The organism is Promicromonospora sp. NPDC060271 (genome assembly GCF_042726755.1).
Taxonomy (GTDB): Bacteria; Actinomycetota; Actinomycetes; order Actinomycetales; family Cellulomonadaceae; genus Promicromonospora.
Genome location: NZ_JBHXBG010000005.1, coordinates 1 through 53819, shown reverse-complemented (window position 1 = coordinate 53819; position 53819 = coordinate 1). Strand labels below are relative to the sequence as shown.

Genomic DNA, 53819 nt, shown 5'->3' with positions numbered 1-53819 from the left:
CCACCCTGGGGCCCCCCCGCCCCGGGGCCCCGCGGTCCCCCCCCTGGCTATCCCCCCCCACCCCTTCCCCGGGGGCCCCCCCCGGGGGCCCCCGGGGCGGCCCACCGCCACGGCAGAGCAGACCGCTACCGTGGATCGCATGGACGTACGCGTATTCCTCGTCGACGACCACGAGGTGGTGCGCCGCGGCGTCGCGGACCTGCTGGAGTCGGAGCCCGGGGTGACCGTCGTCGGCGAGGCGGGCTCGGCCCGCGAAGCGCTCGACCGCATCCCCGCGCTGACCCCCGACGTCGTCGTCCTGGACGTGCGGCTGCCCGACGGCGACGGCGTCACCGTCTGCCGCGAGCTCCGCTCCCGCATGCCGGAGCTGGCCTGCCTCATGCTCACCTCGTTCTCCGACGACGAAGCCCTCTACGACGCGATCCTCGCCGGAGCCGCCGGCTACGTCCTCAAGCAGGTCCGCGGCACCGACCTGGTCCAGGCCGTGCTGACGGTCGCCTCCGGCGGGTCGATGCTCGACCCACGGGCAGCGGCCCGCGTCATGGAACGCATCCGCGCGGGAGCCCACCACGAGCCCGACCCGCTTGCCGGCCTGACCGACCAGGAACGCCGCATCCTCGGCCTGATCGGGCACGGCCTGACGAACCGGCAGATCGGCGCGGAGCTCTTCCTCGCCGAGAAGACGGTCAAGAACTACGTCTCCAGCATCTTCGCCAAGCTCGGCCTCGAACGGCGGGCGCAGGCCGCCGTGCTCGCCGACCGCCTCGAACAGGACGAACGCCGACAGCACTGACCTCGACGCCCTTGACGGCGACGGAGACGACGTTCGAGTCAGGTCCCCAGGGAGTCGTCGCCGGGCATCGGCACGCGCCACACCAGACGCGTCCCACCCCGGTCCGCACCTGGGTCCGCGGGCTCGATGGCGAGCGACCCGCCGAGCTCGCCGGCACGCTGCGCCAGGTTGCGTAGCCCGCTGCGTGCGGCCGTCGGCGGGATGCCCGTGCCGTCGTCGCTCACCACGAGCACAAGGTCGTCGGCCACCGCCAGCCGAACCTCCACCCGGGAAGCTGACGCATGCCGGGCGACGTTCGACAGCGCCTCACGCACCACCGCGACGACGTGGTGGGCGGCGTCCGACGGCACCAACGTGTCCACCGCACCCTCGAAGCGCAGCCGCGGCGCGAACCCGAGCGAGACCGCGGCGGCGTCGACCTCGGTGATGACGCGGGAGCGCAGACCGATCCGGCGGGCGTCGACACCGCCGGACCGCTCACCTGGCTGCAACCGGTAGATGGTGGTCCGCACCAGGGCGATCGTCTCGTCCACCTCCTCGACCGCCGTCGTGAGCTGCGCGGCCACCTCCGGTGGCGCGGTACGCGCCACCCGCTGCAGCGAGAGCCCGGTCGCGTACAGCCGTTGGATCGCCAGGTCGTGCAGATCCCGGGCGATCCGCTCGCGGTCACGGAGCAGGACGAGCCGTTCGGCGTCAGCACGTCCCTCCGCCAGCTCGAGTGCGACGGCGGCCTGCGCGGCGAAGGCACCCAGCGCCTCCACCACCACCGACGAGAACGGCTGGCTGCCCCGGACGCGTGCCGCGGCCAGGACACCGCGGACACGCCCGTGCTCGCCGAGCGGCCACACGGCCAGCGGGCCGAGCTCCACCGGCAGGTCCAGAGCGAACTCGGCGCGCTCATCCTTCGTGGCGTCGTCGGTGACCATCGGCACCCCGGTGCGGAGCGTGAGCGCGGCGAACGTCCCGTCCGCCGACAGGACCGAACCCACCCGGTCCTCCGCCCCCAGCCCCGAGGCTGCCTGCAGCACCAGGCGACCGGTGTCCGGGTCCGGCACCGAGACGGCGGTCAGGTCGGCGTCGGCGACCTCGCGTGCCTGGCTGCCGATGAGCGTCAGGACGTCGTCGGGCGACGATCCAGCCAGGACCTGGCGGGAGATCCGGTCGTTGGCGCGCGCCCAGCGTTCGCGGAGCTGCGCGACGTCGTACAGCCGCGCGTTCTCGATGGCCACGCTCGCCGCCGAGGCGAGGGCTTCCAGCACCCGCTCGTCCTCGGCCGTGAAGTCTCCCCCGCCGCGCTTGTCCGTGAGGTAGAGGTTGCCGAACGGCGCACTGTGCACCCGCAGCGGCATCCCCGCGAAGGTGTGCATCGGCGGGTGGTGCGCAGGGAAGCCGACCGAGACGGGATGGGCGGACAGGTCGTGCAGGCGCAGCGGCACGGGGTGGCGGATCAGCTCACCCAGCACGCCGTGCCCCGTGGGGTAAGGACCGATCGCCGCGATCTGCTCGTCGGTCAGCCCGACGGTCAGGAACCGGGCGATCCGACCGTCGTCACCCAGCACGCCCAGCGCACCGTACCGGGCGTCGACGAGCTCGATCGCGGTCTCGACGATGTGGTGCAGCACCGTCTCCAGGTCCAGGCCACGGCTGACCGTGACGACCGCCTCCAGCAGCAGGTCGGTGCGGTCCTGCGGGGTGTTCGTCCGATCCATCCGTGCCTCCTGTGGTGCCTCCCGGAGCCACGGTAGCGCGCGAGCCGGGGCGAACCCGCGGGGACCTTCGTCCCGCTCCCGCAGGCCCCCGGTCCCTGCCGGACGACGTCACCCGGCTGGTGTCCTGAGGGGGACGAAGGAGGACGATCATGAGCATCACCTGGTACGACGGCATCGTCGTCGGGGTCGACGGCTCGGCCGAGAGCCTGGCCGCCCTGGAGTGGGCAGCACGCGCCGCCGACCTGCACGACACGCACCTGACAGCCGTGGCCACCTACGGCGTCCCGATCACCCCGGACCCGGGGATCGGCGGTCTGATCGGCGAGCTGCGGGACCAGGCCCGTCGGGCTGCCGATGCGGCACGCACCTGGCTCACCGAGCACCACCCGGAGCGGGACGCCGAGGTGGTCGTGGTGGCCGGCGACGCCGCCCACGAGCTGAGCCGGCGGTCCAGGACCTGCGGTCTGGTCGTCGTCGGACGCCGCGGCCTGGGGAGGTTCGACCGCATGGTGCTCGGCTCGACCTCCTCCGCGCTGGCAGCGACCGCTCCTGGAGCCGTCGCCGTGATCCCGTCCGGAGCGACCACCGGAGACCCGAGGCGGATCCGGGTGGGCGTGGACCGGGACGACGAACCGGACGTGCTGGGCGCCGCGTTCGCCGAGGCCGCCGCACGTGACCGCACCCTGGAGGTGCTGCACGTGACGGACACCGACGCGATCTCCGCGGCTCTCCCGGAGATGGACCCCGTCGCCGCTTCGTGGCGCGAGGCGGCCAGGGCCGACCTGGCCGACCGGGTGGCGCGGTGGTCGGAGAAGTACCCGCAGGTCACCTGCACGATCGTGATGCGTCGTGGAGCCCCTGCCTCCGTGCTGTGCTACGGGCTCACCCCCGAGGACCTGCTGCTCGTGGGTGGGCGCAGGCACCAGCCACTGATGGGCCGCGTGCTGCGCAGCGTTCCTGACGCCGTGCTCCGGTCGGCGCCGTGCCCGGTCGTGGTCGTGCACGCGCACCACCAGCCCCGATGATCGTGAGGAGAGGGTTCCGATGACCCGGACGACGCAGCAGGGTCCCGTGGTGGTCGGCGTGGACGGCTCGGCCTCGGCGACACAGGCATTGCTCTGGGCGGCCCGGGAAGCCGGCCGCCGTCGCGCTCCGTTGGTGCTGGTCCACGTCTGGACGCCGGTCCCCGTCGCCCCTTGGCACGTGGGGTCGCGGGGACGGGGCGGGTTCCGGGGGCTCCTGCTGGGATCCACGAGCCAGGCTCTGATCCACCATGCGGCGTGCCCGGTGGCCGTAGTCCCGCCGCCGGAAAGGGACGAAAGTCCCCGGCACAACGGAGAAGGTCCCGCCGATTCGTGACCCTCAGCCCTGCCGAGGACCGCTCGCATGCGGGCAGTCTCGAAGGAAATATCGAGTCGAAGGACGGTCCGTCATGGTCATTACGCAGAGATCGGCTCCAGCCGTCGTCGTCGCCGTCGACGGGAGGGGACAAGGTTTGGGTGCGCTCCGGTTCGCCATTGACGAGGCCCGCGCGCGGGGCACCGGTGTACGGATGGTCCATGTCCTGGACCACGACGACACGGGCCAGATCATGGACCCGTACATGACGGAGGCGTGCGTCGCCGCGCCTGACGTCGAGTTCGACTGGCGTTTCAGGCGCGGCACGCTTGCGGACGAGCTGGTCGCGGCCGCCGGGGCCGGCGACCTCCTGGTCCTGGGGCAAACGACACCGTGGAGCCCCGAGCGGCCCGGCGTCAGCGCCGTGATCACGGAGATCGCCGCGCGCACGGCGGCCGCCGTGGTGGTGGTCCCCGCCGACTGGCGGGCCCGGCACCACCACCGCATCATCGTCGGGGTCAAGTCGTGTACGAACGCCGGCGGGCTGCTGGCACGTGCGTTCGCGGAGGCCTCCGCACGGAGTGCGGCCCTGGAGATCGTGCATGTGTGCGACGTCCCGGATCTCGCCGCCGTCGCCCAGGTTGACGCCCTCCCGGGCGACCGGCACCGGTCCGAGGGCAGGTCGCTGCAGGCGCTGGCACGTGACTGGTCCGACGTCTTTCCCGACGTCGCGGTGGAGACGTCGTTCACCCGCGGACAGCCGGCGCGCGTCCTGGTCGACGCTGCGACGGAAGCGGACCTCCTGATGATCGCCCGGCACCAGCGGGACTTGCGGCACCTGGTCCGTCTCGGGCCGGTGCCGCGGGCAGTCCTCGGGGCCTCGGACGTCCCGGTCGAGGTGGTTCCGCTGACCGGTGCACCGACCCCGGCTCCGCTCGTGCTCACTCGTTCGGGCACGATCCTGAAGAACTGACGAGTACAGGAAGCACGGCACCAGGGCGAAGCCACGGTGCTGTCTCGCCCCGGCTCTGACGGAGGCTCTCATTCCAGGGAAGGATGAGAGTTTACGGCTTACCCCGGGGGCTTCGGGAGCGAGCAATCCGGGTGTCGGCCGGCTTACCGACGACACCCGGCGCTTCGCTCAGGAGGACGAGGACGAGTCACGCTTCTTCTGACTGGTGGTCACTGGTCGTTGTAGACGTACCCTGTCCAGTCGCTGCAGTCGTCAGGAAGCCGGGGAACGTTGACGCACGCCTTGATGCGGACGCGGCTGCCCTTGCCGCCCTTGGCGTTCGGGGACGTGGTGTGCTCGTAGATGTCGATGGCGCACTCACCCCAGTTGTCCCAGCCGCCAAAGTACTCACAACGGCCATTGCGGTAAGCCTGCCAGTTGCCGTTGCTGTCGCGGAGGTTGTTTTGCCAAAGAACATAAACGGACATCCCGTCCGCGAAGTCGATGGCACTGAGCTGTTGTGAGTCGTAGGGCCCGGAGTGGTCGCACCAAATTTATGAAGGCTCTGTTGCAGAAACCTTGCAGACGACTTGTACGGCGATGTCTTGCGAGGTCAAGAGGCCGACGGGTCGGGCTTCGAGGTCACCGACCGAGTACGGCCGACACTGCAAACGCCCCCGGTGGGGCTCTGGGACCCGCCTATCACGGCCCACCCTGTAGGGTTCTCGTTTGTCAACTCACAAAATTAACTCGGCCCGGCCCGCGCCGGCGCCGCCCCCGACACGACAACCAGGCAGGAACCGATGACCTCAGTTGCCGACGAGACCGACCGCCTCGCCGCGGTCCGACCCCACGAACGCCAGCTCGCCTGGCAGAATCTGGAGTTCTACGCCTTCATCCACTTCGGGATGAACACGATGACCGACCGCGAATGGGGCCTGGGTCACGAGGACCCAGCGCTCTTCGACCCCACCGGGCTCGACACCGATCAATGGATGCGGTCGATCAGGAGCGCCGGCATGACGGGCGTGATCCTCACGGCCAAGCATCACGACGGCTTCTGTCTCTGGCCCAGCGACGTGACGGCCCACTCCGTCGCCTCTGCCCCGTGGCGCGACGGCGCCGGTGACCTGGTCGCCGAGGTAGCGGACTCGGCGAGGCGGCACGGCCTCCGGTTCGGCGTCTACCTCTCGCCGTGGGACCGCACCGAGCGCACCTATGGTTCCGGCCGAGCCTATGACGACTTCTTCGTCGCGCAGCTCACCGAGCTCCTCACCCGGTACGGCCCGGTCTTCTCGGTCTGGTTCGACGGCGCCAACGGCGAGGGCCCCGACGGTCGCGTCCAGGTCTACGACTGGGACCGCTACTACGAGACGATCCGCCGCCTCCAGCCGGACGCGGTCATCAGCGTCTGCGGACCCGACGTCCGGTGGTGCGGGAACGAGGCCGGCCACACGCGCACGAACGAGTGGAGCGTCGTCCCTGGCGCGCTGCGTGACGCGGAACGCATCGCGCAGCAGTCCCAGCAGGTCGACGACGGTCAGTTCTCGCGCCTGGTACGCAGCAACGACGAGGATCTCGGTAGCCGCGAGGCCCTGGCCGGCCACCTCGACGACCTCGTCTGGTACCCCGCCGAGGTCAACACCTCCATCCGGCCCGGTTGGTTCCACCACGCCGAGGAGGACTCTGCCGTGCGCACGGCGGAGGAGCTCTTCGAGATCTGGTGCGGCTCCACCGGAGGCAACGCGACGTTCCTCCTCAACGTCCCGCCGGATGCTCGCGGCCTCGTCGCCGAGCCGGACCAGCGTGAGCTCGCACGGCTGGGCGAGCTCGTCGAACGGTTCCGCACCGGGGTGGTGCCCTCGTGCGCCTACCCGTCGTCCATTCGCGGCGAGACGGGGGCTGGCACGCTCCCAACCGCTTTCTCGTGCGAGTTCGGCCCGCACCGGGACACCACGTGGCGACCGGACCCGGCCGACGCGCACCCCGCGGTCGAGCTGACGTTCGACGAGCCACGGCCGATCGGAGCCGTGGTCGTGAGCGAGGACATCCGGCACGGCCAGCGCATCGAGAGCTTGACCGTCCGCGCCGTGGTGGGAGGCCGCGACGTCGTCCTCGCCCAGGCCGAGTCCGTGGGGTACCGCCGGGTCATGCGATTCCCCGCCGTGACGATCCGGGGCCTGACCGTCACGGTCGGCTCGAGCAGGGGCACCCCCGCGGTCGCGACCGTCGCCGCGGTGGAGGCGAGCGCCGCGGACTCGCGTTCGTCGTCGTGACCAGGAGTGCGGGGGGGCGGACCACGCGAACCGGGGCAGGCCACCCGCACTCTGCTAAGTTCGTGCCGATGAACACGGCTGCCGCTCTCCGGCACAGCGGTATCGAGCGGTGGCCGGAGTTCCATCCGACGACCCAGGCCGCCTTCAACCAGGTCCTCTGGCGGGGCGGGCTCTCGCGGAGCGACATCGCTCGCAAGCTCCGCATCTCGCGCGCCCGGCTCACGGCCATCACGCGCGACCTGGAAGCCGCCGGCCTGCTGGTCGAGGGGCACCGGGAGCTGCGGGCCGCAACGGGACGCCCCGCGGAGATGCTCCACGCGGTCACGACCGCGTACCAGTTCCTGGGCCTGCACCTGCGCGGGACAGACGTCATCGCAGCGCTGGTGGACCTCGACGGGCGGGTGGTCTGGGAGGACAGCGCCTCGCTGGAGACCGAGGCGCCCAGCGAGGTCGTCGCGTTGGCGGCCAGGTGGCTCCAGGAGACGGCATCGTCGTTCCGGGTGGCGGCTGTCGCCATCTGCGGCCCGCTCGGCAGGGTCGGGCTCGACCCGGCGCACCGGCAGATCCGCGGGATCGGCGAACAGCTCCAGGAGGAGTTCACCGCGGCATGGGACGTCCCGCTCTGGGTCGACGACGACGTGGTCGCCCTGACGGCGTTCGAGCAGTGGCCCCAGCTCGCCGAAGGCCAGAACAGCATGGTCCTGATCTCGGTGGGCCAGGAGATCGGCTTCGGCCTGGTCGAGGACCGGCAGATCATCCGCGGCGCCCACGGCGCGGCCGGCCGCTTCGACCACGTGCCGGTCCTCTCCGGTGGCCCCGAATGCCCTCTCGGACATCGCGGATGCCTCTGGAGCGTCTGCTCGACGACGGCGGTCACCCGTGCCGTCCCAGGATCGAGCACCATGTCCGAGGTAGCGGCACGCGCGGACGACGGGGATCCGCTGAGCAATGACGTCATGACCCGCGCGGCGGACGGTCTCGGCACGGCAGCCGGGTATCTCACGAACCTCCTGGACCCGGACAAGCTCGTCCTGACCGGCGAGAGCCATACCGTCCTGCGGGGTCGCCTCGGCCCGTTCCACTCGGCCCTCCAGCGCACCCACCTCGGCGACCGGGACGTCCAGGTCGACCTGCCCGACTTCAACTTCGTGGAATGGGCCAGGGCCGCCGCCGCGCTGGCCCTCTACCGGAGCGTGAGCACCCAGGGCTACTACTGAGGAGCCCGGTCGCGTGCTCCGTCGGCTCGACGGAGCACGCTCAGGCGCGCCCCCAGGTCATCGAAGGACGCCCCGGCCCACGTCCACCCGTCTTATTTTCGTCGCTTGACAAACTCGGAAGACCTCCGCGAACCTGAACGCGGCCGCCGCACGCCGCGGCCACGTTCCAAGCTCGGTCAAAGGAGACGTCTTGCGTACCGCACGAAACACAGCAGCAGTCCTCGCGCTCGGGCTCGCGTCGATCGCGATCACCGGTTGCTCAGCCTCCGGTGACGACACGGGCGAGCCCGTCACGCTCGAGTACTGGGCCTGGGCCCCCGGCTCACAGGAAGAGGTGGACGCGTTCAACGCGTCGCACCCGGACATCCAGGTCAAGCACATCGACGCGGGCGGTGGCGAGACCTCGTCCGCCAAGCTCATCACGGCGCTGCGCGCCGGCAACGCTCCCGACCTGGCCCTGGTCGAGAACACCGCGCTCCCCCGGATGATCGTCTCGGGTGTCCCCCTGGACATCACCGACCACGTCGCCGACGTCCAGGAGAACTTTGCACCGGGCTCCTGGGAGCAGACCACCTTCGACGGCCACACGTTCGCGATTCCCCAGGACGTGGGCCCGATGGCGCTCCTGTACCGCCAGGACATCTTCGAGAAGTTCGGGGTCGAACCGCCGGTGACGTGGCAGGACTACCGCGACGCGGCCGCGACGATCAAGGAGCAGGACCCGAGCCTGACGATGGCCTCCCTCAGCACCGACGGCTGGGGCTGGTACGCCCCGGTCGCGGCCCAGGCCGGCGACGACTGGTGGTCGGTGGAGGGCGAGACCTGGACGGTCGACATCGACGGTGACAAGTCACGCCAGGTCATGGACTTCTTCCAGGACATGTACGACGACGGGCTCATCGCCGCCGACCCGATCCTGACGCCGACCTACAACAAGCAGCTCAACGACGGCACCATGCTCACGTGGCCCTCGGCCGTCTGGGCACCCGGCGTCATCGAGGGCGTGGCCCCCTCGACTGCCGGCAAGTGGGCCCTGGCCCCGCTGCCCCGCTGGGACGCGGACGACCCCACGGTCTCGTTCCAGGGCGGGTCGTCCGTCATCGTCACCTCCTCCAGCGAGCACCCGGAGGAGGCCGCGGAGTTCGCGAAGTGGCTGAACGCGAGCGAAGAGGGCGCCGAGATGATCCTCAACGTCCAGAACGGCTATCCGGCCGCGCTGTCCGGCCAGGAGATCGCGACCGAGCAGGACCCGCCCGCTCTCATGCCCCAGCAGACCGACTACTACGAGATCGTCGCGGAGATCGCGAAGAACACCAAGCCGGTGACCTGGGGCCCCAACACCGACGTCGCCGCCGCGGCCTTCACTGACGCCATGAACGCCGCCGTCCAGAACGGGACCCCGTGGGCGGACGCCCTCACCGCGACCCAGGACGCGGTCGTCGCGGACATGAAGGAACAGGGCTTCACCGTCAAGGAAGGCGACTGAGCCCGCAGCCGGCGGGAGAACCGACCATGAGTCACGCCACCACCGACCGCGCCGCCGTCCCGGCCCCGCGACGAACTGACCATCGGCACCCGCCACGGCGCAGACGTTCGCTCCGCCCACGGGTCGCGCCGTATCTCTTCAGCGCCCCGGCGATGATCCTGTACGTCGCCTTTACCGTCGTCCCGCTCGGGTACGCCTTCGGATCGAGCTTCTTCGCCCAGCGGCTGACCGGCGGAGGGATCCTCGGAACACGTCGGACGGTCTTCGTCTGGTTCGAGAACTACGCCGAGGTCCTGACCAATGCCAGCCTCGTGGCCGGCCTGGGCCGGCTGGCGATCTACGGGATCATCGCGGTACCGCTCACCCTGGGCCTGGCCCTGCTGTTCGCCCTCCTGCTCGATGCGAGCGGAACCCGTCTCAAGCGGTTCGGCCGCACCGCGATCTTCATCCCCTACGCCGTGCCGGGTGTCGTCGCTGCCCTCATGTGGGGGTTCATGTACCTGCCGGCCACGAGCCCGTTCTCGTACGTGACCCGTGCGATGGGCCTCGGAACCATCCCGTTCCTGGAACCGCACGGCCTGTACGGGTCGATCGCGAACATCACGGTCTGGGGCGGCATCGGCTTCAACATGCTCGTCATCTACACGGCCCTGCGGAGCATCCCGAACGAGATGATCGAGGCGGCCCGCATCGACGGCGCCGGCGAGGTCCAGGTCGCCCTGCGGATCAAGGTCCCGCTGGTCGGCCCCGCGCTGGTCCTCACGTCGATCTTCGCCCTGCTCGGCGCGCTCCAGCTGTACGGCGAGCCCGCGATGCTCATGCCGCTGACCAACAGCATCTCCACCACCTGGGCGCCGCTGATGACGATCTACCGCGACGCGTTCGTGCTGGACAACCTCTCCTCGGCCGCCGCAGCATCCATGGTGCTGGCGATCGGGACGGCCGCCGTCTCCGTGGTCGTCCTCGTGGTCGTCCGTCGCCTCAGCCGAAGGGGAATGGCATGACTACGGTCACGGCTCCGGCCCGTCCCGGACGATCACCTCTGCAGCGCGGCAAGGTCGTTCCCACGATCATCCTCGTCATCGGCGCGATCTACTGCCTCATCCCGGTGATCTGGGTCTTCGTCGCCGCGTCCAAGGCACCGGGCGAGCTGTTCAGCTCCTTCACGTTCGCTCCCGGCAGCGGACTCCTCCAGAACCTGGGCGACCTGTTCACCCGTGAGGACGGCGCGTACGGCATGTGGGCGCTCAACTCCGCGCTGTACGCCGGGCTGGGCGGGCTGTTGTCCACGCTCGTGTCGGCAGCGGCCGGCTACGCGCTGGCGAAGTACGACTTCGCCGGGGGACGCGTCTTCTTCGTCGCCCTTCTCGCCGGTCTGCTCATCCCGGGCATCACGCTCGCGGTACCGCAGTACCTCCTGCTCTCCGAGCTGCAGCTGGCCGGCACCCGCTGGTCCGTGCTGCTGCCGAGCATCATCAGTCCCTTCGGCATCTACCTGTGCAAGGTGTTCGCCGAAGGGTCGATCGCCCAGGAGGCCCTCGAAGCCGCGCGGATCGACGGCGCGGGCGAGTGGCGCATCTTCCGGAGCATCGTGCTGCCCCTGATGGTGCCCGGCATGGTCACCGTCTTCCTGCTGCAGTTCGTGGGCATCTGGAACAACTTCCTCCTGCCCTACATCATGCTCGCCGACCCGTCCACGTTCCCCCTGACGGTTGGACTGAGCTCGCTGCTGTACCAGGGCTCGGGCTCCCCCGCGCTCTACTCGCTCGCGATCACCGGCGCCGCCGTCGCGATCGTTCCCCTCATCGCCCTCGTGCTGTTCCTGCAGCGCTTCTGGCGGCTCGACCTGATCTCCGGAGGAGTCAAAGGATGACCCTGTCCCACACCGACCAGCCCTGGCCCACGACGGGCCTCAGCTTCGGCGGCGACTACAACCCCGAACAGTGGGACCCGTCGGTCTGGCGCGAGGACGTCGACCTCATGCGCAAGGCCGGGGTCAACATGGTCTCCCTCGGCATCTTCTCCTGGGGTCTGCTGGAGACGGCAGAGGGCGTCTACGACTGGGCCTGGTTCGACGAGATCATCGACCTCCTCGAGCAGAACGACATCTCGATCGACCTGGCCACACCCACCGCCGCCCCGCCCAGCTGGCTCCTGGCCGAGCACCCCGAGTTCCCGCCCGTCGACCACGACATGACGCAGCACTGGCCCGGCGCCCGGCTGGGCTGGTGCCCCAGCAACCCCGACTTCCGCAGGCACGCCCTGCGCATCGTCCGGGCCGTCGCCGAACGCTACGGCTCGCGTGAGCACGTCGTGATGTGGCACGTCAGCAACGAGCTCGGCGGCGGCAACGGACACTGCTACTGCGACGTGTCCGCCGCCGCGTTCCGTATCTGGCTGGAGCGGAAGTACGGAACGGTCGAGAAGCTCAACGAGGCCTGGGGCACGGCGTTCTGGGGCCACTACTACCGCAGCTTCGAGCACATCCTGCCGCCTCGTGGCAACGACTCGAAGAACCCGTCCCTCATGCTCGACTTCGACCGGTTCTCCTCCGACGAGCTGCTCGAGCACTATCTCGCCGAGCGGACGCTGCTCAAGGAGATCACCCCCGACCTGCCCGTGACCACCAACTTCATGGTCGGGGCCGAACCGGACGCCGTCGACTACGCCCGCTGGGCGCCGCACATGGACATCCTCGCCAACGATCACTACACGCGGTCACCCGACCCCGTGCCGCAGCAGGATGTCGCGTTCTCCGGCGACCGGATGCGCTCCCTGACCACCGACCGGCGGCCGTGGCTCCTCATGGAGCACTCGACCAGCGCCGTGAACTGGCAACCACGCAACCGCGCCAAGAACCCGGGCGAGCTCATCCGTGACGCCATCAGCCACGTCGCGCACGGCGCCGACGGCGTCATGTACTTCCAGTGGCGCGCCTCCCGGGCCGGCGCCGAGCAGTTCCACTCCGGGATGGTCCCCCACGCCGGACCGGACACCAAGATCTTCCGCGAGGTCAGCACGCTCGGCGCCCACCTCGAGCGGCTCGCGCCCGTCCTCGGTTCCCGCGTGCCGGCCGCCAGGGTCGGCATCCTGTTCGACAACGAGGCTGGGTGGGCCATCCGTCGCGGTGTGAAGCCGAACAACTTCCTGCCCTACGGCGCGGCGGTCCGCGCGTGGCACGCCGCGTTCTGGCGCCGGGGCGACGGCGTCGACGTCCTCCCACCGTGGAACGACTTCGCCGGCTACGACACCCTGGTCGTGCCACAGCTCTTCCTGGTCGCTGACGACACGGCCAGGCGGGCCGAGGAGTTCGTCGCGGCCGGCGGCACCCTGGTCGTCACGGCGTTCTCCGGGATCGTCGACGAGAACGACCAGGTCCGCCTCGGCGGCTATCCCGGGGCGTTCCGCGACGTCCTGGGCGCCTGGACCGAGGAGTTCTACCCCCTGCAAGAAGGCGAGACCTTCCGGCTCGACAACGGCTGGAGCGGCCGGGAGTGGACCGAGCACGTCCACGCCGACGAGGCCGACGTCGTCGCGCGCTACCAGGGTGGGCCGCTGGACGGCCGGCCCGCTGTGACCGTCCGGACCCATCTAGGAGGCGGCCGGGCCATCTACGTCTCGGCCGGGATCGACGGCCCGGCGATCGACGCGCTCGTCACCGATCTGATCGAGCCGGCCCCTGCGCCCGTCACCGACAGGATTCCCGGCCTCGAGGTCGGCACGCGCGAGACCGACACCGACGAGTTCGTCTTCCTCATCAACCATGCGGCCGACGACGCCAAGCTCAGCATCCAGGGCTCCGAGCTGCTCACCGGGCTCACCGTCGACGACGCGCTCGTCGTGCCCGCAGGCGACGTCCGCGTGGTCCGCCGTCGCAAGGACGTCTGACCGGCACTCACGTGTGGGCCCTTCTCCCTGCCGGGAGAAGGGCCCACGCGCAGCCAAGATGCGGCTCAGCGCCTCGCGGGGTGGTCGCCGTAGGAGGTCAGGAGGCGGCGTCGATCGCGTTCTGGACCTCGTCGATGAAGCCAGCCGCCGCCTCCTCGACGGACATCTGGCCCAGCAGCACCTGCTCGTTGTAGCGGCCGATGATGGTCTGCACGTCGCTGGCGCCGTTCGGCGTGACCGGGGAGCCCGGTCCGGACTCCTCGCCCATGTCCTCCGTGAAGTCGACCACCAGCTGGTTCGCCTCGTCGAGCGAGCCTGCGACGGCGTCCTTCATGACCGGATTGACCGGGACGCCGCGCTCCACCCCGAACAGCTCGGCGACGCGCTCGTCGCTGTTGAGGAAGTTCACCAGCAGACCGGCCTCGGCCGGGTGCTCACTCCTGGACGAGACCGACCAGTACATCGACGGCTTCAGATACTGGAACCCGTCCTCGGTCGCGTCGTCCGTCGGCCAGTTCGCGATCGTGTACTCGAAGTCCGGTGCAGCCGCCTGGTAGGAGGGAAAGGAACCGGCCGCGATGAACATCATGCCGACGCCGCCGGTGACGATCGAGCTCTGGTCGAGGGGAACTCCGCTGGTCTCGGCCCACTCGGCGGCAGACGCCGAGGCGCCCGAGTCGATCCAGCTCCGCTCCAGGTCGAAGTAGTCCTCGACGGTCTTGGCGCTGATGGCGACGTTGCCGTCGGCGTCGAACAGCTCGTCACCGTGCTGTCGCGCCCAGATCCGCAGGCTGAACGTGTCAGCCCCGAAGAGGTTGACGCCGCGCACCTCTCCGCCCGAAGCGTCGGAGAGTGCCTCCGCCGTGGCGTTGAACTCGTCCCACGTCCACGACGTGGTGTCGGGCAGCGGCACGTCGTACTTCTCGAACAGGCTCTTGTTGATGATGACGCCGTTGGGCGCCGCACCGATCGGCAGGCCCAGCAGCTGCTCGCCCACCCGACCCGAGTCGAGCACCGAGTCATCGAGGTCGTCCGTCTTCAGGACGCCGGAGAGAGACTCCAGGTCCGTCAGGGCGCCCCTTGCTCCGTAGGAGGCGAGGTAGACCTCGTCGAACTGCATCACGTCCGGGGCTTCGCCTCCGGCGGTCGTCGTCGCCAGCCGGTCCCAGTAGCCGCTCCAGTCGGCGAACTGCGGTTCGACGGTGATGTTCGGATGGTCTGCCTCGAAGAGCTCGATGGCCTCCAGCGTGGCCTGCGTCCGGGCATCCCCGCCCCACCAGGTCATGGAGATCGTGACGTCCTGCTCAGAGAGCTCGACATCGCCACTTCCGGTAGAAGCGATCCCGCAGCCCGCGAGGAGCATGCCGACGGCTGCCAGCGCCGCCATCCCCGCGCCCTTGTGTATCCGTCGCATTAAAAACTGCCTTCCGTGTCAGCTTGACGTGAAATGGGTGGTGCTCGATGGTTCGGCGTCTACTTCCCGCCGGTCGTCGCGATCCCTCGCAGGAGGAACCGCTGGCCGAGCAGGAAGACGAAGAACACCGGGACGAGCGATACGACGCTCATGGCGAACAACGCGCCGAAATCTGACTGCGACTGCGCGTCGATGAACGAGCGCAGGGCGACAGGCACTGTGTATCCGTCGGGTTTGGTGAGGAAGATGAGCTGGGAGAAGAAGTCGTTCCAGGTCCAGATGAACGTGAACACCGCGGTGGTGGCGATCGCCGGCACCATCAGCGGCAGCATGATCTGCAGATAGATGCGCGCGTGCCCGGCTCCGTCGAGACGAGCCGCCTCGTCGAGCTCACGCGGAATTCCACGGATGAACTGCACCATGAGGAATATGAAGAACGCGTCCGTGGCAAGAAACTTGGGCACGATCAGCGGCAGGAAGGTATTGATCCATCCCAGCTGCGCGTAAAGCACGTACTGCGGAATGATCAGGACATGGATCGGCAGCATGATCGTCACGATCATGATGACGAATGCGACCGGCCGCCAGGAGAAGTTCAGGCGCGCGAACGCGTAGGCCGCCATCGAGCACGAGAGGATGTTCCCGACGACCGACCCCGCCACGACGATCGCGGAATTCAGAAGATACGCGCCGAAGGGGCGCTGCAGGGCGTTCCAGCCATCGGGGTAGTGCGAGAAGTCGAACGTGTCGACGAAGAGTCCCGAGCTCGTGAATATCTCGCTGTTGGGCCGGACCGAGCTCGCGAGCATCCACAGGAGCGGATACAACATGACCAGCACGACGACGATGAGTACGCCGTGCGTCGTCGCGCTGCGTATCGAGGAAGGGATCTTTCGCTGGCGATCAGTCATTGTAGAAGACCCAATACTTGGAGAGCCAGAAGTTGATCGCCGTGAACGCCCCGATGATGATGAGCAGCAGCCACGCGAGGGCCGAGGCGTAGCCCATTCTCAGGCCGGCGAATCCCTCCTGATAGAGGTACAGGGAAAAGAAGAGGGTCGAGTCCGCCGGCCCACCGCTGCCGTTGGAGATGATGAAGGCCTGTGTGAATGCCTGGAACGATCCGATGATCCCGAGAACCAGGTTGAAGAAGATGATCGGGCTCAGCAGCGGCAGGGTGATCGAGCGGAACCGTCTCCACCTGGACGCCCCGTCGACCTGTGCCGCCTCCTGAAGCTCTGACGGAATCTGGCGAAGGCCCGCGAGAAAGATGACCATGGGCGAGCCGAAGGTCCACACGTGAAGCGCCATGATGGTGCCTAGTGCTGTGCTCGGCTCGGCGATCCATGCCGGCCCCTGGATGCCGAACAATGCCAGGAACGAGTTCAGAAGGCCCTCGGCACCGAAGACAAGTCGCCACAGGACCGCGATGGCCACACTCCCGCCCAGCAGGGACGGGAGGTAGAGCACCGACCTGTACAGCGGGAGGCCACGGAGGCCCCGGTCGAGGACGACCGCGATGCCGAGAGCGACAGCAAGCTGGATCGGCACGGACACGAGGACGTAGGTGAACGTCACTCCGAGGGACCGGGCGAGGCGCTCGTCGCCGAGCATGCGCTGGACGTTGTCGAGGCCGGTGAAGACCGGGTCCTGGAGCAGGTTGTAGTTGGTGAACGCCAGGTAGAGCGACACCAGCATCGGACCGAGCGTGATGCCCACGAACCCCACGAGCCACGGCGCGAGGAACCCGAGCGCGGCCCGACCGTCGGCCTTCGCGCTCTTGTCACCGGTCCCACCCGCACGGCGGGTACGCAGCTGGCGAAGCTCGCCGAGTGCGCTCATCGCGGGCACCGCCTTGTCGCAGGTCGCGCACCCGACAGGTGCGGCAGCGGGAATCGACCGCAGGATCGTGAACGGCGCCGCAGCGGCGTGATCGAGCTCAAGAGACTCCCTCCTCCTTGAGGTCGCAAGACCCGTGACGGCCGCTTCGGCGACACGGGTGGTGATACGTATCGGTGGTGATACGTATCGCTATGCTGTACGCAACGATGACCGGTGTCAAGACGGTCGCCAGGCCCACAGGGCGGGCACACTGGTGCGACCGGGAAGACCACGAGGGGAACGGACGATGGCGGAGCGCGCGACCAGCCGCGATGTCGCACGCCTTGCAGGCGTGGCACAGTCGACGGTTTCGTACGTCCTCGCGGGGAAGGGGTCGATCTCGGCCGAGACGCGCGAGCGGGTGCTGCGCGCCGTCGAGGAGCTGAACTACCAGCCCAATCTCGTGGCGCGAGCGATGCGCACGAGGCGCACAGGCCGCGTCGCCGTGGTGATGGGACTGCCCATCTACAACCCCGTACACATGCTCGCCGGTGCGGGTGCCGCGGCAGAGCACGCCGGCTACACCATGGAGGTCCACAGCGTCGACGGCCACATCGGGCTCCGTAGCCGGCGCGTGCTGGAGCTGGCCGGATCAGGAGAGTTCGAAGGCGTACTGTCCTTCGCCCCCGTGGAGCCCGGCCTCGAGACCAAGGCTCCGCCCGATGTTCCGATCGTCACGTCAGCGAACTTCGACGACGAGATGCACTCCGCGGGTGAGCTCGCCGATGCCACTCCGGTGCGGCTGTTCATCGAGCGCCTGGCCTCTCTTGGCCACAAGCGCTTTCTGCACGTCGCGGGGCCCTCCGACTTCCTTTCCGCGCGAGCGCGAGAACAGGTGTTCATCGAGACGGTCGAACGCCTCGGGCTGGAGTCGCTCGGAGTCGTCGGCCACGGCTGGACGGGCGAGATCGGCGTCGAGGCGGTGCGAGCTCTTCCCGACGACGCTCCCCCGGTCGCCGTCCTCGCCGTCAACGATCTCGTGGCGGTCGGAGTGATGCGCGGCGCCGCCGAGCGTGGTTGGAGCGTGCCCGGAGACCTGAGCGTGACCGGGTGGGACAACTACGACGTCGGTCCGTTCCTGTCCCCCTCGCTGACCACGGTGGACAACAACCGGGCCGAGGCCGGCCGCCGAGCCATGCTCCGCCTCGTCGCGGCACTGCGCAAGGAAGCGCCGCCCGAGTACGAAGAGCCGCTCAACCAGATCATCTGGCGGGAGTCGATCGCCTCCCCCGACACACAGGCAGGACGGCAGTAGTAGCCCCCGGGCGACCTGGTGTCCCGCGGACAGCGGAGACTCATGCGGCCCGCGCGCCGGTAGCCCTGCCACGCGACACCGTCCCCCCTTCCTCGACAAGGTCGAACGCGTCTCGTCGCCTACCTGACGCCGCGCGGTTCCGCCCCTGCGGCCACAACCGCCGGCGAACCCAGGGCCTGACGCCGACCCGACGGCACGTCGGCGAGCGCCACGGGCGTTGGTCACCGTGCGCGCACGACTGGGACGTGATCGCCTTGTCGGCCGGCGGTGGCCGTGGTGGATTAATTTCGGCAACACTGTTACCGTTATATGTATGGACGCTGCGACGGACGGCACGGGCTCGCGCTTCGTTGAGGTGGGGGGCCTGCGGGTGCACTACAAGCGCGCCGGAGGTGGCCCGACCCTCCTCCTCCTGCACGGGTCGGGATCGTCGCTGGACACCTTCGATCCCATCGCGGAGCGCCTGGCACCGCGGGCGGACGTGCTGCGGCTGGACCTGCCCGGGTTCGGGCTGACCGGCCCCCGACCCGATCGCGACTACCGCATCAGCACCACCACAGGCACGGTGCGGCGCACCCTGGAAGAACTTGGCATCTCCCATGCGGTCGTTGCCGGGAACTCGCTGGGCGGGAACATCGCCTGGAACCTCGCCCTGGACGCGCCCACCCTGGTCGACGCCTTGGTGCTGATCAACGCGACCGGCTACCCCGGCAAGAAGCCACCACTGGTGATGCGACTGGCCCGCAGCCGGGTCGGCCGAGCGGTCATCCGGCTCAGCAGCGGTCGTGCCGCAGTCGAACGCAACCTGCGGACCAGCGTCGGGCCCGGCTCGCGTGATGCCGTGACGCCCGCTCTGGTCGACCGGGTACACGCGATGCTGAACCAGCCGGGAAACCGCGAGGCATTCATCGACTTTGCCAGGACCACTCAGCTGGACCGCTCCGCTCTGATCCCCAAGATCACCGCGCCGACGCTCGTGATCAGCAGCCACGGCATGGACGGGCAGCATTTCGCCCGTGACCTGCCGCAGGCCATCGAGCTGGTCCATCCCACCGGCGGCCACCTGCTGCCCGACGAGGATCCCGACTGGGTCGCCTCGGCGATCGAGCGCTTCCTCGACTCCCTCGACCTCAAGGACGGATCACGATGACCTTGCCGTACTTCACCGCCCGCGGTGAGACCGTCGTACTGAACGACGCCTTACGCGCCCAGGTCCGCGGAGACTTCGTACGGTGCAGCGAGGGACTCACCCAGTACGAGCTGACCGGGCCCGCAGAAGGACAGCTGGTGCTGCTGGTCGGGGGGCTGACCATCCCGCTGGACTACTGGGACCCGATGGTCACCGAGCTGCACGAACGCGGCTACCGCACCCTCACCTACAGCGGGTACGGGCGCGGGTACTCCGACCGGGTCACCGCGTCGTACGACGAGTCGCTGTTCGTGCGCCAGATCCAGGACCTCGTCCACGGGTTGGGAGTGGCGCCACGGCATGTCATCGGCAGCTCAATGGGCGCGGTCGTCGGCATGCTGTACGTACTGCAGGCCCGGTCGACGGTGTCCAGCCTGGTGATCGTGGGGCCGGCCGGCCTGCTGGCCCGCACGCCCTCGATCACCGCGCTCCTGCGGATCCCGGTCATGAACCGGCTGCTCGGCTCCGCACTGGGACACACGCTGCTGGAGGGGCACCTCAGCCACAACCTGCGCGACCCCGCCCAGGTCGAACGACTCGCCGCACTGGTCCGACCGTGCTACCAGGTCGAAGGCTCGATCTACGCGTTGTGCGCCACCCTCACCGACTTCGCACTGGCGCGCCGCCAAGACCTCTACCGCGCCGTGCGGGACTGCGGGCTGCCGACCATGCTGCTGTGGGGCGATGAGGACCAGGTCACCCCGGCAGACCGCTGGGACGAAGCCATGGAGCTGCTGGCCCCGACCCAGGCCGAACTGATCCGGCGGACGGGGCACATGGTCTCCTTCGAGCTTCCGGAGCTGACGGCACAGCTGTTCACCGATTTCGCCACCACCCATCAGGGAGCACAACCATGAGCGACGACCCGATCGACGTGCTGGTCGTAGGCGCCGGCCCAGCAGGAACCACCCTGGCGATCGACCTGCGCCGCCGGGGGCACACCGTGCGGATCATCGACGCGTCGAGGGGCGCGTTCGACGGATCCCGCGCCAAAGGCGTCCAGCCCCGCACCTTGGAAGTGCTGGAGGACCTGGACGCGATCGACGACGTGCTCTCCGGAGGCAGCACCTACCCGCTGATGGGAATCCACCTCGGCCCGCTGACCGCCCCGTGGCCGATGAACAAGATCCGTCAAGCTCGCCCCGGAGTCCCCTACCCGAACACGTGGCTCATCCCGCAGGACCGCACCAACGCCGCCCTGCACGCGAGCCTCGGTCGCCTCGGGGTCGTCGCAGAGTTCGGGAAGACCCTGACAGCACTGACCCAGGACGACGAGACCGTCACGGCGACGATCCACCAGTCCGACGAACCCCCCGGCGCACCCGAGCAGATCACTGCCCGGTATCTGGTCGGGGCCGACGGGGCGTCCAGCCGCGTGCGCAAGGCCCTCGGCATCGAATTCTCCGGCAGCACCGACGACGCTGACCGGGTCATCATCGCTGATGCCGAGACCTCGGGACTCTCGCGGAACCGCTGGCACATCTGGCCGGGCCTAGGAAAGACGTTCGTCGGAGCCTGCCCGCTGCCCCACTCCGGGACATTCCAGTGGATGATCCGGATCGGCCCGGAGGAGACCCCCGACCTTGGTCACGACGCCATACGCCGGCGCATCGCGGACCGGATCGGCTCCAAGGTCTCGCTGGGCGAGATCTCCTGGACATCGGTGTTCCGCCCGAACATCAGGCTCGCCGGCTCCTACCGGGTAGGACGTGCGTTCATCACCGGGGACGCTGCCCATGTCCATACGCCTGCCGGCGCCCAGGGCCTGAACACCGGAATCCAGGACAGCTACAACCTCGGCTGGAAGCTCTCCCAGGTCATGGCAGGGGCGCCCGCCGCACTCCTGGACTCCTACGAGGCCGAACGCAGGCCGATCGCCGCGGCGGTCCTGGGGCTGTCCACCAAGAAGTACGAAGGGCTCGGCACGCTGGACCTGTCCAGCATCACCCGCGGTGACGCCGAGCAACAGCTCGGAATCAGCTACCGCCACAGCCCGCTGACCGGTCCGGACGGCCAGACACGGCGGCTGCAGGTCGGCGACCGGGCGCCCGACGCGCGCCTGACCACGACTTCCGGCACGCCACGACGCCTGTTCGACGTCCTGCACGGACCACAGTTCACACTCATCGGTTTCGGCGCGGCCACCAGCACCGATATCGCTGACGTGGCATGGCCTGATGCTGGTGCCGGCCTGACGCGGATCGTCATCACCGCCGAGGCTTCCACCCACCTCGGGGATCCCGCGGTTCTCCACCTCGTCGACACCCTCGGAGAGTTCGCCGACGTGTACCGGCCGGACCCCGGGACGCTCCTGTTGGTCCGACCAGACGGATACCTCGCCGCGATCATCGATCGCACCACTGCGGCTGCCCTCACCGCGGCGACCGCGCCCCTGCACCCCTCTCTGCAGACCCACGAATAGGGCGGCTGCCACGTAGATGAGCGACAACCACTACAGCCCCGTGCGGGTCCCTTCCGCGAAGCAGGCCTGCCCATGACGCGCACCCTCCTGCGTGGAGCGCGGATCATCACCCTGGGTCAACACCGCCCCGACTGGGAGCACGCGGACATCCTCATCGAGTCAGACACGATCCTCGAGGTTGGTCCCAGCCTCGACAGCACGGGTGCGGACATCATCGACCTTGACGGTCGGATCATTCATCCGGGCCTGGTCAACGCGCACCTGCATACCTGGCAGACCGGGCTGCGGACGATCGGCACGGACTGGACCCTGGCCCAGTACCTCGCCAACACGCACGGCACGATCGCCCACTACTACCGGCCCGAGGATATGCGCATCGCCGCTCTCGTCGGCGGTCTGGGGCAGATCGACTGCGGCATCACGACCATCGGCGACTGGTGCCACAACAACCCTTCCCCCGCCCATTCCGATGCCGCCATCGAGGGCCTGGTGGAATCCGGCGTCCGCGCTGTCTTTCTGCACGGCGCCCCCTACACGAGGATCGCCGCCGACTCCGCCCGCGAGATCGACCGACTGCTGAACGGACCCGGCCGACGACACGACCTGCTCACTATCGGCATGGCGATCCGCGGCCCCCAGCTCTCCTCCGCAGGACGCGCCATTGACGACCTCCGCACTGCACGGGAGCGCGGCATCATCGCATCGATGCACCAGACCGGTGGCGTGATGAAACCTGCCTGGGCGCAGGTGCGCGAACAGTGCCTGTTCGGCCCGAACGTGAACATCGCCCACGGTGCCGGCCTCAGCGACGAGTGGGTGGAGATCCTCGTCGACGCGGGCGTCACATTCACCAGCACGCCGGAGAACGAGCTCGGTCAAGGTCACTCCGACCCGGTCACCGCCCAGCTGCTACCCCTTGGCGCCGCACCATCCCTGGGTACCGACACGGACTGCGTCACCAACGGTGATCTACATACCTCTGCACGGATCGCGCTGGCGTACCAACGAGGGGCCGGTCACAACAAGCACCGCCAGGAAGTCGGGATTTTCTCTCCCACGACGCCGGTTACGAGTCGCCAGGCCCTGGAATGGGCGACCATCGAGGGCGCCCGCGCACTGGGTCTTGCCGACCGCGTCGGCCGGATCGAACCCGGGATGCAGGCCGACCTCGTCGTCCTCGACCCTCGTACGATCACCATGTGGCCCGCCACCGACTGCATCGCCGCGGCCCTGAACGCGCACCCCGGGACCATCGAGGCCGTGATGGTCGCCGGCCGGTGGCGCAAGCAGCACCACGCCTTGGCCCGGACCGATCTACCCCACGTACTGGACGCTCTCGAGGAGTCGAGCGACCGCATCATCGAGAAGTTCGAGAGCCCTGACCTGCTCACCCGGGCACGGCAGCGGGCCGTGGACCGCATCGCGGGCCACCGGATGCGCAAACAGCTCGGCACGCCCGTCAGCCGCACGTCGCAGCCGCACCGGAGATAGACGGAGTCCGAGCCGCCCTCCGATCAGGCCACCGCTCTGCCACGCTCCACGCTCAGCCCGGCGATCAGCCAGTCCAGCGCCGTGCGGAACTCGTCGACCAGCTGCTGATAGGGCAGCACGTCCGCGGCGGCGACCGTGGCAGGAAAGGTCGCCGCGTCCAGGTCGCTGAACACCGATCTGATCTGCTCGTGGTCGGTCTCCGACTCCGCCTGCAGCTGCGCCGCGAACCCGATCACCAACCGAGCCAAGGTCGCGTAGGTACGGGCCGCATCGGAGGCGGAGAACCCGTTCGCCAAGAGCAGGGACAACACCCGCTCCCGCAGGGCCAGAGCGTTCGGACCGGTCGGGACGTGCTCGACCAGCAGGGAGGCCACGCCTGGGTGCGCAGCAAGGGTTTCGAACAGCGTGACCGCAGTCGCTCGGCACACCGCCTCCCAACCAGCCGGCTCGGAGGCATCTCCATCTCCCAGGGCCGAGAAGTCGGCGTCACCCAGCACTTGGTCGATCACCACGGCGATGAGGTCCGATCGCCCGGGCACCGCCCGGTACAGCACCGCGACCCCGCTGTTGAGCCGGGCGGCCAACGCCCGCATCGTCAACGCCTGTGGCCCGCCCTCGTCCACCAGCTCCAACGCCGCGTGCGCGATCCGTTCCAGAGGAACTCGAGGACGGCCTCGCCCTCGCCCGCTCGAGGTCAGACTCACTGGGCTCACGGCCACCACCCTATTCCACAGGTGATGGACGCCGATGTCGAAGGGCGCCGATCGAGCCTCACGAGGCCACTGTCCGCATCCGTCCCCCGGACCCAATGAAGAATCTGCGGGCCGGGTGGCATCTCCCCAGTCCGGGAAGCTGCCGCCCGACCTCCTTGATCGCTAGACGTTGAGCTGTGCATGCCGGTCCTGACCTGGGGGTTTGTCGCCGGCCGTGGGCCGTTGGGACTTCCCTGGGACTTCGGGACCAGTCTGGGTTCGAAGTCGCCGGCCGAGGACGGCCGACACGGCGGGCGCCCCGGTGGGACCCCTCGCCTCTACGCACGACGGCTGTCGTGCACTCACCCACAATAGCGGCGGCGCCCTAGGTCGAAAGGAGTTCGCCGAGCAGGGTCACGACCCGTTCGGCGGTGCCCCACGACAGCGTGACCCCGGCCCCGCCGTGGCCGTACGCTGCCACCACAGGAACCCCATGACCCGGCACAGCCTCCACGCGAACCGTCGGCCGCGCAGGCCTGAGCCCGGCCGCATGACCCAGGACCCGCTGCCCCTCGAGCTCGGGAACCAGCTCGGTCGCCCGGGCAAGAATCGCGGCCGCCACGTCCTCGTGGACCGTCACGTCGGACGAGCCCTCGACAGCGACTCCGCCGAGGACGACATCGGCACCCCGAGGAAAGACGTACGTGAGGCCGCCCGGATTATCGCTGTCCGTGATCCAGTCCGTCAGACCAGGATTCGACAACCGCACGATCTGCCCACGCACGGGGACCACGGACCGGTCGTCGCCCAGCAGCTCACCTGAGCGCAGTCCCGCCGCGACGACCACCGCGTCCGCGGAACCGGCCGGCTCCGCGACCGTCGTGACTGCCCTGCGCTCGAAGGCGACGCCGAGACTCTTGAGCTGCCCGACCAGCCAGGGAAGGTAGTCCGGGATGGTGATGAACGGGAGGGTGACTCGAACACCGGACAGCACACCCGCGGGAAGCCGATCCGGCAGCACGTCGACCGCCTCGGGGAACAAGCTCGCCCAGGAGCGGTCCGGGTCCGGCGTCCGCTCCAGCACGGTTCCCGAGCGCCGCACCACCCCCGCCTCCGGCACGCGGAGAAGCTCCTCGAACCGGGCGAGGGACCGTTCGAGGAGCAGGTCCGCGGCGGCGGACCGCTCGCTCCGGTACGGGAACCACAGCGCGGCAGACACCGCGGAGACCGTGTCGGCCGTGTCCACGTCAGCCACGATCCGCACCCGATGACCCGCCCGCGCCAGCTCGTACGCGATCGAGAGCCCGACAACGCCCGAACCGACGACGATCATCTGAGACATTCCCGCATCCCATCTCCCCGGGTCTCGGTGCAGGGAACTATGAGGAGCCTAGTCCTCGCGATTCCTCAGCTAGATGCCGCCGCCCTGTTCCAGCAGCAGGGGAGGCGGCGCGGGAGGTGAGTGCGTAGCCGATCAGGTTCACCTCGAGTGTGCGCCGCCATACGGCCACGTCCATGTCGAGCAGGTCGCCGTCGCGGCCCAGCACGTCCGCGGAGACGTCGGCGCCGACGTTGTAGAGGCCGTCGACTCCCCCGAACTCGGAAACAGCCCTGTCGGTCCCGCCTGGGTCAGCGGATGCAGGAAGCGTTCACCCGGATCAGCGGTGCCGCCACCCAGATCGGGCTTACCGCTCCGGGCTTCCTGCACCCGCCAACACCTGACCAGCCTCGGACCCCAGCCACGCTCCAACGCATCGGCCACGGCCAGCGTCCGGACGCGAGCGACGACCTGCACCTGTGACAGCCGGCTGTCAGGATCGGTCGCGGACCCTCGCCGATGACAACCGTCGCGCTGCTCGACGCCGCGCCCCCATCGGGACCGGCCGGCTGTGTCGCTTAGGGCAAGTTTCGCAGCTCGTCCGACGCCGCGTCAGCCGCAGTTGCCCCAGGAGCCCGTACGCCCGCCGGTCCCGACGGCGCCGGAGGCGTTCACGACCTCTCCCTTGTACTTGACGCAGATGCCGGCGGCGTTGCTGATCCAGGCCCCACCTGCGTAGCTGTTGTACGAGGCCGACGCGTCGTAGATCGACCGGCCGTCCTGCAGCCACAGGTACGCGCCGATGCCACCGGTGCTGCTACCGAGGGAGCTGCGCGTGATGACGCAGTTCGTGCCGCCGTTGGCGGACGAGTACCACAGTTCCACCCGACCGACCTGGGTCCCGTTGGGCAGCTTGACGGGGGCCTGGGCAACGATCGCCCCCGAGCAGCTGGACGAGATGCCCTCCGCCGCGCTGGCGGGTGCGGCGAACAGGACGGTGGTGCAGATCGCGGCCATGACGGCAGCGACGGGACGGGTCAGTCGCACGAGGTCTCCTTTGATCGGGTGCTTGGCCCTGACCAGGGCCGTTGCTGACGGAACCATAGCGCAAGGTGGCCGGCAGGCCGCCGCTGCCCAGGCCCACTCCGAGGGCCACGCCTTGCCCGCTCGCCACCGACGTTCTTATGGGCGCAGCGCGTCCGTCACGAGCCCGAGCAGGCGCTGGATCCGGGCGTCGTCGACCTCGACGGGCATGAGTGCCCCGGCGGCGAGCAGCACGACGTCGTCGGCGACCACGTCGGAACGTATGCTCCCGGCGCGGGCGCCCGCGTCCAGGATCGGCGTGATCGCGGCGGCGAGCCGACCGCGCCTGCCCGCGACGTCGGACTGCTGTGCGGACTCCAGCATCCCCTGGCGCAGGGCGTCGAGCATGCCCCGCTTCGTCGTCGCGAGGCGCGCGAACTGCCCGAGCCACTCCCGCAGGGCCTCGTCGGCCGGCATCCGCTCGAGGAGGTTTCCGGCCTGGGCGACCAGGTCCGTGAGCTGAGCCTCGTACACCGCGGCGGCGAGCGCCTCCTTGGTCGGGAAGTTGCGGTAGAGCGTTCCGATCCCTACGCCCGCCGCGCGGGCGACGGCTTCGAGCGAGAAGGGCGCGTCGCCGTCCGCGAGCGCGGTGCGGGCGGCGTCGAGCAGCGCTTGGCGGTTGCGCTGGGCGTCGGCGCGGCGGCGGCGCGGGGCGGTGGGGTGTGACATGTCATCCATAGCGGAGGGGCCTCCGGTTGTGGCATCCTGGCTTTACCGGAGGTCCCTCCGGTACTGCTCCATCGTCTCACGAAAACATCCGACGGAACGTCCCACGGAAGAGGAACCCGATGTCTGACGACCTTTCCCGCCGCGCCCCCGCCCGGCCCGGCGGCACCTACCCCCTCGCGGGCCGCGAGGTCGCGCGCGTGGGTTACGGCACCATGCACCTGACCCGCCTGGACGACGCCGCGGCAGCCAGGACGCTGCTGCGCCGCGCCTACGAGCTGGGCGTGAACCACTTCGACACCGCCGACTTCTACGGCGACGGCGGGGCCAACGCCCTCCTGGCCGACGCGCTGGGCTCCCAGCCCGACATCGTCGTGGTGACCAAGGTCGGTGCCCGCCCTGCGGCCCGCGGGCCGCTGCCGATGATCGCGGCCCAGCGGCCCGAGGAGCTGCGCACCCAGGTCGAGGACAACCTGCGCACCCTCCGCGTCGACCACCTCGACGTCGTCAACCTGCGCCGCATCCCGGCGGGCACCTTCCCCATGCCCCCGTCACAGGTCGTGCCGTTCGACGACCAGCTCGCGGCGATGGTCGCTCTGCGCGACGAGGGCGTGGTCGGCCACCTCGGCCTGAGCACGGTCAGCGCCGACGAGCTGCGCGCCGCCCTTCCGGCCGGGATCGTGACCGTGCAGAACCGGTACAGCCTCACGGCACGCAAGCACGAGCCCGTGCTGGCCATCGCCCGGGCCGAGGGCATCTCGTGGGCGCCGTACTTTCCGCTGGGCGGCGCCGTCCCGGGTGCCGCGAAGGTGACCCACGAACCCGTGGTGCAGCAAGTGGCCGCCGAGATCGGAGCGACACCCGCGCAGGTGGGGCTCGCGTGGCTGCTCCACCACTGCCCCAACACGCTGATCATCCCGGGCACGACCTCGATCGACCACCTCGAGCAGAACGTCGCCGCCGGCTCGATCGAGCTGTCTCCGGATCAGATGGCACGCCTGGACGGGATCCGGCCCGCAGCCGGGGTCCGCGGGTTCCTCAGCCGCCTGCGGCGCCCCTGAGCCCGGCACTCTCCACCCGGCAGAGCCTAAAGGGTGTTCTCCTGACCGGGCCGCGGCCCGGAACCACACGGTCCGGCATACCGGTGCTGCGGGCGCGGGTACGGGCCCAGTGGTTGGCGGCACGACTGCGAGAGGTTCACGCCGGGCGAGCCGGTCACGTGTGACCTGGTCGTGTTCCACGAATCGACCCAGCGTGCCCGAACCAGGTTCCGGCCCGGTGACGCGTTCATCGCCTCGGGGCACGTCAACGCCTTCGACGTCACCCGCGATGGACAGACTGTGCAGTGCGAGGAGTTCGTCGCACGCAGGCTTGGGCACGACGCGGCCCGCACCCGGTACAAGGTCACCCGCACCCGCCGCCGCCTCCGGCCGGCCATCGCACCAGCTGTACAGGACGGTTCTGGACGTGCCTCATGAGCGGCCCCGACGGAACATCCGGCGCCGACCCGACCGAAGCTGACCTGCCCTACTCAGGCCCACGAGACGAGCGTCTGGCCAGACGGGACGATGCGCCGAGCGATCCCTCCCAGATCTCGCCGCCCCGATCCCGTGGGGGAACGGGTGGCCTCAAGAGGCCACTTCTGTCCACCACGGTCCCGAGGGCCTGGAGACGTTGTCGCAGGTCAACCGACATCCGGCCTGGCCAGAAGACCAGGTCGGACCCCGGCCGACACTCAGACGTCGAACTGTGCATACCGGTCCTGACCTGTGGGTTTGCCGCGGGCCGTGGGCCGTTGGGACTTCCCTGGGACTTCGGGACCAGTTTGGGATTCGAAGTCGCCGGCCGAGGACCGCCGACACGGCAGGCGCCCCGGGTGGGGCTCCTCGCCCGTACGCACGGCTACTGCCGTGCGCCCCTTCACGATGGCGGTGGTGCCGGACGACACCAGTTGGCGCGATCTCAGGTCGCGCCGTGACCGGCCGTGGCTTCTCCGCGACCGGCCCCGACCCTCGCTCAGACCTGGTTGGTGCCGCCGTCGACGTAGAGGTTGTTGCCGACGACGTAGCTGCTCTCTTCCGAGGCGAGGAACGCCACGACCGCGGCGGCCTCCTCGGGCTGCCCCATCCGACCCTTGGGCACTGTCGCAGCGACCTGCTCCTTGATGGCCTGGGCGGTCTCCTCGTCACCGAAAGCGGCAGTACCCCCGGGCGTCTCGATCCAAGCCGGCGAGACGACGTTGACCCGGATGCCGCGCCCCTTGAGCTCGTTGGACCAGGTCCGCGCGAACGACCGGACCGCGGCCTTCGACGCCGAGTACGCGCCGAACGCCTCCATGCCCCGGTCGGCCGCCGTGGAGCCCGTCAGGATCACCGAGGCCCCGTCGTTGAGCAGTGGCAGCGCCTTCTGCACGGTGAACAGCGTGCCCCGCACGTTGATCCCGAAAATCTGGTCGAAGTGCTCCTCCGTGGTCTGCTCCAGCGTCACGAACGAGGCGACCGCCGCGTTTGCCACGAGCACGTCCAACCCTTTCCCACGCGCTTGGACCGCCGCGTAGAGGCGGTCCAGGTCCGCCAGCTTCGCGATGTCGCCGACCACGGCTGTCGCCCGGTCGGGCCCGATGGACGTGACGGCGGCCTCCAGCTCGGCTTCACGCCGCCCCGTGACGAACACGTACGCGCCCTCGTCCGCCAGCCGCACCGCGGTCGCCAGGCCGATGCCGCTGCTGCCGCCGGTCACGACCGCTGTCTTGCCCTCAAGCTGTCCCATGTGGATCTGTCCTCGTATCACTCGTCGCGGAGTCCTGTTGCACCGATCCTGCGGGACCGCGACGGTATGATCCATAACGGATGGTCCACGATTTCTTACTGATGATCCAGGGGTTGAGCAGTGCTCGGTTTCAGTGATCCGGTGGCTGACGCGATCGGCCTGCTCCGGCCCCGCACGGTGCTCGAGCCCAGCCTCCGGGCCGTCGGTGAGTGGGCACTGAGCTTCGACGCGTTCCCGCACGTGCGGATCGGCGGCCTGGTTCGCGGCACGTGCTGGCTGATCCTCGACGGGCACGAGCCCGTACTCCTGCGCGAGGGTGACACCTTCATGCTGGGCAACCCGCCGCACTACGTGCTGGCCAGTACGCTCGACGCGAGCCCACGCCCTGCGGAGCAGGCCTGGGCAAGGGCCGAGAACGGGTTCGTGCGGATCGGCCCGGAGTCCGAGGACGACCTCTACCTCTGTGTCGGGCACATCGCATTCGACGACAACAAAGCGTCCCTCCTGACCGATCTCCTGCCGCCGCTCGTGATCGTCCGCGCGGCCGATCCACGCGGCAACGCATTGGGGCAGCTGATCGCACTGCTGGCCACCGAGGTCGAGGCCACCGCCGCCGGCGGCCCGCTGGTGCAGAACCATCTCGCACAGGTCCTGCTCGTGCACATGCTGCGTGCGCACGCCGACCAGACGGATTGGCCCTGCGGCTGGCTGGGCGCCCTGAACGACGACGGCATCGGCGCCGCCCTGCGTGCCGTGCACGCGGACATGGCCCACTCCTGGAGCCTTCAGGAGCTCGCCGAGATCAGCCACATGTCGCGTTCCGCGTTCGCCCAGACCTTCAAGAGCCACGTCGGCGTCCCGCCCCTGGAGTACGTGATCCAGTGGCGCATGAACCTCGCCCGGGACGCCCTCGCCCGCGACACCCTGTCCATATCCGAGCTGGCACGGGCCACGGGCTACCAGTCCGAGAGCGCTTTCAGCACCGCGTTCCGCCGAGTGGTCGGCTCGTCACCCGCGAAGTTCCGGGCCCAGGCACGCCGCTCGGTCGGCTAGTGCTACCGCCATGGTGGTGACGAGCACGAGCACTCTGGTCCTGTCCATGTTCTGCCGGCGTCGTCGGCACGTGTCGGACTTCCCGCCATCAGGTGCCGGCGCCGCTGTCGAGCAGCCAGTGGTAACGCATCCTGAGGGCACGCTCGACCGCGCCGACCGCGGCCGCAGCACCGAGCGTGATGTTGAGCCAGAGCGGCAGGTTCACCGGTGACTCGAAGGTGCCGATCGTGTCCGCGATCGGCGGGATCTGCGAGATCGGCCCGGCGACCTCCAGCAGGTTCACTCCGACGCCGATGAGCAGTGCGAGGACCGACAGGGCACCGATCAGACGGCTGGCCCCGGGGTGCTCGCGCGCAAAGCGCATCCGGCGTCCCTCGGCCGATGCCGGATCGGGTACGAGCTGATGCTCGCTGCCGTCATGGGCGACAAACGTGCAGCGGCGCATGCCCGCCTCGCTCGTCCGGACCTCGATGACGCCGCCCTCGACGGGAAAGCGCGCCGGCACGCGCGACTCCGCGTGAAGGCGGCCGTCAAGGTAGAGCCGCGCCATCACCTCGCCCGTGTTGAGATCGCCGCCGTGCATGACCTCGACGCTGTGGATGACGACCCGTCCACCGGCTGGCAGCGAGATCGAGAGCACCGAACGCCTCAGCAGGTGCCACCAGCGGAAAGGTCTCAAAGGGCGCCCGTCGCCGGGTTTCACTCGTCGCGAGAGGCGCCGATCGTTCCAGCTGGGCATCGTCGTCACCCGACCACGGGTCGCTTGATCAGTACGGCGATCTCGAGTGACTGGCCGGCGCCGACGCTGGGGACGATGGTCTGTACGACCTCCCAACCGTCACGGCCGTAGACGTTGAGGTCCTCTTCGATCTGCTGGTAGTCGAACCCCTTCCAGGCGAGCTTGTAGGTGAGGATCTTGTTCTCCCAGGCTGTAGTCATGCCGGGACTCCCTTTCTGTGTCGTGCTGGTGGACAGGTCGTGGCACAGGCGTCCTCGGCCACGTCGGCGTAACAGGTACTCCACTCCGCCGGCGCGGGGGTAGGTGCCTGCGCGGTCCTGGCCGCCGCCAACGTCGTCATCGCGTCGTTGCCGCCGTCGAGGTGGTTGTGGCGGACCGGTCGCCCGCCAGGGCGGGCGCTCCGGCGGCAGCGCACACCGCGGCCACCAGGCCGACGGCCAGCGTGACCACGATCCCGCGACGTGCACCACGACCAGCCCCCGAGGTCGGTCTGACCAGTCTTCACGGGGTCCGGTGCGTCGCCCAGTGACGAGTCATCACCGGCGCCCAGGAGGTTCGTCGTCCCGACCCATGACATGTGTCACGCCGGCCGCGGCGCACGACTCCCGGAGCGCCGCCCGCCGCCGCACACCTACAGTGGGTGCGTGCCACGTACCTACCGTTCTGCCGTACGAGAGCAGGCCACCGCATCGACCCGGGCCGCCATCCTGGACACCGCGGAGGCGCTCTTCGCCGAGCACGGCTACCCGCGAGTGACCATCGCGCGGATCGCGCAGGAGGCCGGGGTGGCGCAGGGCACCGTCTACGCGTCCTTCGGGAACAAGCTCGCCCTGGTGCGCGGGCTCACCGAGCGCGCAGCGGAGGACGACCGCATCAGCTCCGCGCTCTCCGCCATCGCGAAGGCGTCGGACGGCGGCGAGATCGCCGGCCTGGCCGCACGCAGCACCGGCGACGTCGTCCGGCGGCACGGACGCCTCATGGCCGTACTGGTCAACAACGCCGCGGCCGACACCGAGATCGGCGAGATCTTCGCCGGCACGAACCGGTTGCTGCGCGAACGGTTCCGCCTCATCGCCGCTCGGCTGGCCGCCGTGGGGGCGTTGCGCCCTGGCATGACGACCGCCCGGGCGACCGACGTCCTGATGTACTACCTGAGCCCCGAGTCCTGGTTGCGGCTGCGTGGGCTCGGCTGGGGCTGGCCCGCGTGCCAGGACTGGCTCCGGCGCGAGCTGCTCTTCGCGCTGTGCGGGGACCTGGACGACGTCGCCGACGAGTCGCCCAGGGCAGATTCGATGAAGTAGTACGCTAATCAATATGCGGATACTCTTCTCAAGTACGCCCGCCCACGGTCACCTGCTGCCCCAGCTCCCGCTGGCGCGCGCCTTCAAGAACCGTGGTGACCAGGTGGCGGTCATGACCGCCGGTCTCTTCGCTCCGGTGCTGGACCCCGAGGGCATCGAGCTGTTTCCGGTCGGCCCCGGCGCGGACGTCCTCTTCGCGGAGTCGGCCCGCCGTACCGGCGTCGACGCGGCAGCGAACCCCACACCGGAGGCCGTCGCGGAGTTCTTCGCCGGCACCCGGATCGACCTGACGGCGGACGATGCCCTGGCCGCCGCCCGGACCTTCGCGCCTGACCTGATCGTGGCCGAGGCGATGGACTTCGTCGGGCCGCTGGTGGCGGCGGCGCTGAAGGTCCCGCTGGCGACGCTGGCCTTCGGGCCGGCGATCCCCGCGGAGTTCACGGACGGGACCAGCCGAGTGGCCACCGTCCGGTACACGGAGCGCGGGCTAACGCCCGTCCCTGCCCGGTGGTACCTCGATCCGTGCCCGGACCTGCTCCAGCCGCCCGGCTGGGACGCCCCGCAGACCCGGCTGCCGCTGCGGCCGGAACCGCACCAGGGCCCCGGTCCGACGGCGGTCCCTGCCGCCGTTCCCGAGCGCGGCCACGGACCCCGCGCGCTGGTCACGTTCGGCACCCACTTCTCGGACCCTGCAGTCCTGATCCCGATCCTCACCGAGCTTCGGGACGCGGGCGTGGACCTGGTGGTCACGCTCGGCCTGACCACACGGACCGAAGACTTCGGTGCCGCGGGCGAGGGTGTCACATTCACCGGCTTCGCCCCGCTGGCCGAGCTGCTGCACGACGTCGACCTGGTGGTCACCCACGGCGGCGCCGGCACCACTCTCGGCGCGCTGGCCCGCGGCCTGCCGCTCGTCGTCGTGCCACAGGGCGCCGACCAGTTCCTCCAGGCGGCAGTGGTCGAAGCGTCGGGCGCGGGCATCGCCGTGCAGCCCGGGCCCGACATGCCGCAGGCCGTCGCCAAGGCGGTCGGAACACTGCGCACGGACACCGCATACGCCCACGCGGCCCGCGCCGTGGCCCAGCAGATCCAGGCCATGCCAACACCCGCCGAGGTCGCGGAGCAACTGGCCGACACCCTGAGCTGACACCACGGTCGTTACCCGGCCGGTTTTTGGCATGCGCGCTGCCCTGCCCCTGCATCACACCGGGCAGGGCAGCGCGCGACCCGTGCGGGCGGCTCATCGGTCAGACGGCCGACGTGCCCGTGCGCACGGTCCGAGCCGGGCGCGACCGCTTGGCGCGCTCCACGCGCCAGACCAGCACGACGACCAGGACGTTCATCACCATCAGGATGATGACGGAGGCGCCAGGCCCCGAGCCGGCACCACGGTCGACCACCGACGAGCCACCCCCGGCGAAGAGGGCGTTGACGATGCCCGCGAGCACGTTGTTGGAGACGTGGAAGGCCATCGCGGCCTCCAGCCCACCGCTGATCAGACCCATGAACGCCGTGCACGCGGAGATGACGAACACGTAGCTGACGAACCACGGGTCCAGGGACACATGGACCAGCGCGAAGAGCGCCCCGGAGACAACGATGCCGAACACCACCGCGAGGCGCGCGCTCTGGAAGAAGGACCCGGCAGCGGGGACGACCCCTCCCCGGAAGGCTATTTCCTCACCCGCCGACTGCAACGGGGTGGCCAGGAGAGTGGCCACGAGGATGGCGATGGTGGGTGCCCCGATCTCGAACACGCCCCATCCGGTCGACTCCGGCGCGATGAGTGCCGTCACGAGGAGGGCAAGGCCGACCAGGCCCGCAGCCCCCAGGAGATAGACACCCAGACGACGCGGGTCGAAGGCCCGCCTGTGCCGGAACACCGCTCGCCACGGCACTTTCGCCATGCCCGCGACCAGCACCGTCGAGAGCACAGCGGTGATAGCGGTGCTGACGCCTGACGCGGCGATCGTGAGCGGTGTCAGTGCGGGCTTGTTCGGGTCTGCCGGGCCCTCGATCAGGACGACCACCTGGAAGACGATGACCTGGACCACGAGCAGAATGACCGGGATCGCGATCAGGACGACCAGGGACTTCCAGGGCGCCATGCGGAAGTGGATGCCGAAAGGACGTTCGGGAATCGTCCCGGGCAACGGGCCCGTCACTGTCCTGTTCCCGACGGCTCTGGTATGCACACGATGAAGAACCTTTCTTGAGAGGGATCGACTGATCCGCTCTCGAGCAGACACTGTGCCCCCGGGGCAGACGCAAGCGCTCCGCCCTGTGCCGCTGGACACAGGACGCCCGCCGGTTCGTGGACTACCACTCACTCGGGTGCATCGTCCGGACCGTCCAGCGCCTCCTTGGCCCCTTGATCAGGCGCGGTTCCCATGGCCGGGCGGAGCTCGCGCGCTCGCCTCAGCACGTCCAGCTGAGCCGGGTTGTAGAGCGCCTGCAGAGCCTGGCCCACAGCGTCCCTCGCCGCCTCGGCCTCGCGGGGTGTCGCGGCCTTGGTCTCCAAGGTCACCGACCTGTTGGCGCCGACAAACGGCGCCATCCATTCGGCGAGCGCCTGGCGCGTAGCGTCGTCCGCGTCCGCAGGGAGGTCGCGAAACGCTTCGTCGAGGTCCTCGTGAGGATTCGCCTCGAGGAGCTGACGCAACGCGTCCATCGACTCCGCGGAGAACAGCTGGGCGTAGATCGTCAGGAGCGCTCGGTCGTTGTCGCGGAGGGGTCGCGCGACGCCGTGGAAGGTGGTGGGCACGTCGGGTGTCGCGCCGGGCTGGGACAGCGTGGCCAGCTCTTGCCGGATGCTCTGGATCCGTTCGACCGTCGCCTCCAGCTCGGCGTCGATCTCCTGGAAGACGGAGGGGTGTCCGTCGCCTGCTGTCCCCAGCTCAGCGACCTGCGCCAACGAGAGCCCTAGGCCCGTCAGCCGCTTGATCTGCAGCAGCCGCGTCAGGTGGCGCACCTCGTAGCGCTTGTTGTAGCCATTGGGCTCGCGGTCGGGCTCCTCGAGCAGGCCGATCTCGTGGTAGTGGCGCACTGTCTTGACCGTCGTACCCGACAGCTCGGCGATCTCGCGCGTGCTCCACGTCATGGTGCCTCGCTTCTTTCTCGGTGCTGCTGGCCGCTGACGCTCTCGGTGGTGCTAGCCCTTAACGCTTGCGCGGCGCTCACGCATCCAGACCAGTGCGGCTACGACTCGGGAACGTCAGTGAGCCGTCGTCGCACTTGTGGCGGTGGTTCGTCCGTGATTGATCGCGGCGTCCACTGCCGCACCGATGCGCTTCAAGGCCATCAGGTCGCGCGGTTCGAGCGAGTCGATCAGGTATTCGCGGACTGCCGCGACGTGTCCGGGCGCAGCCGCGACCACGACGTCGTAGCCGGCCTCGGTCAGGGTGGTGTTGGTGCGGCGACCTGCACCGGGTATCCGGGACCTGGCAAGCAGCCCTCGCTTCTCCAGTCGGCCGACGACGTGCGACAACCGCGACAGCGAAGCTGATGTACGCACGGCCAGTGCGCTCATCTGCATGGTGCGGTCCGGCTCCTCGGAGAGAACCGACAGCACCATGTACTCGAAGAAGGTCATCTGGGACTCACGCTGCATCCGCGCGTCCAGGGCGGCAGGCAAGCTGATCATGATCGCGGAGTTGGCCAACCACGCCGCCAGTTCGTCGCTGTTCAGCCAGCGCGGCTCGGCGTCCGATCCAACGGGTGAGCCACGTCCGGGCTCGGTGACCGCAGCGGATGGCGTCGTTGCGCCGGATGCCGAGCCGCCTTGCCCGGCCCTCTTGCCCTGCCGCTGAGCATCCGCCGCCTTCGCCATGCGGCCAGCCTACGGCGATCGTTATTGACGCATCAAGTTCCAGCAGGTAGAACTTGACGCATCAAGTTCAACTTGATGCGTCAAGTTCTTGTCGGGTCGACATACCGACAGTGGGCCTGACGAAACCGATCCAGGAGAGGACCATCCGATGCAGACCACGTCGCTCGGCGGGCTTGAGGTCTCACGCCTCGGCCTGGGAGTCATGGGCATGTCCGCGTTCTACACAGGCAAGGACGAGTCCGAGGCGGGCTCCATCCGCACCATCCGGCGCGCTCTGGACCTGGGTGTCACCCACCTGGACACCGCTGAGGTGTACGGGCGAGGCGCCAACGAAGCCCTGTTGGGCCGGGCGGTCAAGGGTCGTCGGGACGAGGTGGTGCTCGCGACCAAGTTCGGTCTGGCGTCCCACACGGGCAGGCCGGGGGCGGACAGCACGCCCGCAAACGTCCGTCTCGCCGTCGAGGGGTCGTTGCGGCGCCTGGGCACCGACCACATCGACCTCTACTATCAGCACCGAGTCGACCCCGACACCCCGATCGAGGACACCGTCGGCGCCCTGGCAGACCTGGTCACTCAGGGCAAGGTCCGCTACATCGGCCTGTCCGAGGCCGGCCCCGCCACCATCCGCCGTGCGCACGCGGTCCACCCGGTGGCCGCCGTCCAGAGCGAGTACTCGCTGTGGACGCGGGACCTTGAGGCCGAGGTGCTGCCGGTGCTGCGCGAGCTGGGGATCGGTCTGGTGCCGTACTCCCCGCTGGGCCACGGTTTCCTGACCGGGAACATCCGTTCCCTGGACGGTCTGGACGCCGACGACTGGCGTCGCACCAACCCCCGCTTCACCGGCGGCAACCTCGAACGCAACCTGCGCATCGTCGACGAGGTCCGCGCCGTGGCGACCGAGGCCGGGGCCACCCCGGCCCAGGTCGCCCTGGCCTGGCTCCTGGCCCAGGGCGGGGACATCAACCCCATCCCCGGCACCCGACACATCGAACGGCTCGAGGAGAACATCGCGGCCGACCGGATCCGGCTGACCCCGGACCAGATCGGCCGGCTGAACGACCTGGCACCCGCCTCCGGCGACCGCCATGACCGGGGCGGCATGGCCGCCATCGACCGGTGAAGGGCGACTCGGCAAAGAGCCACCCGGCACGAGATCGCGGCACCGCCACCGCAGAACACCGAGCAGCAGACCGAATGGAGCAGCAGATCATGGCAAGCAGTGTGATTCGTGTCGGGATCATCGGCGCGGATACGAGAGCGAGCTGGGCCGGGGCATCGCACATCCCCGCGCTTGCGACCCAGCCGCGGCTCGCGCTGGCGGCGGTGGCGACCCAGCGCGAGGAGAGCGCACGAGAGGCCGCCGAGCTGTTCGGCGCCGAGCGCTGGTACGCCGACCCCTACGAGCTGATCAGCGACCCGACGATCGACGTCGTCACCGTCGCCGTCAAGGTCCCGGCACACCGTGAGCTCGTGCTCGCGGCCCTCGCGGCAGGCAAGGCCGTCTACTCGGAGTCCCCGCTGGGCGCGAGCGTCGCCGAGGCCGCGGAGATGGCCGCGGCGGCCGGTTCCCTGCACACGGCGATCGGGCTGCAGGGCAGCCTCAACCCGTCGGTGCGCCGGGCGGCCGAGATCGTCGCCCAGGGCCGGCTCGGGCGGCTGCTGTCAGCCCGAGTGACCGCGACAACCTTCGGGAACGGCCCGGAGTCGGTGAGCGCCTACGAGTACTTCGACAAGGCGGCCGCCGGCGCCGGCTTCATGACGATCGCGGTGGGCCACGTACTGGACGTGATCGAGACGATCCTCGGCGACATCACCGAGATCGACGCGCGCACGGAGCTGCTCTGGCCCGAGGTGAAGCTGACCGACACCGGCACCGCCACCACCCGTGAGGTCCCGGACCACCTCGACGCGATCCTCAAGACCGCCTCCGGCGCACCGGTGGGAGTGCAGGTCCTGGCGGGCGTACCCGTGCCCGACGCCCGGTTCAGCCTCGAGGTCCGTGGCGCCGACGGCTGGCTCAGACTGACCGGCAACCACCCCGCCGGCGTCCAGGTCGGCGACCTCACGCTGACCTCGGACGTCGACTTCGAAGCGCCCGACCGCCCTGTCGCCACGGGAACCGGTCCGGCCGCCGCCGAGATCTGGACCGGTGCCTCCATCAACGTGGGCGAGGTGTACGCGAGCCTCGCGCGCGACATCGACGAGAACACCTTTGCGACGCCGGGCTTCGCTCACGCGCTGCACAACAGTCGGCTCGTCGCGCGAGTGGAGGAAGCCGCTCGCAGCGGGCAACGACAGTAGAACACCTCAGCAGGGTGCGGGCGGCAACCGCGACGGCCCGCACCTTGCTGTCGAGCGGACTCGGCGGTGACGCCAAAGGCGTCGATGAAGACGATCGCAGAGTTCGCTGTCTCAGCCGCGGGACCAGGACACCGCGTTCATCGCCACATCAGCGACCCGGCGCAGTTCCGCCTCGCTCCTGCCCGTCGCCGCCTGTACGGCGATGCCGTATGCGACCGTCGTGATGTAGGCCGCCAGCGTGCGCGGATCCTCGGTCTCCGGCAGATCACCCTCGGCCCGCGCACGCAGAAATCGGGACTCGAGGCGCGCAGCGCCATCCCGGCGCCAGTCGACGAGGACCTTCTGGGCAGTGAGCCCGTTGTCGCCGGCGGACAGCGCAGCCTGGACTCCAAGGCACCCGTGGGGTGCCTCGCGACTCGTGCTGGCAGCGGCTGCGCCACGAAGAATGGACTCGGCCACTTCGCGTGCGGTCGGCTCGGACAGTGCACGGATTCCGTAGGAGGCTGGGCCTTCCGTGTACCGCTCGACCGCTCGGCGGAACAGCTCGTCCTTGTTCCCGAACGCCGCATACATGCTGCTGCGGGTGATGCCCATCGCCTCGGTCAGGTCCGTCAGGCTCGCCCCTTCGAATCCTTTGGCCCAGAACACTCTCATGGCTTGTTCGAGGGCATGGTCGGGATCGAACTCGCGGGGTCGCCCCAGCGTCGTCTGCGATTCGGGCATGGTAGTCATTGTGCCCCTTACGGACCAGGCGGTCCAGATAGCGCGACGGATCAGGCGGTCAAGCCGCCGTCGACGGTGAGCATGGCGCGGGCGATCGCGCTCGCGCCGGCCGAGGCGGCGCGAACACCCAGGCCTGACACCCCGGGCCGTGACGCCAACCCGCACGGTTGAGGGCTTGCGAATAACTCTCTGCTCACCTACGTTACTTCTGTACCGATCGGTCTTGAAGTGACGTACTGGACCTACGGACGTGACCTCGCTACGGGGCCCGCATGAGCGAGCACGCCGAAGCACGCCGCAGCGGAAGTGCCGCCGGCTCGATATGAGAAGGAGAAGGATCATCATGAAAGCCGCCGTCCTCACCTCGTTCGGCGAACCCTCCGTGTTGCGAATTGCGGAGGCTCCGCGACCGGTGCCGGGTCCGGGTCAGGTACTGGCGCGGGTTCACGCCGCCGGGGTGAACCCGGCGGAGGTCCTGGCGCGCGCCGGAGCATTCGGCCTGAGCGCTCCCGCCATCATCGGATTCGAGTTCGCCGGCGTCGTCGAGGCGGTCGGCCCGGGCGTCGACGAGGGCGTGGTCGGCGACCGCGTCGCCGGGTGGCCGGACTCCGCCACCCAGGGCTCCTACGCCGAGTACACGGTCAGCAGCAACTTCGCGACGATCCCCGACGGCGTCTCCTTCGAGGAGGCCGCTGCCACCGTCATCGGTGCCGACAACGCGGCGAGAGGGCTCGGGCTGCTGAACCTTCGCCCGGGTGAGACGCTCGTCGTCACCGGCGCGAGCGGTGCTCTGGGCAGCGCCGCCGTGCAGTTCGCGCGACAGCGCGGTGTGACGGTGATCGGCATCGCCGGGACCGCCAACGCCGACTTCGTCAAGAGTCTCGGTGCGATCCCTGTCGCCCACGGCCCAGGCCTGGTCGACCGCATCCGCGAAGCCGCTCCCGACGGTATCGATGCCGCGCTCGACACCGCCGGCAAGGGACTCCTTCCCGCCCTCGTCGATCTCCTCGGCGGCCCGGGCCGGATCGTGACTCTCGCCGACCGCGACGCCGCACGATACGGCGTCGAATTCAGCCCGGGCGGCAGCGGGAACCGCGACCACGGCCCTGTCCAGGAGGCCCTGAATCTGATCGCCGCCGGCACATGGACCGCACGCATCGGCCGGAGCTTCCCGCTCGACGAGGCCGCGGACGCCCACCGCCTCGTCGCCACGGGCCACACCCACGGCAAAGTCATCCTTCTTCCCTGACTCGGCCGACCAGCCGTTCCACCACGACAACAATCAATGGGAGAACCCGAAATGCCTGCAGTCCTCGTCCATGGTGTACCTGATACCCACCGGCTCTGGGACACCGTCCGCTCCTATCTTCGACGCGAAGATATCGTGACGATCGATCTCCCCGGGTTCGGCGTACCCCTGCCAGCGGGATTCACGTCGACAAAGGAGGAGTATCTCGACTGGCTCATCAAGAAGATCGAAGAGATCGGCGAACCCGTCGACCTGGTCGGTCACGACTGGGGGTCTCTGCTGACGGGCCGTCTCGCGTCTGTCCGACCAGATCTGGTGCGGACCTGGACAGGCATCAGCGGGCCGATCGACCCCGAGTATCCGTGGCACTATCTCGCCAAGATCTGGCAGACGCCAGGCGAGGGCGAGCAATGGATGGCGGACCTCGACCTCGAGGCGTTCGCCGCAAGCCTCGACGAGGCGCAGATGCCGCGCGACGCGGCAGACGAATCGGTCCGGCATCTCGATGCCACCATGAGGGCAAGCATTCTCGCCCTCTACCGTTCGGCGATCGAGGTCGGGGCGGAGTGGAAGCCAGACTTGAGCAACGTGACCGCACCAGCGCTGGTGATCTGGGGCCTGGACGATCCGTTTCTTCCTCACCGCTTCGCCGACGAGCTCGGTAATGCCACACGCGCACGCGCCGTCTTCAAGCTGCGCAGCTCGCACTGGCCGATGATCGAGCGCCCGGCCGATGTCGCGCGCGAGCTCGAGGCCCACTGGGCTCACTCGTAAAACCCGCGCTCGGGGCACTCGGGCTCAAACCCCGCGGCCGCTACGCGAACAGCAATAATTGCTCGCTCACCATGGCGAGCGAGCAATTATTGCCGTTCGCCATGATGAGCCCGGGCGCCCCCGCATTCGCCCGGAAACGAATCATCGCTACGCAGCCCGGAGAGCGTTGCCAGTGCTGCACAAGGCAGGAGCATTCCAATGACGAATTCAGCAGATACCCGGATCGGCGTCGGTCTTGTCGGGGCCAGTGCCGATCGGGGTTGGGGCGGAATTGCTCACGTCCCCGCGCTGCAGGCGCTCGACACGTTCCAGATCCGCGCCGTCAGTACGACTCGTATGGTGAGCGCGAACGCGACCGCTCGTCGGCTGGGCGCCGATCTCGCCTTCGACACACATGAGGCTCTGGTCGTGCGACCGGAGGTCGACCTGGTGGTGGTCGCGGTCAAGGTGCCGCAGCACAAGCAGATCGTTTCCGACGCGCTGGCCGCGGGCAAGATGGTCTATTGCGAATGGCCGCTCGGACGAGACCTGTCGGAGGCCGAAGCGCTGGAGGAGTCTGCCCGCGCACGGGGGCTGCGGACGGTTGTCGGGTTGCAGGGCGGTCTGCACCCGCCGATCCTCTTCCTTCGTGACCTCATCACGCAGGGCGTGATCGGCAAGCCGCTCAGCACGAGCATCCGAGCGCATCTGACCGACGACATGTGGGTCGGCCGGTATGACCCGCCGGTCGAGTACATGGCTCGCGCAGAGAATGGCTCGACGCTACTGAGCATCATTCTCGGCCACTCGCTCGAACCGCTCGCGCGCGTGCTCGGCACGTTCGAAAGCGTGTCCGCCGTCGTCGCCAACCAGCGCGGTGACGGCGTCCGCCTCTCCGATGGCGCGTCGCTGCCGAAGGACGTGCCGGACGAGATCGTCGTCGCCGGCGTCCTCGAAGGCGGGATCGTCACTTCGCTGCACTACAGTGCCGGGCACTCTGCCGGCTCGGCGACGGTATGGGAGATCCAGGGCACCGAGGGCAGTGTGCGTGTGGAGTCGGCGTCGGGCTACCTCCATTTCACCGATCTCACCATCACGCTGAGCCGCGGCAGCGAGCCTGTCCAGGTGTTACAGGTCCCTCCGGCTTATGCGGCTCCCGACCTGCAACTCGACGCCCCGGCAGCAGGGGTCGCCCGCCTCTACGCCCAGTTCGCCGCCGACCTCCGCGACCGAACCGCCGATGCGCCGGATTTCGCGGTCGCACTCGATCGCCACCGGGTACTCGAGGCGATCGCACGGGCTGCTGAAACAGGTCATCGGCAGCATCTGCCCCGCCCGACCGAATGAACTCCAGTCCTTGAACCCGGAAGAGGCGCTGCCGCAGGACCCAAGGAGATGGCGATCCGCGAGCGGACTCATCCCCGAACCCGTGGGACTTCAGTGGGACTACGGGCGGCCTCACGAGGCCACTTCTGTCCCACGAGCCTGAAAGAGAATCAGCAGGTCAGGCGGCGTCTCCCCGGTTCAGAGAACTGCCGCCCGACCTCCTTGGTCGCTAAACGTTGAACCCCAGCATCCGGAGCTGCTCCTTGCCGTCGTCCGTGATCTTCTCCGGACCCCACGGCGGCATCCAGACCCAGTTCACGCGGAACCCGTCGACGATGCCCTCGAGCGCCTGTGCGGTCTGGTCCTCGATCACGTCCGTGAGCGGGCAGGCCGCCGACGTGAGCGTCATGTCGATGGTCGTGTGGTTGTTCTGGTCCACCTGGATGCCGTACACCAGGCCCAGGTCGACGACGTTGATCCCCAGCTCGGGGTCGATCACGTCGCGCATCGCCTCCTCGACGTCCACCACGGTGGTGGGCGACGAGGCCACTCCCTCGGCGGGAGCGGCCGGGGCTTCCTGCCCGACCTCGGTGCTCGCCTCAGTCATCGGTCTCTCCTCAGCTCGTTGCCAGCGCGCCACTGCGCGCCAGCGAGTCCTTGAGCGCCGCCCAGCCGAGCAGCGCGCACTTGATTCGCGCGGGGTACTGCGACACGCCGGTGAACGCTGTCGCGTCCCCGAGGGCGTCCTCCGCGGCGTCGTCGTCCAGGCCCTTGCCGCGGGACGACATCAGATCGTGGAACAGGCCGTCGAGCCGCGCCACCTCGGCCAGGGGCGCCCCCTCGACCAGCGACGTCATGACCGACACCGACGCCTGGGAGATGGAGCATCCCTGCCCCTCCCACGAGACGCCGCCCACCGTGCCCTCGGGCGTGACGTCGACCCGGAGGGTCACCTCGTCGCCGCAGGTCGGGTTCACCTGGTGCGACTCCCCCGCGAGGTGTCCGTGATCCGCCGGGAAGTCGACGAGGCCGTGGCCCACCGGACGCTTCGCGTGGTCCAGGATCACCTGCTGGTACATCTGCTCGAGCGTGCTCACGACGCTGCCTTTCTAGATCTCACCGAGAAAATCACTCTGCTCCGAAGAACGCCCGGACCCCCGCCAGCGCTTCCCGGAAGGCCACAACTTCTTCGACGGTCGTGTAGACCGACGCCGACGCGCGGGCCGTCGCCGCGATCCCGAACCGGCGGTGCAGCGGCTGCGCGCAGTGGTGCCCTACACGGACGGCGATGCCCTTGTCGTCCAGCACCTGTCCGACGTCGTGCGCGTGCACGCCGTCGACCACGAACGAGACGACCGCGAGTCTGTCGGCCGTATCGAGCGGACCGATCACCCGCACCCCAGGGATGTCGGCGATCTTCAGCATCTCGGCGGCCAGCTCGGTCTCGTGCCGGGCGACGCCCGCCATGCCGAGCTCACCCAGGTACTGCGCGGCGCAGCCCATGCCGACGGCCTGGGCGACCATCTGGGTGCCCGCCTCGAAGCGCTGCGGGGGCGGCGCGTACGTGGTGGCCTCCATGGTCACGACCTCGACCATGGACCCGCCCGTGACGGTGGGCGGCATGGCCTCGAGCAGCTCGCGCCGCCCGTACAGCGCGCCGACGCCGGTCGGGCCGAGCATCTTGTGCCCGCTGAACGCGGCGAAGTCGACGCCGAGCTCGTGGAAGTCCACCGGCATGTTCGGCACGGACTGGCAGGCGTCGAGCACCGTGAGGGCGCCGACCCGCTTCGCCGCCGCCACGAGCGTCGCGACGGGCGCGACGGCCCCGGTCACGTTCGAGACGTGCCCGAAGGCCAGCACCTTCGTGCGCTCGGTGACGACCGCGTCGAGGTTCGACAGGTCGAGCCGGCCGTCGCCGGCCACCGGGATCCAGCGCAGGACGGCGCCCGTGCGGGCGCACAGCTCCTGCCACGGCACGAGGTTCGCGTGGTGCTCCGCCTCGGTGACCACGATCTCGTCGCCCGGCGCCAGCCGGAACCGCGCCGCGGCCTCTCCCCCGCGCCCGAGGGTCGCGTTGGAGAAGGCGTAGGCCACGACGTTGATCGCGGCCGTCGCGCCGGGCTGCCAGACGATCTCGCCGACGTCGGCCCCGACGAACGCGGCCACGGCCGCGCGCGCCTGCTCGAACGCCTCGGTGGCCTCCTCGGCGAGGAAGTGCGCGCCGCGGTGGACCGCTGCGTTGCGCTGCTCGTAGAAGTCCACCTCGGTGTCGAGCACGACCTGCGGTTTCTGGGACGTCGCCGCGGAGTCCAGGTACACGAGGGTCCGACCGCCCCGCACCGTGCGCTCGAGCAGCGGGAAGTCCGCGCGGACGGCAGCGAGCTCGGTCGTCGAGAGCTGCGTCTCGGCGGGCCCGGCTCCCGCGGCGGCGGCCAGCGCTTCCTGGTTGCCCGGTCGCACGGTGGCGGTGGTGGTCATGGTGTCCCCTTGCGGCTAATCAGCAGAGAGTCGGCAGAGCGTCAGCAGATGCGTCCGCGGTGGATCAGGCCGAGACCGTCTTGTTGTTGACGAGGTAGCGGTCGTAGCCCTCTTCCTCGAGGCGGTCGGCCAGCTCGGAGCCACCCTCCTCGGCGATCTTGCCGTCGACGAAGACGTGCACGAAGTCGGGCTTGATGTACCGCAGGATGCGCGTGTAGTGCGTGATGAGCAGGATGCCGATGTCGGTGTTGTCCTTGGCCCGGTTCACGCCCTCCGACACGATGCGCAGCGCGTCGACGTCAAGGCCGGAGTCGGTCTCGTCGAGGATCGCAAAGCGCGGCTTGAAGAGCTCCATCTGGAGGATCTCGTGGCGCTTCTTCTCACCGCCGGAGAAGCCCTCGTTCACGGAGCGCTCGGCGAAGGCCGGGTCCATGCGCAGGTTCTCCATCGCGCCCTTGACCTCCTTGCCCCACGTGCGCAGGGCGGGGGCCTCACCGGAGATGGCGGTCTTGGCGGTCCGCAGGAAGTTCGCGACGGAGACACCGGCGACCTCGACCGGGTACTGCATGGCCAGGAACAGGCCGGCACGGGCGCGCTCGTCGACGGTCATGTCCAGCAGGTTCTCGCCGTCGAGCGTTGCGGTGCCCGAGGTGACCGTGTACTTGGGGTGGCCGGCGAGCGCCGACGCGAGCGTCGACTTGCCCGAGCCGTTGGGGCCCATGATGGCGTGGGTCTCACCGCTGGCGATGGTCAGGTCGACACCGCGCAGGATCGGCTTGGGGCCTTCCTTGGTCTCGACGCTGACGTGCAGGTCGCGGATCTCGAGGGTGGGCATATCGATTTACTCCAGGGTTGCTTGCGAAGGCAGAGGATTCAGGAAACAGGCACGGTGACGTCGATGTCGACGAGCACCTTGTCGCCGTCGACCGTCACCGGGTAGACGGGCACGGGGCGCACCGCCGGAAGCTGGATCGGCTGACCGGTCCGCAGGTCGAACTGGGAGCCGTGCAGCCAGCACTCGACCAGGCAGCCCTCCACCTCGCCGTCGGACAGCGAGACCGCGCCGTGGGAGCAGATGTCGGAGACGGCATGGAAGTTGCCGTCAGCGTCCCGGGCGACGGTCACGGGCACCGGGGCGCCATCGGCGCCGTCGAGCTCCACGAGCATCGCCTCCTCCGGTCCCAGGTCGTCGGTCATACAGGCCAGCTGCGCGGTCATGCGGCCGGTGCTCCGGTGATCGCGCTCATCGACTTCTCCAGCTCGGCCTCGATGGAGGCGAGCAGGCGCTCCTCGACCGACGGGACGCCGATCTCGTGGATGAGCTCCGCGAAGAAGCCGCGCACGACGAGCTTGCGCGCCTCGGTCTCGGGGATGCCGCGAGCCTGGAGGTAGAAGAGCTGCTCGTCGTCGAACCGGCCGGTGGCGCTGGCGTGGCCGGCGCCGGCGATCTCGCCGGTCTCGATCTCGAGGTTCGGCACCGAGTCGGCACGCGCGCCGTCCGACAGGACGAGGTTGCGGTTGAGCTCGTAGGTGTCGGTGTTCTCGGCGGCGGCCCGGATCAGGACGTCACCCACCCAGACGGTGTGCGCGCCGGAACCCTGCAGGGCGCCCTTGTAGGTCACGCGGGACTTGCAGTCCGCCACCGCGTGGTCCACGAAGAGGCGGTGCTCCTGGTGCTGGTTCGTGTCCGCGAAGTAGAGGCCCACCATCTCGACCTCGCCACCGGGGGCGGTGAACTCGGCGTCCGGCGTGACGCGCACGACGTCGCCGCCGAACGTCACCACCACGTGCTTGAGCTTGGCGTCACGGCCCAGGCGGGCGCGGTGCGAGGAGGCGTGCACGGCGCCGTCGGCCCAGTCCTGGACGCTGACGACGGTGAGCTGCGCGCCGTCCTCGACGACGATCTCGACGGTCTCGGCGAGCGTGCCGTTGCCGTCGTGGTCCAGGACCACCACTGCCTCGGAGTGCCGCTCGGCGCGGACCAGCACGTGGGCCGCCGTCGCGTCCTTCGACACGCCCGTCAGGCGCACGGAGGTGACGTCGGAGGCCACGGCCTCCTTGGGGATCGTCACGATGGTGGCCTGCTCGAAGGCGTTCCACGCGGTGACGGCCGTGCGGTCGCCCGGCTGGCCGGCGGTGCCGAGGCGGGCGTCGTCGCGCCCGACGGTCTCGACCGTGACCTCAGGGGCCGCGGTCACCTCGACCGTGACGCCCGAGGAGCCCAGGTCGGCCTGGAACAGTGGCTGGAGGCGGTCGGCCGGGGAGAAGCGCCACTCCTCCTCGCGGCCGTGCGGGACCGGGATGTCGTCGAGGGAGAACGACGTGCGGCGCTCGGCTCGTGAGCCTTCCGGCTTGACGGCGCCGTGCGTGTGGGCGCCGTCGGCAACAGCGCGCGAGTGATCGGTCGTGAGAGTCATGGTCAGCCGACGGACCCTTCCATCTGCAGCTCGATGAGGCGGTTGAGCTCGAGGGCGTACTCCATGGGCAGCTCGCGCGCGATGGGCTCGACGAACCCGCGCACGATCATGGCCATGGCCTCGGTCTCCTCCATACCCCGGGACATGAGGTAGAACAGCTGGTCCTCGCTCACCCGCGAGACCGTGGCCTCGTGACCCATCGAGACGTCGTCCTCGCGGACGTCCACGTAGGGGTAGGTGTCGCTGCGGGAGATCTGGTCGACCAGCAGCGCGTCGCAGAGGACGGTGGACGCGGAGTGGGAGGCGCCCTCGAGCACCTGGACCAGGCCGCGGTAGGACGTGCGGCCGCCGCCGCGCGCCACGGACTTGCTGACGATCGACGACGACGTGTTCGGCGCCGCGTGGACCATCTTGGCGCCGGCGTCCTGGTGCTGGCCCTCGCCCGCGAAGGCGATGGACAGCGTCTCGCCGCGGGCGTGCTCGCCCAGCAGGTAGATCGCCGGGTACTTCATGGTGACCTTCGAGCCGATGTTGCCGTCGACCCACTCCATGGTGGCGCCCTCAGCGGCCGTGGCGCGCTTGGTCACCAGGTTGTACACGTTGTTCGACCAGTTCTGGATCGTCGTGTAGCGCACACGGGCGTTCTTCTTCACGATGATCTCGACGACCGCCGAGTGCAGGGAGTCCGACGTGTAGATCGGCGCGGTGCAGCCCTCGACGTAGTGCACGTAGCTGCCCTCGTCGGCGATGATCAGCGTGCGCTCGAACTGGCCCATGTTCTCGGTGTTGATCCGGAAGTAGGCCTGCAGCGGGATCTCCACGTGCACGCCCGGCGGCACGTAGACGAACGAGCCGCCCGACCACACGGCGGAGTTCAGCGCGGAGAACTTGTTGTCACCGGCGGGGATGACCGTGCCGAAGTACTCCTGGAAGAGCTCCGGGTAGTCGCGCAGGCCCGTGTCGGTGTCGACGAAGATGACGCCCTGCTCCTCCAGGTCCTCACGGATCTGGTGGTAGACGACCTCGGACTCGTACTGGGCCGCGACGCCCGCGACGAGGCGCTGCTTCTCCGCCTCGGGGATGCCGAGCTTGTCGTACGTGTTCTTGATGTCGTCGGGCAGGTCCTCCCAGGAGGTGGCCTGCTTCTCCGTGGAGCGCACGAAGTACTTGATGTCGTCGAAGTGGATGCCCGACAGGTCGGAGCCCCAGCTCGGCATGGGCTTCTTGCCGAAGAGGCGCAGGGCCTTGAGCCGCTGGTTCAGCATCCACTCGGGCTCGTTCTTCAGAGCCGAGATGTTGCGAACCACATCTTCGCTCAGGCCTCGCTGCGCGGACATGCCCGCGGCGTCGCTGTCGTGCCAGCCGTACTCGTAGGAGCCGATGCTGGCGATGATCTCATCGTCGGAGCGCTGCTCTGGCGCTTGCGTTTCTGCGCTCATCACTTTCCTTCGGTGGGGGTCTTCGCGGGGTGGTTCAGGGGGATGTTCACGGGGATGTTCGTCGTGCAGGCGTGCGCACCGCCCGCGATGGTCGCGAGGCGCTGGACGTGCGAGCCCAGCAGCTCGCTGAACGCGCGGGCCTCCTGCTCGCACAGCTCGGGGAACTCCTCGGCCACGTGCTGGACCGGGCAGTGCCCCTGGCAGAGCTGGACCGCGCGGGCGACCGTACCGGCGGTGGGACCGTTCAGCGGCGCCGGGACGGGCCGCACGGAGGCGGCGTAACCGTCGGCGGACAGCAGCTGGACGAGCTGGGCGGCGCGCCCCTCCGCGGTCTCCGCGGTGAGGTGCGGCGCATAGCTGCGGGCGACGGCGTCGAACCGCTCCTTGGCGAAGCCGGTCACCGCCTCGCTGCCGCCGCTCTCCCGCAGGAACCGCAGGGCCTGCCGCGCGATCTCCTGGTAGCCGCCGGCGAGCTCGGACTGGCCGCCGCCCGTGACGACGTAGCGCCGGGCGGGGCGACCGCGGCGGGGCGCCCCCGACCGGGAGGCCTCGTGGACGGCGATCTTGCCGTCCTCCTCCAGGAGGGTCAGGTGCCTGCGCACGGCGGGCGCCGTCAGCTCGAGGACGGCGGCGAGGGCGCCGGCGGTGACCGGGCCGCGGGAGGCGACGAGCTCGAGCACGCGCCGGCGCGTGGTGCCGTCGGTCTCGTGGCTCGCCACGTGGCCCGCCGCCACCTGTGTCGCTGCGCTCATGCTGGTCACCTCCCTCACGTCGGTCCTGCGTCTGGCTCGGGCCGATCTCGCGTCCGTCGGGAGGCAGGCTTCAACCCCGGCGTGCGCGCCTCGTCGACGCCAATGCTTTTGAGAACATCCTTGTTCCCTAATTCGAGATGCGCAAGGAAGGCGACCCTCAGTTGGGGCAGTTCGCGACACATCTCACACGTGTGATCCACACCCAGGTCACGTCGCACGACGACGGTCCGCGTGCCGCCACCTACGATTGTGCGGTGCCCTTGTCCGACGCGCCCGCGATCGACCCCGCCCAGGCGGCCACCGCGGGTGCCACCACAGTCAGTGCCGCCGGTGCGGCCGCCGGCGACCACGCGGTCGCCGTGGAGGTGCGCGGCCTCGTCAAACGCTACGACGGCCGCGCCGTGGTCGACGGCCTCGACCTGGTCGCCCGCCGAGGCGCCGTCACCGCCGTCCTCGGCCCGAACGGTGCGGGCAAGACGACGACCATCGAGTGCTGCGAGGGTCTGCGGTCCCCCGACGGCGGCACGGTCCGCGTGCTCGGCCTCGACCCCGTCGCCCAAGCGCGCGCCCTGCGCCCCCGCGTCGGCGTCATGCTGCAGGACGGCGGCCTCCCCACCGGGGTGCGCGCGCTGGAGCTGCTGCGGCACGTCGCCGCGATGTACGCCGCCCCGCGCCCCGTGGACGAGCTCGCCGAACGGCTGGGCCTGCACGGCTTCGCGCGCACCACGGTGCGCCGCCTCTCGGGCGGGCAGCGCCAGCGGGTGGCGCTGGCCGCCGCGGTGGTCGGGCGGCCCGACGTCGTCTTCCTCGACGAGCCCAGCGCCGGCATGGACCCGCAGAGCCGGCGCGCCGTCTGGGACCTCGTGCGCGAGCTGCGGGCCGACGGCGTCGCCATCGTCCTGACGACCCACCTCATGGACGAGGCCGCCGACCTGGCCGACCACGTGCACGTCGTCGACCACGGCAGGGTCATCGCGTCCGGCAGCGTGCGCGAGCTGACCGACGGTGGATCCGGCCCCGGCTCGATACGCGTCGAGGCCACCCCAGCCCTGGACCTGACGGACCTGCTCACCACCCTCAACACCCCGTTGAGTGCTGGGTATTTGTCGGGTCAGACCCCCTCGGCCGGACAAATACCCAGCACTCAACGAGGTGGGCAGGAGAGGTGGGCCGGGTCCGAGGGCGAGGCCGGGGTGTACACCCTGACCGGGGCCGTGGATCCCGCCGCGCTGGCGGTCGTGACCGCCTGGCTCGCCGAGCGCGGCGTGCTGGCCCGGTCGGTCAGCACCGGCCGGCGCACCCTCGAGGACGTCTTCCTCGACCTCACCGGAAGGAACCTGCGATGAGCGCCCTCCGACAGGATCAGGCGCCCGTCGAGATCCCTGCCGCCGCGCCGGCGGTCCGGCAGATCGCCGCACAGGCCTCCTTCGAGACCCGCGCGATCCTGCGCAACGGCGAGCAGCTCCTCGTCACGATAGTGCTGCCCGTGCTGGTGCTGGTGGGGCTCGTGCGCACCTCGTTCCTCGACCTCGACACGCAGGGGTACACGCGTATCGACTTCGTGACGCCGGGTGTGCTCGCGCTCGCGGTGATGTCGACGGCGTTCACGTCCCAGGCCATCGCCACCGCGTTCGACAGGCGCAACGGCGTGCTGCGCCTCATGGCCACCACGCCGCTCGGCCGCGGCGGGCTGCTGGCCGGCAAGGTGCTCGGCGTGCTCGCGGTCGAGGTGGTGCAGGTGCTGGTCATCGCGGGCGTCGCGGTAGCCCTCGGCTGGCGTCCGGAGCTCGGCGCGCTGCCCGCCGTCGTCGGCGCCGGACTGCTCGGAACCGCAGCGTTCACCGCCCTCGCGCTGCTGCTGGCCGGGACCCTGCGCGCCGAGGGCGTGCTCGCCGTGGCCAACCTCGTGCTCGTGCTGCTCACGGTGGGCGGCGGCGTGCTCCTGCCCGCCGGACAGCTCGCCGGACCGCTGGCGCACGTCGCGGTGCTCCTGCCCTCGGGTGCGCTGGGTGAGGCGATGCGCGGCGCACTGCTGTACGGCTCCGTCCCGCCGTTCTCCGTGGTGATCCTGCTGGGCTGGACCGCAGCGCTCGGCGCAGGCGCCGCGCGCCTCTTCCGCTGGCACTGACCTTCCGCCGACCCGGTCTCGCCCACTTCGGTCCCTTGCCCGCTGGGCTCGCCGGCTCATCAGGGACCCAGCTCCCGGCCGCCCCTGTGCGGGGAAGTACCTATCCCCGGGCCATACGCCGGAGGTATGACCAATTCGTGGGGTTGGCGGGTGAAATTTGCACCTTTAGGGTGCATTTCACCTACGCTCCCCAGGAGGCAACGTGACTTCCACCCACCACAACCGCCGTCGGCTGATCGCCGGTGCGGGCATCGCGCTCGCGCTCGTGGTAGCCCCGGCCGCCGCGGCAATGACGCCGTCGGCACCCGCCGCGGCACCCGACGCAGCACCCGATGCGGCACCGGCGCCCGTCGCGGGCGCGCCGATCGAGGACTCGTACATCGTCGTGCTGAAGGACGGCGACGTCGCCAAGGCCGAGGTCAGGAGCGCGGCCAGCGGCCTCGTGCAGAAGTACGGCGGCGAGGTCCGCCACTCGTACACCAACGCGGTGCGCGGCTTCTCGGCAGAGATGTCGCCCGGCCAGGCAAAGAAGCTCGAGGCCGACCCGTCCGTCGCGTACGTCGAGCAGAACCGCGTGATGACGGCGACCGACACGCAGTCGCCGGTCCCCTCCTGGGGTCTGGACCGCATCGACCAGGCTGGGCTTCCGCTCGACGACTCGTACACCTACGGCGGCTCCGGCGCGGGCGTTACCGCGTACATCGTCGACACGGGCATCCTGACCACCCACGAGGACTTCGGCGGACGGGCGGTGAGCGGCATCGACACGGTGGACGGCGACGACGACGCCACCGACTGCGCCGGGCACGGCACGCACGTGGCCGGCACCGTCGGCGGCACGGAGCACGGCGTCGCCAAGGACGTCTCGCTCGTGGCGGTCCGCGTGCTCGACTGCGGCGGCTCGGGCAGCTTCGACGGCGTCATCGCCGGCATCGACTGGATCACCGCCGACCACGCCGCCGGCGAGCCCGCGGTAGCCAACATGTCGCTCGGCGGCGGCTTCTCGCAGGCGGTGAACGACGCGGTGTCCGCGGCCGTCGCGGACGGCGTCACGTTCGCGCTCGCCGCCGGCAACGACAGCGGGGCGGACGCCTGCGACGGCTCGCCGAGCTCCACCCCCGAAGCCCTCACCGTGGGCGCCTCCGAGGACACGGACGCCCGCGCCGTGTACTCGAACATCGGCACCTGCGTGGACATCTTCGCGCCCGGCACCGACATCACGTCGGCCTGGTACACCGACGACACCGCGACGAACACCATCAGCGGCACCTCGATGGCCACGCCGCACGTCGCCGGCGCCGCGGCGCTCGTGCTGGGCGGCGACCCCGCCGCCACGCCCGCCGAGGTCGGCGACGCCCTGACGGGTGCGGCCCTGCCGGACGTCGTCACCGACCCGGGTACCGGCTCGCCCAACCTGCTGCTGAACGTCAGCGGCCTCTGAGGGCCACCCGCCCCCGCACGTGTCAGACCCTCAGGTCACCCAGGTGACCTG

Annotated in this window: 51 protein-coding genes; 27 read left to right on the top strand and 24 right to left on the bottom strand. The window is 69.7% G+C overall.

Features of this window, described 5'->3' with window-relative positions; all coding sequences use genetic code 11:
- Positions 1-139 precede the first annotated feature (139 nt).
- Positions 140-793: a response regulator gene (locus ACFWE2_RS01695; RefSeq protein ID WP_377222470.1), complete on the top strand. Its 654-nt coding sequence runs from the start codon at positions 140-142 to the stop codon at positions 791-793.
- 38 nt (positions 794-831) lie between these two features.
- Here ACFWE2_RS01695 and ACFWE2_RS01690 read toward each other — a convergent pair whose 3' ends face one another.
- Positions 832-2502, bottom strand: a complete 1671-nt coding sequence (locus tag ACFWE2_RS01690; protein ID WP_377222469.1) for a GAF domain-containing protein — start codon at positions 2500-2502, stop codon at positions 832-834.
- A 149-nt stretch (positions 2503-2651) separates the two neighbouring features.
- Between ACFWE2_RS01690 and ACFWE2_RS01685 the strand changes: the two genes are divergently transcribed.
- From ACFWE2_RS01685 to ACFWE2_RS01675, 3 genes are all read left to right on the top strand, one after another.
- Positions 2652-3527: a universal stress protein gene (locus tag ACFWE2_RS01685; RefSeq protein WP_377222468.1), complete on the top strand. Its 876-nt coding sequence runs from the start codon at positions 2652-2654 to the stop codon at positions 3525-3527.
- Positions 3528-3546: 19 nt separating this feature from the next.
- Positions 3547-3861 (top strand): universal stress protein, encoded by a 315-nt coding sequence (locus tag ACFWE2_RS01680; RefSeq protein ID WP_377222467.1) that lies wholly within the window; start codon positions 3547-3549, stop codon positions 3859-3861.
- Positions 3862-3934: 73 nt separating this feature from the next.
- Positions 3935-4813 carry a universal stress protein gene (locus tag ACFWE2_RS01675; RefSeq protein WP_377222466.1) on the top strand — a complete coding sequence of 293 codons (879 nt, stop codon included), beginning with the start codon at positions 3935-3937 and terminating at the stop codon, positions 4811-4813.
- A gap of 209 nt (positions 4814-5022) precedes the next feature.
- On the opposite strand, the gene ACFWE2_RS01670 is transcribed toward ACFWE2_RS01675, so the two are convergent.
- On the bottom strand, positions 5023-5280 hold the full coding sequence (locus tag ACFWE2_RS01670) for a hypothetical protein (RefSeq protein WP_377222465.1): 258 nt from the start codon (positions 5278-5280) through the stop codon (positions 5023-5025).
- A gap of 315 nt (positions 5281-5595) precedes the next feature.
- On the opposite strand from ACFWE2_RS01670, the gene ACFWE2_RS01665 reads away from it, so the two are divergent.
- The 6 genes from ACFWE2_RS01665 (at position 5596) to ACFWE2_RS01640 (ending at position 13659) form a co-directional block, all read left to right on the top strand.
- Positions 5596-7068, top strand: coding sequence for an alpha-L-fucosidase (locus ACFWE2_RS01665; RefSeq protein ID WP_377222464.1), 1473 nt, complete (start codon positions 5596-5598; stop codon positions 7066-7068).
- 68 nt (positions 7069-7136) lie between these two features.
- Positions 7137-8285, top strand: a complete 1149-nt coding sequence (locus ACFWE2_RS01660) for an ROK family protein (RefSeq protein ID WP_377222463.1) — start codon at positions 7137-7139, stop codon at positions 8283-8285.
- A gap of 190 nt (positions 8286-8475) precedes the next feature.
- A complete protein-coding gene (locus tag ACFWE2_RS01655) occupies positions 8476-9771 on the top strand; it encodes an ABC transporter substrate-binding protein (protein WP_377222462.1) in 1296 nt (431 codons plus the stop codon).
- A gap of 152 nt (positions 9772-9923) precedes the next feature.
- Positions 9924-10775 carry a carbohydrate ABC transporter permease gene (locus ACFWE2_RS01650; protein WP_377222461.1) on the top strand — a complete coding sequence of 284 codons (852 nt, stop codon included), beginning with the start codon at positions 9924-9926 and terminating at the stop codon, positions 10773-10775.
- Positions 10772-11644 (top strand): carbohydrate ABC transporter permease, encoded by an 873-nt coding sequence (locus ACFWE2_RS01645; RefSeq protein WP_377222460.1) that lies wholly within the window; start codon positions 10772-10774, stop codon positions 11642-11644. The genes ACFWE2_RS01650 and ACFWE2_RS01645 overlap by 4 nt, the downstream gene beginning before the upstream one ends.
- Positions 11641-13659 carry a beta-galactosidase gene (locus tag ACFWE2_RS01640; protein WP_377222459.1) on the top strand — a complete coding sequence of 673 codons (2019 nt, stop codon included), beginning with the start codon at positions 11641-11643 and terminating at the stop codon, positions 13657-13659. The genes ACFWE2_RS01645 and ACFWE2_RS01640 overlap by 4 nt, the downstream gene beginning before the upstream one ends.
- 97 nt (positions 13660-13756) lie before the next feature.
- Here ACFWE2_RS01640 and ACFWE2_RS01635 read toward each other — a convergent pair whose 3' ends face one another.
- Genes ACFWE2_RS01635 through ACFWE2_RS01625 form a run of 3 tightly spaced genes read right to left on the bottom strand, consistent with a single transcriptional unit; the run spans position 13757 to position 16915 of the window.
- The gene (locus ACFWE2_RS01635) at positions 13757-15073 is read right to left on the bottom strand and encodes an ABC transporter substrate-binding protein (RefSeq protein ID WP_377222458.1); all 1317 of its coding nucleotides are present in this window, start codon (positions 15071-15073) and stop codon (positions 13757-13759) included.
- 59 nt (positions 15074-15132) lie between these two features.
- A complete protein-coding gene (locus ACFWE2_RS01630; RefSeq protein ID WP_377222457.1) occupies positions 15133-15984 on the bottom strand; it encodes a carbohydrate ABC transporter permease in 852 nt (283 codons plus the stop codon).
- Complete coding sequence (locus ACFWE2_RS01625) at positions 15977-16915, bottom strand: carbohydrate ABC transporter permease (RefSeq protein ID WP_377222456.1); 939 nt, start codon at positions 16913-16915, stop codon at positions 15977-15979. Before ACFWE2_RS01625 ends, ACFWE2_RS01630 begins: the two co-directional genes overlap by 8 nt.
- 286 nt (positions 16916-17201) lie before the next feature.
- Here ACFWE2_RS01625 and ACFWE2_RS01620 point away from each other — a divergent pair, with 286 nt between their 5' ends.
- From ACFWE2_RS01620 to ACFWE2_RS01600, 5 genes are all read left to right on the top strand, one after another.
- On the top strand, positions 17202-18209 hold the full coding sequence (locus ACFWE2_RS01620; RefSeq protein ID WP_377222455.1) for a LacI family DNA-binding transcriptional regulator: 1008 nt from the start codon (positions 17202-17204) through the stop codon (positions 18207-18209).
- 226 nt (positions 18210-18435) lie between these two features.
- Positions 18436-19359, top strand: a complete 924-nt coding sequence (locus ACFWE2_RS01615) for an alpha/beta fold hydrolase (RefSeq protein WP_377222454.1) — start codon at positions 18436-18438, stop codon at positions 19357-19359.
- A complete protein-coding gene (locus ACFWE2_RS01610) occupies positions 19356-20255 on the top strand; it encodes an alpha/beta fold hydrolase (RefSeq protein WP_377222453.1) in 900 nt (299 codons plus the stop codon). Before ACFWE2_RS01615 ends, ACFWE2_RS01610 begins: the two co-directional genes overlap by 4 nt.
- Entirely contained in the window at positions 20252-21820 is a 1569-nt protein-coding gene (locus ACFWE2_RS01605; protein ID WP_377222452.1) for an FAD-dependent monooxygenase, read from the top strand. Before ACFWE2_RS01610 ends, ACFWE2_RS01605 begins: the two co-directional genes overlap by 4 nt.
- 72 nt (positions 21821-21892) lie before the next feature.
- Entirely contained in the window at positions 21893-23311 is a 1419-nt protein-coding gene (locus ACFWE2_RS01600; RefSeq protein WP_377222451.1) for an amidohydrolase family protein, read from the top strand.
- A 23-nt stretch (positions 23312-23334) separates the two neighbouring features.
- On the opposite strand, the gene ACFWE2_RS01595 is transcribed toward ACFWE2_RS01600, so the two are convergent.
- From ACFWE2_RS01595 to ACFWE2_RS01580, 4 genes are all read right to left on the bottom strand, one after another.
- On the bottom strand, positions 23335-24024 hold the full coding sequence (locus tag ACFWE2_RS01595; RefSeq protein WP_377222450.1) for a TetR/AcrR family transcriptional regulator: 690 nt from the start codon (positions 24022-24024) through the stop codon (positions 23335-23337).
- 364 nt (positions 24025-24388) lie between these two features.
- Positions 24389-25345 (bottom strand): FAD-dependent oxidoreductase, encoded by a 957-nt coding sequence (locus tag ACFWE2_RS01590; protein WP_377222449.1) that lies wholly within the window; start codon positions 25343-25345, stop codon positions 24389-24391.
- A gap of 588 nt (positions 25346-25933) precedes the next feature.
- Positions 25934-26368: a hypothetical protein gene (locus ACFWE2_RS01585; RefSeq protein ID WP_377222448.1), complete on the bottom strand. Its 435-nt coding sequence runs from the start codon at positions 26366-26368 to the stop codon at positions 25934-25936.
- Positions 26369-26503: 135 nt separating this feature from the next.
- Positions 26504-27073: a TetR/AcrR family transcriptional regulator gene (locus ACFWE2_RS01580; protein WP_377222447.1), complete on the bottom strand. Its 570-nt coding sequence runs from the start codon at positions 27071-27073 to the stop codon at positions 26504-26506.
- A 119-nt stretch (positions 27074-27192) separates the two neighbouring features.
- Between ACFWE2_RS01580 and ACFWE2_RS01575 the strand changes: the two genes are divergently transcribed.
- Positions 27193-28131, top strand: coding sequence for an aldo/keto reductase (locus tag ACFWE2_RS01575; RefSeq protein WP_377222446.1), 939 nt, complete (start codon positions 27193-27195; stop codon positions 28129-28131).
- 955 nt (positions 28132-29086) lie between these two features.
- On the opposite strand, the gene ACFWE2_RS01570 is transcribed toward ACFWE2_RS01575, so the two are convergent.
- Positions 29087-29839 carry an SDR family NAD(P)-dependent oxidoreductase gene (locus ACFWE2_RS01570; protein WP_377222445.1) on the bottom strand — a complete coding sequence of 251 codons (753 nt, stop codon included), beginning with the start codon at positions 29837-29839 and terminating at the stop codon, positions 29087-29089.
- Between the two features lie 141 nt (positions 29840-29980).
- Here ACFWE2_RS01570 and ACFWE2_RS01565 point away from each other — a divergent pair, with 141 nt between their 5' ends.
- On the top strand, positions 29981-30892 hold the full coding sequence (locus ACFWE2_RS01565; RefSeq protein ID WP_377222444.1) for an AraC family transcriptional regulator: 912 nt from the start codon (positions 29981-29983) through the stop codon (positions 30890-30892).
- An 88-nt stretch (positions 30893-30980) separates the two neighbouring features.
- Here ACFWE2_RS01565 and ACFWE2_RS01560 read toward each other — a convergent pair whose 3' ends face one another.
- Both ACFWE2_RS01560 and ACFWE2_RS01555 read right to left on the bottom strand, forming a co-directional pair.
- The gene (locus ACFWE2_RS01560; protein WP_377222443.1) at positions 30981-31532 is read right to left on the bottom strand and encodes a hypothetical protein; all 552 of its coding nucleotides are present in this window, start codon (positions 31530-31532) and stop codon (positions 30981-30983) included.
- Positions 31533-31636: 104 nt separating this feature from the next.
- Positions 31637-31831 carry a DUF4177 domain-containing protein gene (locus ACFWE2_RS01555; protein WP_377222442.1) on the bottom strand — a complete coding sequence of 65 codons (195 nt, stop codon included), beginning with the start codon at positions 31829-31831 and terminating at the stop codon, positions 31637-31639.
- A gap of 444 nt (positions 31832-32275) precedes the next feature.
- Between ACFWE2_RS01555 and ACFWE2_RS01550 the strand changes: the two genes are divergently transcribed.
- Together ACFWE2_RS01550 and ACFWE2_RS01545 are read left to right on the top strand one after the other, a co-directional pair.
- Positions 32276-32932: a TetR/AcrR family transcriptional regulator gene (locus tag ACFWE2_RS01550; protein WP_377222441.1), complete on the top strand. Its 657-nt coding sequence runs from the start codon at positions 32276-32278 to the stop codon at positions 32930-32932.
- Between the two features lie 13 nt (positions 32933-32945).
- Positions 32946-34079: a glycosyltransferase gene (locus tag ACFWE2_RS01545; protein ID WP_377222440.1), complete on the top strand. Its 1134-nt coding sequence runs from the start codon at positions 32946-32948 to the stop codon at positions 34077-34079.
- Between the two features lie 100 nt (positions 34080-34179).
- Here ACFWE2_RS01545 and ACFWE2_RS01540 read toward each other — a convergent pair whose 3' ends face one another.
- The 3 genes from ACFWE2_RS01540 to ACFWE2_RS01530 form a co-directional block, all read right to left on the bottom strand.
- Complete coding sequence (locus ACFWE2_RS01540) at positions 34180-35040, bottom strand: CPBP family intramembrane glutamic endopeptidase (RefSeq protein ID WP_377222439.1); 861 nt, start codon at positions 35038-35040, stop codon at positions 34180-34182.
- Between the two features lie 218 nt (positions 35041-35258).
- Positions 35259-36032 carry a MerR family transcriptional regulator gene (locus tag ACFWE2_RS01535; protein ID WP_377222438.1) on the bottom strand — a complete coding sequence of 258 codons (774 nt, stop codon included), beginning with the start codon at positions 36030-36032 and terminating at the stop codon, positions 35259-35261.
- A 114-nt stretch (positions 36033-36146) separates the two neighbouring features.
- On the bottom strand, positions 36147-36761 hold the full coding sequence (locus ACFWE2_RS01530; protein WP_377222437.1) for a MarR family winged helix-turn-helix transcriptional regulator: 615 nt from the start codon (positions 36759-36761) through the stop codon (positions 36147-36149).
- A gap of 148 nt (positions 36762-36909) precedes the next feature.
- Here ACFWE2_RS01530 and ACFWE2_RS01525 point away from each other — a divergent pair, with 148 nt between their 5' ends.
- Together ACFWE2_RS01525 and ACFWE2_RS01520 are read left to right on the top strand one after the other, a co-directional pair.
- Positions 36910-37881: an aldo/keto reductase gene (locus ACFWE2_RS01525; RefSeq protein ID WP_377222436.1), complete on the top strand. Its 972-nt coding sequence runs from the start codon at positions 36910-36912 to the stop codon at positions 37879-37881.
- Between the two features lie 89 nt (positions 37882-37970).
- Positions 37971-39062, top strand: coding sequence for a Gfo/Idh/MocA family protein (locus ACFWE2_RS01520; RefSeq protein WP_377222435.1), 1092 nt, complete (start codon positions 37971-37973; stop codon positions 39060-39062).
- A 111-nt stretch (positions 39063-39173) separates the two neighbouring features.
- Here the strand turns inward: ACFWE2_RS01520 and ACFWE2_RS01515 are convergent, their stop codons facing one another.
- Complete coding sequence (locus tag ACFWE2_RS01515) at positions 39174-39785, bottom strand: TetR/AcrR family transcriptional regulator (protein WP_377222434.1); 612 nt, start codon at positions 39783-39785, stop codon at positions 39174-39176.
- Between the two features lie 343 nt (positions 39786-40128).
- Between ACFWE2_RS01515 and ACFWE2_RS01510 the strand changes: the two genes are divergently transcribed.
- The 3 genes from ACFWE2_RS01510 to ACFWE2_RS01500 all read left to right on the top strand — a co-directional run bounded on the left by ACFWE2_RS01510 (position 40129) and on the right by ACFWE2_RS01500 (position 43134).
- Positions 40129-41034 (top strand): NADP-dependent oxidoreductase, encoded by a 906-nt coding sequence (locus ACFWE2_RS01510; protein WP_377222433.1) that lies wholly within the window; start codon positions 40129-40131, stop codon positions 41032-41034.
- A 36-nt stretch (positions 41035-41070) separates the two neighbouring features.
- Positions 41071-41808 carry an alpha/beta fold hydrolase gene (locus tag ACFWE2_RS01505; protein WP_377222432.1) on the top strand — a complete coding sequence of 246 codons (738 nt, stop codon included), beginning with the start codon at positions 41071-41073 and terminating at the stop codon, positions 41806-41808.
- A gap of 198 nt (positions 41809-42006) precedes the next feature.
- A complete protein-coding gene (locus ACFWE2_RS01500; protein ID WP_377222431.1) occupies positions 42007-43134 on the top strand; it encodes a Gfo/Idh/MocA family protein in 1128 nt (375 codons plus the stop codon).
- A 208-nt stretch (positions 43135-43342) separates the two neighbouring features.
- Here the strand turns inward: ACFWE2_RS01500 and ACFWE2_RS01495 are convergent, their stop codons facing one another.
- From ACFWE2_RS01495 to ACFWE2_RS01460, 8 genes are all read right to left on the bottom strand, one after another.
- Positions 43343-43720, bottom strand: coding sequence for a metal-sulfur cluster assembly factor (locus tag ACFWE2_RS01495; RefSeq protein ID WP_377222430.1), 378 nt, complete (start codon positions 43718-43720; stop codon positions 43343-43345).
- 10 nt (positions 43721-43730) lie between these two features.
- Positions 43731-44210 (bottom strand): Fe-S cluster assembly sulfur transfer protein SufU, encoded by a 480-nt coding sequence (gene sufU, locus ACFWE2_RS01490; protein ID WP_377222429.1) that lies wholly within the window; start codon positions 44208-44210, stop codon positions 43731-43733.
- A 31-nt stretch (positions 44211-44241) separates the two neighbouring features.
- Positions 44242-45591: a SufS family cysteine desulfurase gene (locus ACFWE2_RS01485; protein ID WP_377222428.1), complete on the bottom strand. Its 1350-nt coding sequence runs from the start codon at positions 45589-45591 to the stop codon at positions 44242-44244.
- Positions 45592-45655: 64 nt separating this feature from the next.
- Positions 45656-46426, bottom strand: a complete 771-nt coding sequence (gene sufC / locus ACFWE2_RS01480; protein WP_377222427.1) for a Fe-S cluster assembly ATPase SufC — start codon at positions 46424-46426, stop codon at positions 45656-45658.
- A 38-nt stretch (positions 46427-46464) separates the two neighbouring features.
- Positions 46465-46809, bottom strand: a complete 345-nt coding sequence (locus ACFWE2_RS01475; protein ID WP_377222426.1) for a non-heme iron oxygenase ferredoxin subunit — start codon at positions 46807-46809, stop codon at positions 46465-46467.
- Positions 46806-48008, bottom strand: a complete 1203-nt coding sequence (gene sufD / locus ACFWE2_RS01470) for a Fe-S cluster assembly protein SufD (RefSeq protein ID WP_377222425.1) — start codon at positions 48006-48008, stop codon at positions 46806-46808. Before sufD ends, ACFWE2_RS01475 begins: the two co-directional genes overlap by 4 nt.
- A 2-nt stretch (positions 48009-48010) precedes the next feature.
- Positions 48011-49447 (bottom strand): Fe-S cluster assembly protein SufB, encoded by a 1437-nt coding sequence (gene sufB, locus ACFWE2_RS01465; RefSeq protein ID WP_377222424.1) that lies wholly within the window; start codon positions 49445-49447, stop codon positions 48011-48013.
- Positions 49447-50199, bottom strand: coding sequence for a helix-turn-helix transcriptional regulator (locus ACFWE2_RS01460; protein WP_377222423.1), 753 nt, complete (start codon positions 50197-50199; stop codon positions 49447-49449). The genes sufB and ACFWE2_RS01460 overlap by 1 nt, the downstream gene beginning before the upstream one ends.
- A gap of 254 nt (positions 50200-50453) precedes the next feature.
- On the opposite strand from ACFWE2_RS01460, the gene ACFWE2_RS01455 reads away from it, so the two are divergent.
- From ACFWE2_RS01455 to ACFWE2_RS01445, 3 genes are all read left to right on the top strand, one after another.
- The gene (locus ACFWE2_RS01455; protein WP_377222422.1) at positions 50454-51545 is read left to right on the top strand and encodes an ABC transporter ATP-binding protein; all 1092 of its coding nucleotides are present in this window, start codon (positions 50454-50456) and stop codon (positions 51543-51545) included.
- Positions 51542-52327: an ABC transporter permease gene (locus ACFWE2_RS01450; protein ID WP_377222421.1), complete on the top strand. Its 786-nt coding sequence runs from the start codon at positions 51542-51544 to the stop codon at positions 52325-52327. The genes ACFWE2_RS01455 and ACFWE2_RS01450 overlap by 4 nt, the downstream gene beginning before the upstream one ends.
- Before the next feature lie 202 nt (positions 52328-52529).
- Entirely contained in the window at positions 52530-53768 is a 1239-nt protein-coding gene (locus tag ACFWE2_RS01445; protein WP_377222420.1) for a S8 family peptidase, read from the top strand.
- The last annotated feature ends 51 nt before the right edge of the window (positions 53769-53819 follow it).

Bases quoted from the DNA above. Each gene is read 5' to 3' on its own strand.
- sufB (WP_377222424.1), bottom strand. From the start codon at position 49,447: ATGAGCGCAGAAACGCAAGCGCCAGAGCAGCGCTCCGACGATGAGATC.
- ACFWE2_RS01690 (WP_377222469.1), bottom strand. From the start codon at position 2,502: ATGGATCGGACGAACACCCCGCAGGACCGCACCGACCTGCTGCTGGAG.
- ACFWE2_RS01515 (WP_377222434.1), bottom strand. From the start codon at position 39,785: ATGCCCGAATCGCAGACGACGCTGGGGCGACCCCGCGAGTTCGATCCC.
- ACFWE2_RS01540 (WP_377222439.1), bottom strand. From the start codon at position 35,040: ATGGCGCCCTGGAAGTCCCTGGTCGTCCTGATCGCGATCCCGGTCATT.
- ACFWE2_RS01545 (WP_377222440.1), top strand. From the start codon at position 32,946: ATGCGGATACTCTTCTCAAGTACGCCCGCCCACGGTCACCTGCTGCCC.
- ACFWE2_RS01450 (WP_377222421.1), top strand. From the start codon at position 51,542: ATGAGCGCCCTCCGACAGGATCAGGCGCCCGTCGAGATCCCTGCCGCC.
- ACFWE2_RS01580 (WP_377222447.1), bottom strand. From the start codon at position 27,073: ATGTCACACCCCACCGCCCCGCGCCGCCGCCGCGCCGACGCCCAGCGC.
- ACFWE2_RS01605 (WP_377222452.1), top strand. From the start codon at position 20,252: ATGAGCGACGACCCGATCGACGTGCTGGTCGTAGGCGCCGGCCCAGCA.
- ACFWE2_RS01665 (WP_377222464.1), top strand. From the start codon at position 5,596: ATGACCTCAGTTGCCGACGAGACCGACCGCCTCGCCGCGGTCCGACCC.
- sufC (WP_377222427.1), bottom strand. From the start codon at position 46,426: ATGCCCACCCTCGAGATCCGCGACCTGCACGTCAGCGTCGAGACCAAG.
- ACFWE2_RS01475 (WP_377222426.1), bottom strand. From the start codon at position 46,809: ATGACCGCGCAGCTGGCCTGTATGACCGACGACCTGGGACCGGAGGAG.
- ACFWE2_RS01620 (WP_377222455.1), top strand. From the start codon at position 17,202: ATGGCGGAGCGCGCGACCAGCCGCGATGTCGCACGCCTTGCAGGCGTG.
- sufD (WP_377222425.1), bottom strand. From the start codon at position 48,008: ATGACTCTCACGACCGATCACTCGCGCGCTGTTGCCGACGGCGCCCAC.
- ACFWE2_RS01495 (WP_377222430.1), bottom strand. From the start codon at position 43,720: ATGACTGAGGCGAGCACCGAGGTCGGGCAGGAAGCCCCGGCCGCTCCC.
- ACFWE2_RS01635 (WP_377222458.1), bottom strand. From the start codon at position 15,073: ATGCGACGGATACACAAGGGCGCGGGGATGGCGGCGCTGGCAGCCGTC.
- ACFWE2_RS01525 (WP_377222436.1), top strand. From the start codon at position 36,910: ATGCAGACCACGTCGCTCGGCGGGCTTGAGGTCTCACGCCTCGGCCTG.
- ACFWE2_RS01600 (WP_377222451.1), top strand. From the start codon at position 21,893: ATGACGCGCACCCTCCTGCGTGGAGCGCGGATCATCACCCTGGGTCAA.
- ACFWE2_RS01625 (WP_377222456.1), bottom strand. From the start codon at position 16,915: ATGAGCGCACTCGGCGAGCTTCGCCAGCTGCGTACCCGCCGTGCGGGT.
- ACFWE2_RS01505 (WP_377222432.1), top strand. From the start codon at position 41,071: ATGGGAGAACCCGAAATGCCTGCAGTCCTCGTCCATGGTGTACCTGAT.
- ACFWE2_RS01630 (WP_377222457.1), bottom strand. From the start codon at position 15,984: ATGACTGATCGCCAGCGAAAGATCCCTTCCTCGATACGCAGCGCGACG.
- ACFWE2_RS01500 (WP_377222431.1), top strand. From the start codon at position 42,007: ATGACGAATTCAGCAGATACCCGGATCGGCGTCGGTCTTGTCGGGGCC.
- ACFWE2_RS01645 (WP_377222460.1), top strand. From the start codon at position 10,772: ATGACTACGGTCACGGCTCCGGCCCGTCCCGGACGATCACCTCTGCAG.
- ACFWE2_RS01510 (WP_377222433.1), top strand. From the start codon at position 40,129: ATGAAAGCCGCCGTCCTCACCTCGTTCGGCGAACCCTCCGTGTTGCGA.
- ACFWE2_RS01675 (WP_377222466.1), top strand. From the start codon at position 3,935: ATGGTCATTACGCAGAGATCGGCTCCAGCCGTCGTCGTCGCCGTCGAC.
- ACFWE2_RS01610 (WP_377222453.1), top strand. From the start codon at position 19,356: ATGACCTTGCCGTACTTCACCGCCCGCGGTGAGACCGTCGTACTGAAC.
- ACFWE2_RS01535 (WP_377222438.1), bottom strand. From the start codon at position 36,032: ATGACGTGGAGCACGCGCGAGATCGCCGAGCTGTCGGGTACGACGGTC.
- ACFWE2_RS01530 (WP_377222437.1), bottom strand. From the start codon at position 36,761: ATGGCGAAGGCGGCGGATGCTCAGCGGCAGGGCAAGAGGGCCGGGCAA.
- ACFWE2_RS01695 (WP_377222470.1), top strand. From the start codon at position 140: ATGGACGTACGCGTATTCCTCGTCGACGACCACGAGGTGGTGCGCCGC.
- ACFWE2_RS01520 (WP_377222435.1), top strand. From the start codon at position 37,971: ATGGCAAGCAGTGTGATTCGTGTCGGGATCATCGGCGCGGATACGAGA.
- ACFWE2_RS01485 (WP_377222428.1), bottom strand. From the start codon at position 45,591: ATGACCACCACCGCCACCGTGCGACCGGGCAACCAGGAAGCGCTGGCC.
- ACFWE2_RS01640 (WP_377222459.1), top strand. From the start codon at position 11,641: ATGACCCTGTCCCACACCGACCAGCCCTGGCCCACGACGGGCCTCAGC.
- ACFWE2_RS01575 (WP_377222446.1), top strand. From the start codon at position 27,193: ATGTCTGACGACCTTTCCCGCCGCGCCCCCGCCCGGCCCGGCGGCACC.
- ACFWE2_RS01660 (WP_377222463.1), top strand. From the start codon at position 7,137: ATGAACACGGCTGCCGCTCTCCGGCACAGCGGTATCGAGCGGTGGCCG.
- ACFWE2_RS01670 (WP_377222465.1), bottom strand. From the start codon at position 5,280: ATGTCCGTTTATGTTCTTTGGCAAAACAACCTCCGCGACAGCAACGGC.
- ACFWE2_RS01555 (WP_377222442.1), bottom strand. From the start codon at position 31,831: ATGACTACAGCCTGGGAGAACAAGATCCTCACCTACAAGCTCGCCTGG.
- ACFWE2_RS01680 (WP_377222467.1), top strand. From the start codon at position 3,547: ATGACCCGGACGACGCAGCAGGGTCCCGTGGTGGTCGGCGTGGACGGC.
- ACFWE2_RS01685 (WP_377222468.1), top strand. From the start codon at position 2,652: ATGAGCATCACCTGGTACGACGGCATCGTCGTCGGGGTCGACGGCTCG.
- ACFWE2_RS01460 (WP_377222423.1), bottom strand. From the start codon at position 50,199: ATGAGCGCAGCGACACAGGTGGCGGCGGGCCACGTGGCGAGCCACGAG.
- ACFWE2_RS01650 (WP_377222461.1), top strand. From the start codon at position 9,924: ATGATCCTGTACGTCGCCTTTACCGTCGTCCCGCTCGGGTACGCCTTC.
- ACFWE2_RS01590 (WP_377222449.1), bottom strand. From the start codon at position 25,345: ATGTCTCAGATGATCGTCGTCGGTTCGGGCGTTGTCGGGCTCTCGATC.
- ACFWE2_RS01570 (WP_377222445.1), bottom strand. From the start codon at position 29,839: ATGGGACAGCTTGAGGGCAAGACAGCGGTCGTGACCGGCGGCAGCAGC.